The organism is Bartonella sp. AC70YNML, assembly GCF_042196545.1.
In the GTDB taxonomy this organism is placed as follows: Bacteria; Pseudomonadota; Alphaproteobacteria; order Rhizobiales; family Rhizobiaceae; genus Bartonella.
In genome coordinates, this window is sequence record NZ_JBHIQK010000006.1 from 57,672 (window position 1) to 115,342 (window position 57,671).

The window sequence follows — 57,671 nt, forward strand, 5'->3', positions numbered from 1 at the left end:
TTTGTTGTGTGCTTCTGGTTTTGCAGCCTGATATTGGACAAACACTTTTAATAAGTGCAACATGGGGTGGTTTGTTTTTTATTGCTGGTGTGCCTCTAGCCGTTATTTTTCTCTTTCTCATTTTAGGTGCTGGAGGAATTGTTTTAGCTTATCTTTTTCTGTATCATGTGCGTGAGCGTATCAATGGTTTTTTGACAGGTGAAGGAGATACCTTTCAAGTAGATGTTGGACGTGAGGCTATTTTGAATGGTGGTTGGTTTGGGCAAGGTCCTGGGGAGGGAACAGTAAAACGTATTATTCCTGATAGCCATACAGATTTTGTATTTTCCGTTGCTGCTGAAGAATATGGTATTATTCTTTGTTTATTAATTATGATGCTTTTTGGTTTTATCGTTATGCGTTCATTGTATATAGCAATGAATACACGTGATTGCTTTATACGTCTTGGTATTACTGGCATAGCAATGATGATTGGCTTTCAATCAGCTATTAATATGGCCGTTAATCTTCACTTAATTCCTCCAAAAGGCATGACATTGCCTTTTATTTCTTATGGTGGTTCTTCGATGGTGGCGATTGCGTTTTCAATGGGCATTTTGCTCAGTTTAACACGTCGTTGGCCAGAAGCACGCCTTTCAGCTTTTTCTTCCTCTTCTGTCTTGGATACGCCTTATGAATGATAAAAAAGTTATTGTTTTGGTGGCTGGTGGTACAGGTGGACATCTTTTTCCTGCTGAATCCCTTGGTGTTGAATTAAGGGAGCGTGGATATGATGTTCATTTAATAACAGATGAAAGAGCACGCCCTTTTGTTCGGTGCTTTGATGAAGAGCATACACATATCGTTTCATCGGCAACATTTATACGCCGCCATCCTTTTGCTCTGATAAAGACGTTTTGGTCTTTACTAAGGGGAATGGGGCAATCGTTGGCGTTGTTTTATAAATTACGTCCTGTTCTTGTTGGAGGATTTGGGGGATATCCGAGCTTTCCTCCTCTTTTTATTGCGGCTTTAACAAGGCGTGTGACATTTATTCATGAACAAAATGCTGTTATGGGGCGTGCCAATCGGATGTTGGCAATTTTTGTGCGTGCAATCGCTGGTGGTTTGTTGTCGTCAAATGGCGCTTATGCCCATAAAATGCTTTTAACGGGGAATCCTGTCCGTGAGGCTGTGCTGAAGGCGGCCGAAATTCCTTATCATTCTTCAGAGGGGGAAACGCCATTTAATTTTTTGATTTTTGGTGGTAGCCAAGGGGCTTCTGCTTTTTCACATATTGTTCCAGAAGCCATTGCGTTACTCGATGATAAGAACCGTAAACGCTTGCGAATTGTACAGCAAGTTCGCGGTGAAGCAGGAGGGTTGATCAAAATCTATCGTGATATGGGCGTACAAGCAGAGGTTGCTCCTTTCTTTGATGATATGGCTGAACGTATGGCACATGCTCATTTTATTTTGTCGCGCGCTGGGGCTTCATCCGTTTGTGAGATAGCGGTGATTGGTAGACCTGCTTTGCTTGTTCCCTATCCCCATGCTTTAGATCATGATCAGGCTGCCAATGCAGCTCTGCTTGCTCGTGTAGGTGGTGCGCAAATTGTATCAGAAAAAGATTTAAATGCACAAAAGCTTTCTTCTCTTTTAATGCACGCTTGTTGTGCGCCCCATTTATTAGAAAAACAAGCGCTTGCTGCAAAAAAAGTTGGGCAACCTCATGCAACCCGTTGCCTTGCTGATATGGCTGAATCCTTAATTGCAGGGCGATTGTTGTCAGATATAAAAGAGGAGCTTTTTAATGAAAATGCCACTTGATATAGGCGTTATCCATTTTATCGGAATCGGGGGGATCGGTATGAGTGGAATTGCGGAGGTTTTTTATAATCTTGGCTATAAAGTTCAAGGGTCAGATCAAGTTGAAAGTGCAAATGTTGAACGTTTACGGAAAAAAGGAATTAACGTTCATATAGGTCATTGTGCTGAAAACTTAGGGAATGCAGAGGTTGTTGTTTTTTCTACTGCCGTTAAAAAAACAAATCCTGAGTATATTGCTGCAAAGGAAAGACATTTGCCGCTTGTCAGACGTGCAGAAATGCTGGCGGAGCTGATGCGGTTTCGGCGTGCAATTGCAGTGGGTGGTACACATGGTAAAACAACAACCACATCAATGGTCGCAGCCCTTCTTGATGCTGGTCATTTTGATCCAGTGGTGATTAATGGCGGTATTATTAATGCTTATGGTACGAATTCTCGTACAGGAGATGGCGATTGGATGATTGTTGAAGCTGATGAAAGTGATGGTACATTTTTAAAGCTGCCTGCTGATATTGCTGTTATTACTAATATTGACGCTGAGCATTTGGATCATTATGGAAGTTTTGATGCTGTGCGTGAGGCTTTTCGGCAATTCGTAGAAAATGTTCCTTTTTATGGTTTTGCTGTTTTGTGTCTTGATCATCCAGAGGTTCAGTCATTGGCGGGCCGTATTGATGATCGTTGGGTGATCACTTATGGTAAAAATCCACAAGCGGATGTTCGTTTTCTTAATCTTTCGATGGATGGTCAAAAAACGCATTTTGATGTTCTTGTTCGCTCACGCAAAACAGGAAGAAAGATTGAGTTAAAAAATTTGCTTTTGCCCATGGCAGGGCAGCATAATGTTGCCAATGCAACGGCGGCGATTGCTATTGCGCATGAACTTGGCATTTCAAATGAAGCTATAAAAAGGGGCTTAGCAGAATTTGGCGGAGTAAAACGGCGTTTTACGCGAATAGGAAGTTGGCGTGGCATTGAAATATTTGATGATTATGGACATCATCCTGTTGAAATAAAGGCAGTTTTGCGTGCTGCACGTGAGAGTGCAAAAGGGCGTGTTATTGCGATTGCACAACCCCATCGGTATTCGCGTTTGTATCATTTATTTGATGATTTTGCTGCTTGTTTTAATGATGCAGATACAGTGTTGATTACGCCCGTTTATGCGGCTGGTGAAGAACCTATTGTAGGATTTGGTTCTCAAGAATTGGTAGAGCATATTAAAATGGCTGGTCATCGTGATGTGCGCTTAATACATGGTCTGGAAGATGTTGTGTCTCTTGTCTCAACATTTGCTCAGGCAGAGGATTATGTGGTTTTTCTTGGTGCTGGCAATATCACACAATGGGCGTGTGCATTGCCTCATCAGTTGTCGGTATTTGATGGTCATGATAAATTTTCAGCACATTGATGGTGAGGCGTTATTGGCGCAATTGCAACCACTGTTGGGGGGTATAAGAGGCAAGCTTACACCTAACGTTGAGATGCGTAAGGTGACGTGGTTTCGCACTGGTGGGTTAGCAGAACTTTTTTATCAGCCTGTTGATGAGGAAGATTTAGCTCTTTTCCTTCAAAATTTGCCTGAATTTATTCCTGTAACAATTGTAGGAATAGGTTCTAATCTGCTGGTGCGTGATGGGGGTGTTCCTGGTGTTGTGATTCGTCTTTCGCCAAAAGGTTTTGGGCAAGTGCAACAAGTTTCTCCAAAACGTTTTTTAGTTGGTGCAGGTACGGCCGATAAACATTTAGCTACCGCTGCTTTAAAGGCAGAAATCGCGGGTTTTCATTTTTATCACGGTATTCCTGGTGGTCTTGGAGGGGCACTCAAAATGAATGCGGGTGCAAATGGTGTTGAAACCGCAGCACGTGTTGTTGAGGTTTATGCGCTGGATCGTAAAGGAAAACGTCATATTTTGAGTTTGAAAGATATGCATTATTCCTATCGCCATTGTGATATTCCTGAAGGGTTTATTTTTACTGCTGCTTTATTAGAAGGACAAACCGGTAATAAAGATGATATTCGTGCTGCTATGGATGAAGTTGCCCTCCATAGGGAAACAGTGCAACCTATTCGTGAAAAGACCGGTGGATCAACTTTTAGAAATCCTGAGAATATATCTGCGTGGCGCGTGATTGATGAGGCAGGGTGTCGTGGTTTACGGATTGGTGGTGCTCAGATGAGCGAAATGCACTGTAATTTTATGATCAATACAGGGCAAGCAACAGGATATGATCTTGAAGCATTGGGAGAAACAGTGCGTGCACGTGTTTTTGCACATTCAGCCCACCTTTTACAATGGGAAATAGAGCGTATTGGTCAATTTGAGCGTGGTCGAAGTGTTCCTCCTTTTGATCCATTTCATTGATTTATTGTTCACTAAAAAAGTGAAAATAAAAAATTGAGTCATTTCAAAGAGATAATAAAAAATTTCTATTAAGAATCAATAAATTAACAAAGAATCTCTTGCATCAAGCTTTTGAGTCTGATTCATTATGCAAAATGCTAGGTTATTGATTCGCAAGGATAAACTTTGTTTTTTCCTGTATGTGGTGCTGATGTATTCTATATAGACTACATATAGTATGCGAAAGAGGGTGATTTATTATGAAAGATAAACATATAGCTGTATTAATGGGAGGTTTTTCTTCTGAACGGTCTGTAAGTTTATCTTCAGGGGCGGCTTGTGCTGATGTTCTAGAGGTGCAGGGGTATCGCGTGAGCCGCGTGGATGTTGACGCTCATATTGCTTCTGTTCTTGAACAGTTGCAGCCTGATATTGCCTTCAATGCATTGCATGGTCCATTTGGTGAAGATGGCCGGATTCAAGGGATTCTTGAATATTTAAAAATTCCTTATACTCATTCTGGCGTGATGGCATCTGCTTTGGCAATGGATAAGGGACGTGCAAAAATTATCGTTGCAAATGTTGGGGTTTGTGTTGCTCCTTCTCGTATCATGAGCCGCTTTGCTTTGGGTCGAACACATCCCATGGAGCCTCCTTATGTAATTAAACCTGTGTGTGAAGGATCAAGTTTTGGTGTTGTCATTGTTCAAGGAAATGAAGCTGCACCGCCGCATAATATTGGGGGAGCTGAGTGGGGATATGCGGATGAGGTAATGATTGAAAAATATATTCCTGGTCGTGAATTGACTTGTGCTGTTTTGGGGAACGAAGTGCTGGATGTGTGTGAAATTCTTCCCGATAAACACTTTCCATTCTACGATTATGACTCAAAATATAAAACGGGTGGTTCTCTTCACATTTGTCCTGCACAACTTTCACTAAATATTTACCAAAGTGTGCAAAGAATGTCTTTAGCAGCCCATCAGGCGATAGGGTGTCGAGGTGTTAGCCGTTCTGATTTTCGTTTTGATGAGAAAACAGGAGAATTGGTTTGGCTTGAAATTAATACGCAACCCGGTATGACATCGACGTCTCTTCTTCCTGATATTGCAAAAGCGAGCGGTCGTACTTATGGCGATATTGTTCAATGGATAGTGGAGGACGCATCATGCATGCGTTGAGTATTAATAAAACGAATATTCCGATGGAGGTGCTTTCAGTGCCGGCTTTGCCACGTCTTTATCGTCGTTTTCTTCGGTTTATGTTTGAGTTTGTTTTTGTCAATATTCATATTCCACGCCATTTTGGCTCTTTTGCTGTTGTGTGGTTTTTCTTTGTTACGGCTTTTTATGGGCTTTCATCAAGTGGTCAGATGGCTGTGATCGTAAACACGATCATATTGGATAGTAGTTTTGTGGTCACTCATGTTGATATAAGCGGTAATAAGCGCTTGGCAAAGCAGGATATTTTTAAAATTTTAAAACTTGATGTTGCGCCTTCTATATTCACTTTTGATGTTGAAAGAGCGCGTTCTCTGTTGGAAAAGCAGCCTTGGGTGCAATCGGCTAATGTTCAGAAAATTTATCCCAATAGAATGCGCATTTCCATCGTGGAGCGTGAACCCTATGCCATTTGGCAACATGATGGCATAATGGATATTGTTGATAATACAGGTCGTGTCATTGTGCCTTTTAAAGGGGAAATTGTTCGGGATTTACCTCTTGTGGTTGGGCAGGGTGCACAAAATGCTGCTAAAGTGTTTATTCAAGCGCTGTCAGTCTATCCGGAAGTATATGATCGTATTCGTGCTTTTGTGTGGGTAGGTGATCGGCGTTGGGATCTTGTTTTGAATAATGGAATGCGTGTTATGTTGCCTGAAAATGGTGCTCTTGAAAGGCTTTTTTCTCTTTTTTCGTCCGGTACAATGCAAGATCTTTTATCTCGCGATATTCTCAGTGTTGATTTACGTCTTGCTGATCGAATTACTGTTTCTTTATCAGATGAAACGTTGGAGCGTTATCATACTACTGTAGCAGAAGAAGAACGTATTTTAAAAGCGCGAAAGGCAGGAAGCCTATGATGCTACTCAGATCACATCATTTGAAGGGGCGTAAAACACGTTTTTTAACGGTACTTGATGTCGGTTCAAGTAAGATTGTTTGTCTTATTGCTTGTTTGCGTCCTTTGAAGCATGCGCACTATTTACATGGTCGTACACATTCTACGGAAATTCTGGGCTTTGGAGTGCAGCGTTCACGCGGTATTAAATCTGGTGTTGTGATGGATATGTTTGCAGCAGAGCAATCAATACGCTTGGCTGTTGATGCGGCAGAAAAAATGGCTGGTTTGGTGGTGGATTCAGTGATTGTGAATTTTTCCTCAAGTCGGTTACAAAGCGCTTTGATTAATGGAATGGTCCATTTGAATGGTCGTGAAGTCACCAAGCGTGATATGCGTATGGCCTTTTCAGATGTTTCGCGCAAAGCCTTTGATGCTGAACGTCATGTTATGCACTCAGTTCCAGTTTCTTATGTATTGGATGGGGAAAAAGGAATTTCTGATCCTATTGGCATGGCAGGGGAAACATTTGGTGTTGATGTGCATGTGGTAACAGCAGAAACAGCATCTTTGCGTAATTTAGAAACTTGTATTAATCGTGCACATTTGAGTGTTGAAGCAATGGTTGCTACTCCCTTTGCAAGTGGTCTTGCTGTTTTGATGAATGATGAGGCGCGTTTAGGGGCTGCATGTATTGATTTTGGTGGTGGAACAACAACATTTTCAGTGTTTTTTGAGGGGAAATTTATTCATGCAGATGCTCTTGCTGTTGGGGGGCATCATGTCACTCTTGATGTTGCGCGCGGATTTTCTATGTCTTTAACAGAGGCGGAACGTTTAAAAGTTGTTTATGGTTCAGCACTTTTAACAAGTGCTGATGAGCGGCAAATGATTAATGTAGCAGAAATTGGGAGTGAACAGCGTGAAACTCAATATCCTCGCGCAGTTCTTGGGCGTATCATTCGTGCGCGTGTTGAAGAAATTTTAGAAATGGTCCGTGATTGTTTAAATCGTTCTGGTTTTGGTCACATCATTGGTAAACGTGTTATTTTGACTGGGGGAGCAAGCCAGTTAACAGGATTGCCAGAAATGGCACGTACTATATTAGGAAGAAATGTTCGTATCGGGCGGCCTTTAGGTATTTCGAGGCTTCCTTCTCTTGCAAAAGGGGCGGCGTTTACATCTGCTGTTGGGTTGTTAATTTATCCGCAATTGGTGGGTTTTGAAGAAAAAACAATGCAGGCGGCAGGAAATCATTTATCGATGGGCACGCGTGGGTATTTTCAGCGTGTTGGTCAGTGGTTGCGTGAGAGTTTTTAGTTAAGTCTAGTTGGATAAATTTCATCGCTTTGGCTTGCGGTGTCTTATGAGAAGGAAAAGAAAATGACGATTAATCTGCATCGGCCAGATATCGCGGAATTGAAGCCACGCATTACCGTTTTTGGTGTTGGAGGTGGTGGCGGGAATGCCGTGAATAATATGATAAATGCTGGTCTTCAGGGAGTTGACTTTGTTGTTGCAAATACGGATGCACAGGCTTTGGCTATGTCAAAGGCTGAACGTGTTATCCAACTTGGGGCAGCTGTGACAGAAGGTTTGGGTGCTGGTGCTTTACCGGAAGTTGGGCAAGCGGCGGCGGAGGAATGTATTGATGAAATTATTGATCATCTTGCAGACTCTCATATGGTTTTCATTACTGCTGGTATGGGGGGAGGAACTGGAACAGGAGCTGCTCCCGTTGTTGCTCGCGCAGCGCGTGAAAAAGGTATTTTGACTGTTGGTGTTGTGACAAAGCCTTTTCAGTTTGAAGGGGCACGTCGTATGAAAACGGCAGAGGCTGGTATTGAAGAATTACAAAAGTCTGTCGATACATTGATTGTTATTCCCAATCAAAATCTTTTCCGTATTGCAAATGATAAGACAACATTTGCTGATGCTTTTGCTATGGCTGACCAAGTGCTTTATTCTGGTGTTGCTTCCATTACGGATTTGATGATTAAAGAGGGTTTGATTAACCTTGATTTTGCTGATGTTCGTTCTGTTATGCACGAAATGGGTCGAGCCATGATGGGAACCGGTGAGGCATCTGGTGATGGGCGTGCTTTGGCTGCTGCTGAAGCTGCTATTGCGAACCCATTGTTAGATGATACTTCTATGCGTGGGGCGCGTGGTTTACTGATTTCTATTACGGGTGGTCGTGATATGACTCTCTTTGAGGTTGATGAAGCTGCTAATCGTATTCGTGAAGAAGTGGACGCTGATGCAAATGTGATTTTTGGCGCTATTGATGATGAGTCATTGGAAGGTGTTATTCGTGTTTCTGTGGTTGCGACCGGTATCGATCGTGAAGTTAGTGATGTGGTTCAGTCCTCTCATCCTCAGATTCAAAGGCCTGCTTCTTCAATACGCAAGAGCGATCCTGGAACGTCACACAGTTCTTTTCATGTTCAATCATCGCCTCTGCGTTCTGAGTCAATGGTAGAAGTGATCGAATCACTTGAAATAGAGAAGGGTAAATCAACCGGAGAACAGTTCCGTCCCAAAAGTCAAATTTTTGCACATCCTGTAGAAGCAATGACGACACGAAGTGCGACGAGTGCTGTTGCGTATGGCTCAAATGCTGTTCAGGAACAGAAATTAAATGTGCCTCGTATGCAAGTAAGCCGCGGTTCTCAACAAGCGATGGCGGCTCCCGTGAGTATGGAGGCAACAGCGCATGTTCTTGATGAGATGACAGGGGTTGTGAAGCAAACAGAAAAGCCAGTGCAACCAAAACAAATGCAAGCGCGCGCTCCAATGCGTATGCCTGAGTTAAAGGATTTTCCTCCTGTTGCTCATGGACAAAGCCAAAGAACATTTGTGACTGATCAAGGTCCTCGTAATCTTTGGCAGCGTTTGAAACAGAGCTTGACACATCGTGAAGAAGCTGAGCCAGAAGCGAGGTTGGAGCCTGCTGTTAGATCGTCTCAGCAGAAAGAGTCTCATGTTTACAATAAAAACTCTCAGGTGCTTTCTCAAGATGCTTCTGTTTATGTTCCACGTCGTTCTGGTGAGCTGCATCCTCAGGTACCACAAGATCAGCGTACTTTTATAAGTGAAGAAGATCAGTTGGAAATACCAGCATTTTTACGTCGTCAGGCAAATTAATTGATGAAAAATGAGGTAAAGTAAGAAATTTTATTATTTCTTTAATGCTCAGTCAAAAATTATACATTAAAATATATTACTGTTTTTTGAATAAAATACTTTGTTTAAAAAAAACCGCTTACAATAAGCGGTTTTTTTTTATTATTTACTATGAATATTTTTTATAGTTTTATAAATTTTGTTAAAAGATGTACAAGCAATTTAATAAAATGATATGATGAGTTTAGTACCAAAATATCAGTCTACTCTTAAAAAAGCAGTAACATTTAAGGGGATTGGCGTTCATAGTGGCTGTTTGTCAGTGGTAAAGGTTTGTCCAGCGGATGTTGGGTGCGGTATTGTTTTTAAGCGTTGTGGATTAGACGGAACAGAGAAAATATTTCAAGCCCATGCATCGCAAACAGGAAAAACTGAATTATCAACAGTACTTGGAGATGGAGATGTAAGGGTTGAAACAATTGAACATTTGATGGCAGCAATTGCTGCTTATAATTTGGATAATCTTATTATTGAAGTGTCACATAATGAGATTCCTATTTTGGATGGTTCAGCATGGCTATATTGCCAAGCTTTTGAAGATGTTGGTATTGTACAGCAAAATGCCTTGCGTTCTTATTTCATTATAAAAAAGCCGTTGCGGGTTGAAGGAGCTCATGGTGTTGCAGAGCTTTTGCCATTTAATGGACGTCGTTTTGATATAACGATCTCTTTTCCTTCTTCTGCTATTGGTAAGCAACATTTCAGTTTTGATCTTACCACACGAGGGTTTAGGGATGATTTGTCACGTGCGCGCACTTTTGGTTTTATCAAAGACGTGGAAGAATTAAGGCTTTCTGGAAAGGCGAGAGGTGCTTCTTTGGAAAATTCTCTTGTTATCGACCTTAATGATAAAATTTTAAATCCCGATGGTCCTTATTGGGAGAATGAATGTGTTCGGCACAAGATGCTTGATGCGATTGGTGATACTGCTTTGCTTGGTGCACCTTTTATTGGATTATTTCGTTCTTATTGTAGTGGGCATAGAATTAATGCGCAATTGGTGAAGGCTGTTTTGGCAGACGAATCATATTACGAAAAAAGCTTTTTAGAGAAAGAGTAAAAAAATTGACAAGATTTTTTTATTATTTATTTGATTTTTAAGGGGATGATTGACCTGAACTGCTAAATTGGTTATGTGGATTTTATAGTGATATGGTATAAAACCTTTGATAAATTGTTTTTGCTACAAGGTGATATTCTGTGGAGGCCGGAAAAAATATGAAAAAATCTCATGTGTGCATTGGAAATATGACATATAGAAAATCTAACATTGTACGCAAGATATTGGGGGTGGTGCTTTTGGGAAGCACTTGTATGTTAGCGGGATGCCTCTTTAAAGAGAAAAAGACCCTTGATCCATCTGCTTATGTTTTGAAAATAGAGCCGCCAGATGTTCTCTATAATCAAGCGCTTGCTAGCCTTGAAAGTGGGCGGCTTGGGGACGCATCGAAAAAGTTTTTGAAGATTGAAAAACAGTACGCTTATACAGATTGGGGGCGCAAATCTCTTGTGATGGGTGCTTTTACTAATTATCGACTCGGAAAGTATGATGATTCAATTAGTATGGCTCAACGCTATATTACGCTTTATCCAGGGTCGACTGACTCGGCTTATGCGTACTATATTATTGGTCTTTCTTCTTTCCGTCGGATTCCTGATGTTACGCGTGATCAACGTGACACGAAACGTGCTATTGCTGCTATGCAGCTTCTTATAGAGCGTTATCCTAATTCTGAGTATGTCAAGGATGCTAAGGATAAAATCCGTTTTGGTCGCGAACAGCTAGCTGGTAAAGAAATGCAGATTGGCCGCTATTATGAAGAGGGGCGGCGCTATCTTGCGGCAAGTAGACGGTTTCGTACCGTGGTTGAAGAGTATTCTGATACAAATCAAATTGAAGAAGCACTTTTCCGCTTAACGGAAGTTAACTTAGCTCTCGGCTTAACGGCAGAAGCACAGACGGCAGCAGCTATTTTAGGACGTAATTATCCCAAAAGTGAGTGGTATAAATTTTCTTATAATCTCTTGCAGAAGAATAAAATATCGCCACGTGAGCATAAATCTTCTTGGATCTCAAATGCTTTAGGTGGTGATAAGAAGAGGGTACGTTGATTCTCTATGTTGGTACAGCTTTCGATTCATAATATTGTTTTGATCGAAACGCTCGATATTCATTTTACAGCGGGGTTGACGGTTTTAACTGGAGAAACGGGTGCGGGGAAGTCTATTCTCCTTGATGCTTTATCACTTGCTCTAGGGGGGCGGGGTGATGCTTCGCTTGTGCGTCATGGGGTTGACCGCGGGCAGGTTACAGCTGTTTTTGATGTGTCTGTTTCACATCCTGCACGTCAACTTATTCGTGAGAATGGTCTTGATGATGAGGGTGATATTATTTTACGACGTGTGCAATCAAGTGATGGACGTAGCCGTGTTTTTATCAATGATCAGGTGTCTAGTGTTGCATTGATGCGGAGTGTTGGCCGTTTGTTGGTTGAAATCCATGGACAACATGATGATCGTGCGCTTGTTGATGTTGCTACACATCGCCAATTATTAGATGCCTTTGGTGGTCTTGAAGATGAAGTGGAAAATTTGCGTCAGTGTTATCACACATGGCGTGAATTTGAGGAGCGTTTGCAACGGCAGCGTCTTAAAGTAGAGAGTGCTGTACGGGAGGTTGATTATCTTCGTGCGTGTGTAGAAGAGCTTGAAAAGCTTGATTTTAAAGTTGGTGAAGAGGAAGCTCTTTCTCTTCGTCGTGCTGATATGCTTAAATTAGAAAAAATAGCAACAGATATTAAAGAAGCGGATGATCTTTTAACGGGTCAAAAATCACCAATCCCAGTGCTTTCTAATTTGGTGAGGCGTTTGGAGCGGAAAATTCCTGAGGCGCAAGAACTTATTGCACCAGTGGTGAAATCTATTGATGAGGCATTGCATGCACTTGCAACAGCACAAGAAGGTATTGAGACGGCAATACGAGCATTAGATTTTGAACCTGATGAATTGGAACGGATAGAAGAGCGTCTTTTTTCTCTTCGGGGTTTTGCTCGTAAATATCAAGTTTCTGCGGATGAATTGATTCAGTTACGCGATAAAATGGACGCAGAACTCGCTGATTTTGAAGAGGCTCAGACTATATTGACACGTTTTGAAGATGAGGCAAAGCAGGCAAAGAAAAATTATGATACATTGGCGCAAGCCTTAACAATAAAGCGTCGGGAGACAGCAAAGCATTTATCTGAAAGTGTTATGGCTGAGTTGCCGGCATTGAAGTTAGAGAGGGCCGAGTTTATTGTTGAAATGCAAAGTGATGTGGAAAAGCGGAGTGCTGAGGGATGTGATCGTATTGAATATTGGGTGCGAACAAATCCTGGAACACGAGCTGGACCGATGCTTAGTGTGGCTTCTGGCGGTGAATTGTCTCGTTTTTTGTTGGCATTAAAAGTTGTTTTGTCTGATCGAGGATCAGCACCGACGCTGATCTTTGATGAAATTGATACAGGTGTTGGGGGGGCTGTTGCAGCGGCTATTGGACAACGGTTGCAACGCTTATCAGAACGTGTTCAGGTTTTTGCTATTACGCATGCACCACAGGTTGCATCGAAAGCGCATGGTCATTTTCTTATTTCGAAAATTGAGAGTCATGATAAAGGACGCTTTGTTACTGCTATTCATAAAATGGAAGAGCATGAACGTGCAGAAGAAATTGCTCGTATGTTGGCAGGAGAACAGATTACTGAAGAAGCGCGTGCAGCGGCTCAAAAGCTTCTCGCATAAAGGTAATTAGCCAGTGATAAAAATACTGGAAAGCTTATTTTTATTTGCGATTCACTTTATGAGGAAGCGTGGAAGTCCTTATGGCAGTAACTCGTAATTTGGAATAGATTTTATGAACAAAGATGCAGTTAAAAATCTCTCAGCTGTTGAAGCAGAAAGTGAATTAGAGTGGTTGGCAAAAGAAATTGCACGTCATGATGTGCTTTATAATCGTGATGATCAGCCTGAAATTTCTGATGCAGAATACGATGCGTTGCGCCGCCGTAATGCAGAAATTGAAGCTCTTTTTCCAGAGCTTATTCGTGTTGATTCTCCTTCACATAAAATTGGGGCACCAATTTCTGAAAAGTTTGAAAAGTCTGTTCATGTACAGCCTATGCTTTCACTTGATAATGCGTTTAGCTCTGAAGATGTTACTGAATTTATTGAGCGTATTCGTCGTTTTTTACGTCTTCCAGAAACACAAGTGTTGGAAATAACAGCGGAGCCAAAAATTGATGGTTTATCTTTGTCTTTGCGCTACGAAAAGGGGCGGCTTGTGCGTGCGGCAACGCGTGGGGATGGAACTGTCGGTGAAAATGTGACGGCAAATGCTCGAACAATTGCTGATATTCCACAAGTTTTGCAAGGTGATTTTCCTGAGGTAATCGAGGTTCGCGGCGAAGTTTATATGGGACGGGAAGATTTCCAAGCTCTTAATATAAGCCAACAAGAGAAGGGAAAGTTAACCTTCGCCAATCCTCGAAATGCAGCGGCTGGTTCGCTCCGTCAGCTTGATTCACGGATAACCGCCAGCAGAAAGCTTCAATTTTTTGCTTATGCTTGTGGTGAAGTGAGTGAAGTATTTGCAGAAAGTCAAATAGAGATGATGAAAAAGCTAAAAGAATATGGCTTTGTTATCAATCCATTAATAAAAGTCTTTAAGAGAGTAGAAGAAATTATTTTCTATTATCGTGATATAGAAGAACGCCGTCATTCTTTAAGCTATGACATTGATGGCATTGTTTATAAGGTTAATGATTTGATGCTCCAAAAGCGTTTGGGGTTTGTTTCTCGTTCGCCGCGTTGGGCAATAGCCCATAAATTTCCAGCAGAAAAAGCAATGGCGCTTTTGGAAGATATTGATATTCAGGTCGGTCGTACGGGAGCTTTGACGCCTGTTGCACGCCTTACACCTATTACTGTTGGTGGGGTGGTGGTGACCAATGCCAGTTTGCATAATGAGGATTATATTAAGGGAATTGGCCATAAAGGAGAGCCCATTCGTGAAGGGCGTGATATCCGTGTAGGCGATACCGTGATTGTACAACGCGCTGGTGATGTAATCCCTCAAATTGTTGATATTATTGCTGAAAAACGTCCAAAAGATGCTTCTGCTTTTGTTTTTCCTCATCTGTGTCCCGCTTGTGGGAGTCATGCTGTTCGTGAAGAAGGAGAAGCGGTGCGTCGGTGTACCGGTGGGCTTATTTGTCCTGCACAAGCGATTGAACGTATTCGTCATTTTGTTTCACGCAATGCGTTTGATATTGAAGGCTTGGGTAAAAAGCAGGTAGAATTTTTTTTCCATGCTCAAGATGAGGCGCTTTGTATTCATACACCAGTTGATATCTTTACTTTAGAACGGCGCCAAGAAAAGTCTTTGATCCGTTTAGAAAATATGGAAGGTTTTGGTACTGTTTCAGTGCGGAAACTGTATGATGCCATTAATGCACGCCGCGAAATTCCTTTAAGCCGTTTTTTGTTTGCATTGGGGATTCGTCATGTTGGAGAGGTGAATGCACGCCGCCTTGCACGAGCATATCAAAATTATACAGCTTTTGAAACGGCGGCTATGGAAGCATTTATGCCATGTGAGCAGGAAAACAAAGAAGGCAATGAAGCTTGGATGGAACTTACCAATATTGAAGGAATTGGACCACAGGTAGGGGGCGCAATTGTTGATTTTTATAGAGAAGCGCATAACCGTGAAGTTTTGTCTGTTTTGCTTGAAGAAGTAACACCTCTTGATGAGGCACCTATCATGATAGCTTCTTCACCAATAGCGGAGAAGATCATTGTTTTTACGGGAACTTTAGCACATATGTCACGTGATGAAGCAAAAGCATTGGCAGAGCGATTAGGGGCCAAAACATCTGGTTCACTTTCTAAAAAAACAGATCTTCTTGTTGCAGGACCTGGAGCGGGCTCCAAATTGGCTAAAGCTGAAGAATTAGGTGTTGAGGTTATCGATGAAGAGGCTTGGCTACAGTTGATTGAGAAACATAATGTTTAGAGGATGTTTTCTAGAAGATCGTATGCTATTTGTATGATTATCGCTCTTACATTTTTGGGGGGGATGAAATCAAAAAGGGGGATAATAGGGGCTGTTTATTTTGCAAAAACAGAGCGCCATATATTTTGATATTTATTACGTTATTTAAAATAATTAACATTGAACTTAAATATTAAACTTAAACTATTATGATGAAGAATATGCAAGGTTATTATTAGTAAAAGATATAAATTATTACTGTGAAGCAAGGTAAAAATTGTAAATAAATATGCAGAATTTTTGAATCTAAACGGCGTAATAAGTTGGTTATAATGGGCGTTTTAGAAATGCGACGCGGAGGATTACAAAATATAATGAAAATTTCTGTATAGCAGAATAAGGCTATAACTCATGTGGAGATGGTGGAGGATAATTGATAAGCATTATCTTTTGAGAGTGTATCCCGTTCTGTTTCAATTTTGGAAGGCTTTTGTCGTATCGGCAAAAAAACTTGAAGTATTTCATAGAAGCATTTTTTGTGTTTGCTGATGGTAAATTCGCACTTCTCTCTTTAAAAGAGAAGGGTGTAATGTTTTGTAGAAAGAGTAAAAGTTATACGTTGCTTCATTTAAAGGGGCATTGTTGCTTCTTTTGCCCATTTTTTATCTTCTTCATTTAAGTAAGGTGCATTCATCTGATAAACCCGCGCATGGTAATCATTGAGCCATTGTCGTTCTTCTTGTGTCAAAAGCTCTGGAAGGATTAACCGTCGATCAATGGGGCAATGTGTGAGTGTTTCGAACGAGAGCATTTCTATATCTCCACCATCAATTTTTTGTGCTGGCTTCACAATCATCAAATTTTCAAGACGGATACCAAAAGCGCCTTCGCGGTAATAGCCTGGCTCGTTTGAAAGAATCATACCGGAGATGAGTTCTTGGCACCCTTTGCGAGAAATATTTTGCGGTCCTTCATGGACAGAAAGATAAGATCCAACACCATGACCGGTGCCATGGGCATAATCAAAACCAGCTTTCCACAATGCAATGCGTGCAAGAGCATCAATGTCTTGTCCGCGTGTGCTTTTTGGAAATCTTGCAGTTGAAAGAGCAATCATGCCTTTGAGGACAAGCGTAAAACAGCGTTTTTCTTCTTCTCCAATATTCCCAATTGCTACTGTGCGTGTGACATCAGTCGTGCCATCACGATATTGTCCACCTGAATCAACGAGGTAAAGTTCACCAGCATTGAGTGGTTTATTTGTTTGCGTTGTTACACGATAATGAATAATGGCACCATTTGCCCCTGCGGCTGAGATTGTATCAAAAGAAAGATCTTTAAGTTTTTCTCCCATTTCGTTTGCTGTATTTATGCGAAATTCTTCTAATTTTTGAGCAGCAGAAATTTCACTTATTGACCCTGGTATTTGTTTATCTAACCAAGAAAAAAAACGGGTTAGGGCAACACCATCGCGTAGGTGTGCTTTGCGTGTGCCATTGAGTTCTGTGTCATTTTTAATGGCACGTGGTAGAGCCGCAGGATCGGTAAGTGTGATAAAAGAGCTATTTTTTTCTTCAATAACAGTTCGTAATTTTTCGCATGTTAGCTGTGGATCTAAGGCAAACACTGTCCCTTTTTGAATATACTCTTTGATCTTGGGAATAAGCTGTTCTGGTTCATATAATTTTGCATAACGTTCTAGATATTGTTTCTGTTCTCCACCAAGTTTTTTGCGGTCAATGAATAAAGCTGGTGTTTCGTTAAGTGGAATGAGAGCAAAACAAAGGGAAAAAGGCGTGTTGGAAACATCATTGCCCCGTATATTGAATGTCCATGCAATGGAAGAGGGGTCTGTAAAAATAAAAGCATCTGCATTTGCTTTTTGTATATATCTGCAAATCAATGCCAACTTTTCATCTGTATCGCACCCAGCATATTTGAGAGGGTGAATTGATAAGGCAGATTGTGGTAATTTTGGTTGATTATGCCAGAGCAGATCAATGGGATTATGTTGAACTTCTACAAGTTTTCCACCTGCTTTCATTTCTAATGCGTTTCTCAATGCATCGGTGGCAGCAATCGTGTGGAGCCATGGATCAAAACCAATAGAAAGTTTTTGACCATTTTTTTCAAGCCATTGTGAGGGAGGACAAGTTATGAGATCTCCATAATTAAAAATATCAGGATCAGTTTGTTGGCGAACTTGGAGCTTATATCGCCCATCTGTAAATATGATGGCTTTGTTTTTTAAAATCAGTGCAATCCCAGCTGATCCAGTAAAGCCGGTTAACCAGCTAAGGCGTTGAGCATGAGGAGGGACGTACTCTCCTTGATGTTCATCGCACCGTGGAACAAGAAAACCATCGAGCCCAAGGCGATCAAGTTCTTTACGAAGGGAGGCAATGCGTTTTGCAGCATGCGTGGGATTTGTTGTTGCCTCAAAAGATTGATACATAACAACGTCCTTTTATTTTATTTCAGATGTATCGTTACCCATCCTTGACGGTGGTATGTTTCGATATGCTTGAGTCCTTGTTTTATATAAGTATCTAAAACGTAGGCGTGTTGCTCTTCAAGAATTCCAGAGAGTATAAGTGATCCCCCTTTTTTAAGGGCTTTTACCATTTCTTGCGCAAGTTCAATGAGAGGATTGGCAAGAATATTGGCAACAATGAGATCAAAAGGCGCACGTGTTGTAATGTGTTCATGGGTAAAACTTGTTGCTGTAACAGCTGTAATATACTCTTTTACGCCATTAAGCTCGATATTATGTTGTGCAACTTGAATAGCAATAGGATCAATATCGGAGGCGAGAATACTAATGGGCTTGAGCATTGCTATGCCAATGGCTAAGACTCCACTACCAGTTCCAAGATCAAGGGCATTTTGTGGATTTTCGTGTTTCATTACTTTGGCAATCATTTCCAAACAACCAGCTGTTGTCCCATGATGTCCTGTTCCAAAGGCTTGATTTGCTTCAATTTCAATAGGGAGAACATTAGCTGGAATGGCGTTTCTGTTGTGACTTCCATGAAGGAAAAAAGGACCAGCATGTACAGGTTTTAGTCCTTCTAGACTTTTTTGTACCCAATCAATATTGGGTAAAACTTCCATATTAATTTTATCAGAATCTATAGAAAGAACGCTTGCAAAACGTTTCAATGCGTCTTCTTGATTGTCTTGATCAACATATAGAGAAAGCTCATATATAGCATTTTGTTCATCTATCTCTATAAGAGCAAGAGGATATCCTTCTTCATCAAAAGCTCTTTCTATAAGGGTATAAAATTGCTCTGCTTCACTTTTAAAAGCAGTATAATAGAAGCGAATTTGTTGCGACATGCTGTTCTTTCTTTTGATTGGCTTTTTTAGTTTGATATGAGTTTTTTTAGCCGTTCAATGGCGATTTCATCTTTTAATTCGCTATCGCTTTCTTTCGTGTCATAACGGATAACGCCAGCTAATTTTCCACCTTTTTTGAGTAAAAAAATTGCTGCTGTATGGTTATAAGTATAGTTTTCATCTGTTTCAGGGACTTTTTCAGCAACGATGTTGAAAGAATTGACCATTTTATGAACTTTATCAGGATCTCCACTGATACCAACGATTTTATTGTTAAAATTGCTGAGATAATTATGGAGTACTTCTGGTGTATCACGTTCGGGGTCAACAGTCACAAACCATACTCCTAACTTATCAGCTTCAGGTCCAAGTGCTGTAAGCCATCGATCAAGATTCATCAGTGTGGTAGGGCAGATTTCAGGACACATAGTGAAGCCGAAAAAAATTATTGAAGGCTGGCTTCGAATATCCGCTTCGGTAATCGTTTTTCCATTTGAATCAGTGAGCGTAAAGTTATCACCTAAAGGCTTATTTATAAATGCATCATAAATAAAAATCCCCGTAAGAAATATAACTGTTAGCCCTAAAATGCGGAGTACATTTTTCATAGTTTGACTCTCTTAGATAGATCAAGAAATTGTAACATCGGCAGGTTTGTTTTGCAATGTTTGTTTCATGGTTGATTTTATTGGTTTGGTTGGTATGTCTTTCCATATTTATTGATGAAGCAATTGATGGAAGGTAAGAATGAATATTGAAAACGATCTTCGATTTCATGAAAGTAAACCTCGTATCCATACGACAGCACAGCTGCATGGTTGTAAATTAGGGCGCTATGTGGAAATTAATGAGCGGGTAGTTTTGCGTGATGTAACCATTGGAGATTTTTCTTATTTAGAACGTAACAGTGAGGCTATTTATAGCGATATTGGGCGTTTTTGTTCTATTGCATCTCATGTACGAATGAATGCGTTGGAGCATCCTATGGAGCGCGTTTCAACGCATAAAATAACCTATCGTCCAAACGAATATTTTCGTTATATGGCATTAGATAGTGGTTTTCGTGAAAGGCGTTGTGCAAAACGTGTTATTATTGGGCATGATGTGTGGATTGGACATGGTGCGGTTATTATGCCTGGGGTGACAATTGGTCATGGCGCTATCATTGGCGCGAACGCTGTTATAACGAAAGATGTTTTGCCTTATACGATTGTCGTTGGGGTGCCTGCTAAACGGTTGCGAATGCGTTTTCCCAATCATGTGATAGAATGCCTTTTAGATATGGCTTGGTGGGATTGGCCGCTTGATAAAATTCACAACGCATTGCCTGATATGCAAAATTTGCCCATTGAAGCCTTTGTTCGCAAATGGAAATGACATTCAGAATAAAATAAAGTGGTTTCTTGAAAAAACTGATCGTGGTTTGCTTGTAATTAAGCTTTGTTTACAAAATTATCTAGTACACGCTTTTCTCCGGCTTTTTCGAACATTATTGTCAATTTATGATCGTCTATTGCTGTAATATGACCATAACCAAATTTTATGTGAAAAATCCGATCATTGACAGAAAAATCTGATGGTGCATGAGAGAGTGATTGAGAGATAACTTTCCCTTCAATATTTTTGTTTTTTTGTGCACGCTTTTGTCTTGGTGTTGCATAGTCATTATAAAAGGAATCGTGATGTTGAAAGGAAGATTTTCCATAACCACCATAGGATGTTTCCATTTCTACAACTTCTATATGTTCTGCTGGTAATTCATCTAAAAAACGGGAGGGGAGAGCAGGTTGCCAAAGTCCATGAATTCTTCGATTCGATACAAACCATATATGCAAATGTTTTTTTGCTCTTGTTAGACCTACGTAAGCAAGACGCCGTTCTTCTTCTAATCCTGAACGTCCACCTTCATCTAATGAGCGCTGGTGGGGAAAGAGTCCTTCTTCCCAACCTGGAAGAAAAACTGTTTCAAATTCAAGTCCTTTGGCTGAATGAAGGGTCATGATGTTGACTGCATCCATATTTTCATTATTTTCCGTTTCCATAACGAGTGCAACATGTTCCAAAAAACTTTGAAGATTTTCAAATTGTTCCATGGAACGAATCATTTCTTTAAGATTTTCTAGTCTTGTAGGAGCCTCTGGTGAGCGATCTTCTAACCACATGTTTGTATAACCAGAATCATCAAGGATGATCTCGGCAAGTTCTCTATGAGGAGTGTCTTGAAGCATATTTTGCCAGCGGCGGAAGTTTTCAATAAGGATTCGTAACGCACTGCGTGCCTTAGGCTTTAATTCATCTGTTTCAATGATGTCTGCGGCAGCAGAAAAGAGAGGAACAGCACGTGCACGTGCACTCTCATAAAGAATGCGCAGGGTTGCATCTCCTATGCCGCGTTTTGGTGTATTAATAACACGCTCAAAAGCTAAATCATCAGTAGGTTGGACAACAACGCGTAAATAAGCCATGGCATCACGTATTTCCATTCGCTCATAAAAACGAGGACCACCAATGACGCGATAATTAAGGCCAAGTGTTACAAAGCGATCTTCAAATTCACGCATTTGAAATGATGCGCGTACCAATATAGCCATATGATTTAATGCATGACCGGTTTGTTGTGCGCGTTCGATCTCTTCTCCGATTGCTCGTGCTTCTTCTGCCGAATCCCATGCTGAATGAATTTTTACCTTTTCTTCCTCACTCTTTATTTGAGCAGAAAAAAGGACTTTTCCCAGTCTTTCTTCGTTATGAGCAATGAGATGGGAGGCGGTTTTAAGAATATGGGATGTTGAGCGATAATTGCGTTCTAGACGAATAATTTTAGCAGAAGGAAAATCTTTTTCAAAACGTAATATGTTTTCGACTTTTGCACCACGCCATCCATAAATGGATTGATCATCATCGCCAACACAACAAAGATTAACATGTTGACCTTTAGGATGTTGGGCCAAAAGGCGAAGCCAAAGATATTGTGCTGTATTTGTATCCTGATATTCATCGACAAGAATATAACGAAATTGAGAATGATATTCGCGAAGAATATCTGGATTATGTTGGAAGATAGAGATAGAATGAAGTAGAAGGTCACCAAAATCACAAGCATTAAGATCTTTTAATCGATTTTGATAACTGTGATAAAGTTCACGTCCCATGCCGTTACCAAAGGAATGAGCATCACTTTTTGAGATATGTGTTGGTGAAAGTCCTTGATTTTTCCAAGAATCAATCATCATGGCAAGGTTTCGTGCGGGCCAACGCTTATCGTCTAATCCTTCAGCTTGAATAAGTTGTTTTAAAAGTCGAAGAACATCATCGCTATCGAGAATTGTAAAGTTTCTTTTTAAATCAACAAGCTCTGCGTGACGGCGTAAAATTTTAGCTCCAGTGGAATGAAAGGTTCCAAGCCAAGGCATACCTTCAACAACTTCTCCAATAAGTTCACCAATACGTGTTTTCATTTCACGGGCTGCTTTGTTAGTGAAAGTGACAGCAAGTATTTGTTGAGGTGAGGCGAGTCCAGAGCGCAGAATGTGAGAAATACGGGTTGTTAAAACGCGTGTTTTTCCAGTACCAGCACCTGCAAGAACTAAAAGAGGCCCCTCAGTATTCATAACAGCTTGTTGCTGTTCTGGATTGAGCTGTTCTAAATAGTTTGTATTATATGATTTTTTTTCTTTTAGGACAGGGGAAGAAAACCCAGAATTTTCCTTATCATGGTCTGGAGGGGAATCTTCTTCAAAGAAAGGTATGGTGTGATCAGAAAAATTACTCATTGTATCTCTTTTGTAGTCTTTTTTTCATTGAAGTTCTAGATTAAAAAAACTTCTCTTAAAAAGTCACAACAGTTTCAGTTGAACAGACAGAAAGAGAACGTAAAAAAATAAGCACAAACATTAAAGGCGTTGGGTGAGAACGCTTTGAAGGGCATAAACGCGTAACGAGGCCGAAAGATTTACTTGTTGTGGTCTTTTGCTATCAATATCGGTAATAATAAAGGCTAAAGATTGTCCTTTTTTGCGGGCTATATCTTTTAGAATATCTAAAAATGGTGGTTCTAAAGAAACGCTTGTTGCGTGTCCATCAACGCGAACAGATATCTTTCGTGGAATGACTTTTGACCAATCGATAGAATTATTTTCGTGCATTTTTCCACCTTTATTCGTCGTTTCGTAAACGATTTTGATCAAGAAATTTTTGCGTTTTTAAAGATTTTTGTTGCTCAAAAAGTTTTTCAGTTTTTGTTCGTCCAAAACGATAACGATTTTGCTCAGCACAAAGAGATTTTTCTGTACGTTTTTTTTGTTTTCGAAATTGGCGAAGATTAATCAATTCAGTCATGAGAAAAATTATTTTTTCCGAAAGGAATCTAAAGAGACAACATCAGCACTTTGATTTTGTTTTGCATCGTTATTTGAAGGTTCTATATTTGTACTGAGATTTTGTTCTTTTGTAAGCGTATTTTCTTTTTTTTGTTTGTTTGATAAGGTAATGGGTGTAGTTGAGGTATTTTCTGAATGTTCACTTTCTCCAGAGGTCAGATTTGAGGGCAGATCAAATGCTGCTTCAAATGCTGCTACAGGATCATAAAAGACTTGAATGGAAGTAAAAGGAATCACGAGCTTTTCGGTTATTTCCCTGAAAGAGAGGGTTACTTCGAAAGCTGTTTCTGAAACACTGAGATCTCTAAATTGATGTTGTAAGACGATTGTCATTTGCTCGGGATAGCGATTTTTTAGCCGAGGAGAAATTTTAACGCCTGGGGCATTTGTCAAAAAAGTTATAAAAAAATGATGATTTCCCGGAAGACCTGCTTTGGCAACTTCCGATAAAACTTTACGGATAACTCCACGAAGTGCATCCTGAACGAGAATATCGTAACGGATTTGATCTTTAACCATCGAAGTTTATTCCTTTTATTTCACGTAGCAGAATGGGGCGTATTGATATTGTGTGATAGAATATATTTTAAATTAGCAGATTTTTTCTACGATGCACCTCAATAAATCGAATAAATACGAAACTCTATGGTAAATAATGTCTGATAATGTCTGAAAGATCAATCAACAACATTTAAAAAGTGAAGGCTTCTGTTGCCAGGTGCCTCCGAACCCCGCTTAAACCTGCGACGGTTTAAGACTCAATTTGAAACATTCACACCACCTTAAGCGGCGAGACGTGCTTCCGCATAGTTGTCATTTGCAACTACTCATTTAGCCCGATAACGGTGGTACAATGCCGAGTAAAAGAGCGATCTTTACACCCTTGTCGATCCTATTTCGCCCCCACCAAAATATAACTTTGCTTTCTTATATTTTGGTGGAGGCGCCGGGTACCGCCCCCGGGTCCAATAGGTTTATTTCACCGTCCATTTATTACCATAGCTGGTAAACCAGCCTTTTAAATATAGATGAAGAACAGTCTTAGGAAAAGGGGGGTTGTTAATATTTTTAATCCTCTAATTATTTATAGAGCTATATGATGCGGCTGTAAATTATAGTCCGCTCATTTTTGGAGAGGAGATGATGCAAAATGACAAATAATTTAGCAGATATTAAACTATATGATTCAAATCCCGATGAAGCAGCAGTAGAACGACTTAGCCGTCGTTTAGCTTTAGTGATGAAAAAGCAGGATGCAGCGCTTGTTGCTACATCGGATCCAAAAGAGTTAGAACGTGTTGAAAAATGGGTTCAAGATGTTTTAGAAGCTGATGAACAGAGTGCTAAAATGGCCGTTTCAAAAGTGGCTGAGATGATGTCTGGAGAGCGTAGAAAAAGTCGACTGACTTTTTATTATCTAGTTGCTAAGCACCTTAATGCACTTCATAAAATTTAAACAATATTAAATTTGCGATAATGATAAAAAAGCCCAATCTCTTGGGCTTTTTTCGTTTATAAAAAGGGTTAATGTTTTTCATCTTCTTGGAGGTATCCCCCTTTACGCATACTCGGGACAAAGAGAAGAGCAATGAATGCCATGATCATCACGACGGTTATATAAAAATAAAAGAGTGATTCATGACCGTACTTTTTTAATCCAAGCGCAACGTATTCAGCAGAACCACCAAATAAAGCGTTACCAATGGCATGAGAGATACTAACGCCTAATCCACGTATTGAAGAGGGAAACATTGCTGATTTTACGACACCAGAGATGGATGTATACATGCTCATAATGAAGAGCAAGCCAATAATGACCGATAAGGCAACCCATAGACTATGCGTATTACCGATTATCCAGAGTCCAGGAAATGTAAAGATGACAGAGAGTATACTCCAAATGATAAGTAAAGTTTTTGTTCCAATTTTATCGGCTATGATACCAGCTATGGGTTGGAATAGGATGAAAATAAATAGTACAGCTGTCATAATCGTTGTTGCGGTATGTTTATCAAAGCCGGTGGTTGTGATCAGATATTTTTGCATATAAGTCGTAAAGGTGTAAAATGTGAGTGATCCTCCTGATGCAAAGCATGCAATTACGACAACGGCTTTTGTATGCTTGGTGAGAAGTTCCTTAAGACTGCCAGAGTGTTTGTGAGAGCGGCTTTCTTTCGTGGTTGTTTCGTGGAGAGAACGACGCAGATAAATCGCAATCACTGCCCCGAAACCACCAATCACAAAAGGAATGCGCCATCCCCATGCTTTTAACTGATCTTCAGAGAGATAAGATGCTAGAATAAATATAATGAAGCTGGCAAGAAGTTGACCTGTAATAAGGGTGGCTGATTGGAAAGAAGCAAAAAGCCCTCGATGTTTTTTGAGAGCAACTTCGCTCATATAAGTGGCTGCTGTACCATATTCACCACCCGCTGAAAGTCCTTGCATCATCCGAGCTAAAAGTAAAAGGATTGCTGATGTTATTCCTAAGGTTTCATAGGTGGGAAGTATGGCGATGAAAAAAGAGCCACCACACATCATAAAAATGGATATAAGCATCGAGCGTTTACGTCCATAACGATCGGCGATAAATCCTAAAAACCAAGCTCCAATAGGGCGCATAAGAAAGCCAATAAAAAACACACCCGCGGTTTTTAACAGTGGCGTAATCGTATCACCATCGGAGGGAAAGAATTGTGATGCAAAATAAATTGATGCAAATGAGTAAACGTAAAAATCATACCACTCTACGAGATTTCCTGATGCGCTTGCTATAATAGCAAAAACACGTTTTCTTGCATCCTGTGATGCTGAAATTGTTTCATTTTCCATGAATTGTTCCCCTTTTGGATTTATAGTCCATATATTTATTTCTAAATATAATTTCTAAACATAATTTTTTATGATTTCCAGAAAAATCCAATTGTATCATGATAATTTCTTAGAGAAATTCTTTAAGATGATTTATTGGAGTTATATTGTTATTATTTTTAAGACTTTTACTTTTTTATTAGAAAAAATTATCATATTAATTTTAATTGTGTTTATATGACAAATATACATTGAAAAGTATATAAGTATATCTTCAAATTTTATTATAATAATACTATATTAATTACTTTAATGATAATTTGATGTTATAAAATATATGGATTTTACAAGAAGTAATAGCAAAAATTAAGTTATTTCATAAGGGTTAAATAGTATAAAATGGGACTTTTAAGTCCTTACTTATCGTTTTGCGCCATAATACATTATTTTTTAGGGGGGGAGGATTCAGATAAGGTTTTCCGTATGAGGTGTTTTTCAGATATCATGATAAGTATTTAGGGGAGGGCTTGCCCATAGAATCTTATCAAGTAAATTACATAAAGAGGGTAGTAACTATAGATAATTTAAGAGAAACTGAGTTGTTTGTAAGACGAATGCGGGGCGGGTTTTCGTTCTTTACTAGGGTGGAGAGGAGATCAAAAAAAAGCCCAATTTCTTGGGCTTTTTTTATCCAGAAAATAAGTTTAATGAAGTCTATCGTCTTTATCGAGATATCCTCCTTTATCTATATCAGGCATAAGAAGAATAGAGATGAGTGCAATGACCATCATACCAACGATGTAAAAAAAGAAAACAGATTCGTATCCCATATTTTTTAATCCAAGCGCTACATATTCAGCAGAACCGCCAAACAGTGCGTTGCCAATGGCAAAAGCAAAGCCAACACCAATTGCTCGGATTGAAGCAGGGAACAATTCTGCTTTTATGATACCAGCAATGGACGTATAAAAACTCATAACACAGAGTATTCCAATAATGATTAAGAGTGCTGTCCATGGATTATGGGCATTCCCGATCATTTTAAGTACAGGAATGGTGCAGATAATGGATAATACACCCCAACTGATGAGTGAAGCTCTTGCTCCAATTTTATCGGCTAGCGAACCAAAAAGCGGTTGGAGTAACACAAAAACAAAGAGGGCGGCAGTCATTATTGTTGTTGCGGTTTGTTTATCAAAGCCAGTGGTTGTGATCAGATATTTTTGCATATAAGTGGTGTATGTATAAAATGTGAGTGATCCGCCAGCTGTAAAGCCAACAACCAAAAAGAACGCTTTTTTATGATTACGAAAAAGTTCTTTAAGACTACCAGCGTGTTGTTCAGAGCGGCTTTTGAGGGTTGTTGTTTCATGAAGCAAGCTACGCAGATAAATTGCAACGATTGCTCCAAAGCCACCAATGACAAAGGGAATACGCCATCCCCATGCTTTTAACTGATCCTCGTTAAGGTAAATGGCTAAAATAAATATTATAAAACTTGCCAGAAGTTGACCTGAGATCGTTGTTGCATATTGAAAAGAAGCAAAGAGACCACGACGATTTTTGGGCGCAACTTCACTCATATACGTTGCGGCTGTACCATATTCACCGCCAACGGAAAGCCCTTGAAACATACGGACAAAAAGGAGAAGGAATGCTGCTGTTATTCCCAAAGTTTTGTAAGTGGGAAGTATGGCAATGAGAAAAGAGCCCCCACACATCATAAAAACAGAAATAAGCATTGAGCGTTTACGTCCATAACGATCAGCAATAAACCCAAAGAGCCATGCTCCAATTGGACGCATAAGAAAGCCAATAAAAAAGATTCCTGCCGTTTTTAACAATTGTGTAACGATATCTTCATCTTCAGGAAAGAATTGCGAAGCGAAATAAACCGATGCAAAGGAGTAAGCGTAAAAGTCGTACCATTCTACCAGATTACCGGATGCACTGGATATAATAGCAAAAATACGTTTCCTTGTATCATGTGGATCTAAAGTTGTTTGATTATTCATGAAGTATTCCCCTTTTAGATTTATAACTTTTCTTCTTTTTAAAGCTATTTACGATGTGCATTATAAAAACGCCATTGTATCATGATAAATTTTTAGGGAAACATAAAGATTTTTTCTAGATCTATCAGTGCTGTTTTGGGCTCATGGTGTTGTTATATTGCGTAAATCTATCCTTAAGGAAATATTGTTTTTTGTTTGATTGTGAATTATTTGCATATGCAGAGTATTTATGAAGATATGATACTCTTTAGTTTATATGCTTGATGTTGTTTCGTAAAATGATGTTATTGACTATTGCATGCGAGGTTGGTGTATCAGTTAAAATACTTTTTAGAAATGATCTTAAGTGTTAAGGGGGAGTACAATATTAAGAGTTCGTCAATAGTATAATAATAGCGGCTTGCACTTTTATTAAGTGTAAAGAGAGTGATGACCATGTTTATATTTTACGGGGCTTTTACGTTATGTCATTCACGGGTGCCGTTGTGAAATGGAGTTGGGTATATTGAGAAATGTTTCTCAAAAAAGTGTGCGAATTCATAATATAATTGTATTTTCTACTTTTCATGAAAGGATTTGTGTTTCATGAGGGGTACCATTAAGAACGTATTAAACAAAATCATGAGTGGAATCTTTATTATTGATAAAATTTCTTGAAAGATAATCACTTTTCTTCGATTTTGAGTGGGAATGGGGGGTATTAAAATAAATCAAAAATTTTTTATCTTCAGCAAAAGAAGCATTTATTCATAATAATATGCAGCTGTTTATTTTTATAAGCAGTATATGCAGGAGAGAAAATTTCTTCTTTAGGTGTTTGAAGAGATAAAAAATCGTGCGCTTTAAGCTTCTATGGGAAAGAATTACAAAAAGCCCAGAATACTGGGCTTTTTTGTTAACATCAAAAGTTAATGAATATCGTCTCCTTGTAAATATCCTTTTTTGCGCGCATCGGGCATCAAGAGAACCGCAATGAATGCAATAATCATCATGCCGGTTATATAAAAATAGAAGACAGATTCGTATCCAAGGTCTTTTAATTCAAGCGCTACGTATTCAGCAGAGCCGCCAAACACTGCATTGGCAATAGCATAAGAGAATCCAACACCTGTTGCTCGCACTGAAGCGGGAAACATTTCTGACTTTACAATACCAGAGATGGATGTATAAAAGCTCATAATGCATAGCATTCCAATAATGACTGATAGAGCAATCCATGTTTCATTAGTGTTACCAATTACATGAAGTCCAGGAATCGTAAAGATAATAGATAAAACACTCCAAATAAGCAGTGAAGTTCTTGTTCCAATTTTATCAGCCATAAAACCAAATGCAGGTTGAAGTAACATGAAAACAAAGAGCGCAGCAGTCATGATTGTTGTTGCAGTATGTTTATCAAAGCCGGTGGTTGTGATCAGATATTTTTGCATATAAGTTGTATAGGTATAAAATGTGAGCGATCCCCCAGCTGTAAAGCCAACAACTAGAAAAAAAGCTTTCCTGTGATTGCGTAGAAGCTCTAAAAGACTACCAGCTTGCTTTTTAGAACGATTTTCTTCTGTGGTTGTTTCATGAAGTGTACGACGGAGGTAAATTGCAACAACTGCTCCTAGGCCCCCAATGGCAAATGGAATACGCCATCCCCATGCTTTTAGTTGATCCTCTGTGAGATAAAGTGCTAGAATGAATATAACCAGGCTGGCTAGAAGTTGTCCACCAATCAGTGTGGTATATTGAAAAGAGCTAAAAAATCCACGGCGGTTTTTGAGTGCCACTTCACTCATATAAGTGGCTGTCGTACCATATTCACCCCCGACAGAAAGTCCTTGAAGCATTCGGAGTAAAAGTAAAAGAATTGCTGCTGCCATTCCAATAGTTTCATAAGTAGGAAGTATGGCGATTAAGAAAGAACCACCACACATCATACCAACAGAAATAAGCATTGAGCGTTTACGTCCATAGCGGTCAGCAATGAAGCCAAAGAGCCATCCGCCGATTGGGCGCATAAGAAAACCAATAGCAAAGACACCAGCGGCCTTTAAAAGTTGTGCAACGACATCGCCATCTGAGGGAAAAAATTGTGATGCAAAGTAAATGGATGTAAAAGAATAAACATAAAAATCATACCATTCTACTAGATTACCTGATGCACTGGATACAATAGCCCAGATACGTTTTTGCGTATCATGTGATGCTAAAGATTCTTGTTTTTCCATAGTCAATCCCTTCATTTCACGTTCACCATTTTTGTTCATTATCACTCTATGTTCTTTTCTTCAGAAGCTGTCTATAGTATTTTATCTTTTGCATAAAAATTTTAGTCAGATCACGATAATTTCTTGTGTAAGATGTTTTCGGATAAAGATTTGAATTATGTTTGTACGAATTTTACAGTTTTTATTTTCTATAATGAGGAGAATCGGACATAATAACCCTCATGAAATTATATCTGGCTCTTTTATCCCACGTTTTAAATCAGGGTATTGATCGTACAGATCGGACGGGCGTTGGAACGCGATCTATCTTTGGGTATCAGATGCGCTTTGATTTACAAGCAGGATTTCCATTGTTGACAACAAAAAAACTACATTTACGTTCAATTATTTACGAGCTTTTGTGGTTTCTTAAAGGTGATACAAATATTGCATGGTTGAAAGAGCATGGTGTATCAATTTGGGACGAGTGGGCTGATGAAAAAGGAGATCTTGGTCCTGTTTATGGTTATCAGTGGCGTTCTTGGCCTGCTCCTGATGGGCGCCATATTGATCAAATTAGTAATCTTTTAACAATGATTAAGGAAATGCCAGATTCTCGTCGCTTGATTGTATCAGCTTGGAATCCTGCATTAATAGAAGAAATGGCTTTACCTCCGTGCCATTGTCTTTTTCAATTTTACATTGCGGAGGGAAAATTGTCCTGTCAGCTTTATCAGCGTTCGGCGGATATTTTCTTAGGTGTTCCATTTAATATTGCATCCTACGCACTGTTAACGATGATGATTGCGCAAGTAAGCGGTCTTAAAGTAGGCGACTTTATTCATACTCTGGGGGATGCTCATCTTTATTCTAATCATTTTGAACAGGCAAAATATCAATTGTCTCGTAGACCAAATGCTTTGCCATGTATGCGCATAAATCCAGCGGTAACAGATCTTTTTTCTTTTCAATTTGAGGATTTTGAATTGCTTAATTATGAAGCACAATCCCATATTAAGGCGCCGGTAGCAATATGATGATTTCCATTTGTTTCATTGCTGCGGTTGCAGAAAATGGTGTTATCGGTCGTGAAGGTGCCATGCCTTGGCATTTATCAACGGATTTGCAACGCTTTAAAGCTTTGACATTGGGTAAGCCCATTATTATGGGAAGAAAAACTTGGGATTCTCTTGGGCGCCCTTTACCAGGGCGTACAAATATCGTCATTACGCGTGATTGTACCTTCAACGCTGAAGGGGCTGTTGTTGCTCACTCTTTATCGCAAGCTTGCTCTCTTGCAACAAGCGTTGCTTCTCAAAATAATGTAAAGGAAATTTTTATTATTGGGGGAGGGGAAATTTTTCAACAAGGATTGCCTATGGCTGATAAAATATTCCTTACAGAAGTTTTAGCCTCTATAGAAGGTGATAGTTTTTTTCCTGTTTTTGATAAAGAAAAGTGGACTATTGTGCAAACACAAGATATTCCAAAAGGGGATAAAGATAGTCATCCGACACGTTTTGTTGTTTATGAGCGGAAATAATTTTTGTAATATGAAGTGGAAGGGGTTATCAGTTGTATTATAATGAGGTAATAGGCACCCTATAAGATCAAGCAAATGGTTGGTGTTCGAGTAGTGGTAATCAGTTAAAGAGGTGATAATGCCCTGGACAAATCAAAATGGTGGTGGCCCGTGGAGTGGCGATAAAAACAGTGGTGAAAAAAAAACACCAGCTAAGAATATCTTTGGTTCTGGTGGCAATCATGGTAGCGAAAATGGTCCTAATCTTAATGATATTTTGCGCAAAGGGCAGGATCAGTTTAAACAATTTGGGAGAAGTAGTCTTTCTGTTTTGTTCCTTCTGCTTATTGCGTTTTTTTGGTTATACCAGTCAATTTATATTGTTCAGCAAAATGAACAAGCGGTAGAGCTGCGCTTTGGCATCCCTAAAGAAGGCATTATTGGTGATGGCTTGCATTTTCATTTTTGGCCAATTGAGACCTATATGAAAGTACCTTTAACGGAAAAAACAATCGCGATTGGTGGAAAGCCTGGTCAAGCGCAACAAAGTGATGGTTTAATGCTTTCGAGTGATCAGAATATCGTTAATGTTAATTTTTCTGTTTACTATCGGATTTCATATCCTAGTCAGTTTTTATTCAATGTGAATGATCAAGAGGGAACTGTCCGCCAAGTTGCTGAGAGTGCAATGCGTGAGGTCATTGGTTCGCGGCCGGTTGATGATGTTTTACGTGACAAGAAAGAAGAAGTTGCTAATGACGTTAGAAAGATTATCCAGTTGACTGTCGATAAATATCAACTTGGTGTCGAAATAAGCCGTGTGTCTATCAGTGAAGCTGCTCCTCCAACAAAGGTTGCTGCTGCGTTTAATTCTGTTCAGCAGGCGGAGCAGGAACGTGGAAGAATGATTGAAGAGGGGAATCGTGTGCGTTTTACGAAAATTGGTTTAGCAAATGGTGAAGCTTCACGCACACGGGAAATCGCAAAAGGTGAAAAGGCACAAATGGTTGAAGAGGCAACAGGGCGTGCTGAACGTTTTCAGGCAATAGCTCGAGAGGCTGCGATTTCACCAGAAGCTGCGCGCTACCGTCTCTATATGGAGACGATGGGGCGGATTCTTTCTTCACCAAATAAGCTGGTTCTTGATCAGGCAAATTCTCCAGCGGTGCCTTATTTACCTTTGAATGAATTGTTGCGTAGCAAGTCATCAGAAAAAGTAAAGGCAACATCAGCGCGTCCTGCGTTACTCTTAGATTCTCGTATTGCTGGAGGAGATTAATTATGCAGCAATCTCGCTTTTTGTTTGTTTTTAGTGCTATAGTGTTTGTTTTGATGATTTTGTGGATGTCCGTTTTTATCGTCTATCCTCGTCAACAAGTAGCAATTAAGCGTTTTGGACAAATTGTTCAGGTAGAATCTAATCCTGGAATCTATTTCAAGGCGCCCTTTATCGATAAGATGATCATTGTTGATAATCGGTTATTGCGTTACGATGTTCCTACACAATCTGTACAGGTTCGTGGTGGTGCGTATTATGAGGTGGATGCGTTCTTTATTTACCGTATTACAGATCCTAAGTTGTTTTTACAGCGCATTGCTTCTGGGCGTCCACAAATTGCGGCACGTGAAAACCTTGCACCACGGTTTATTGACGCTTTGCGTGCTGTTTATGGTAAGCGAGAATTTAAAGCAGCCTTATCGGATGAACGAGGCGCGATGATGGCTGAAGTACAGAAGCAATTTTCTGTAGATGCAGGTTCGTTGGGTATTACCATTGTTGATGTGCGTATTCGTAAAACCGATTTGACTGATGCTGTTTCAGAAGATGTCTATCGGCAAATGGCAGCTGAACGTGAAGCTGCTGCGGAAAATATCCGAGCTCGTGGTCAGCAGGAGCGAGATCGTATTGTGGCAGAAGCTAATCGTGAATATGAAGAAATTGTAGCAGCTGCGAAGCGTGATGCTGAAATTACCCGTGGTGAAGGTCAAGCTGAAAGTATTCGTCTTTTATTGAATGCGAGGGAGGCTAATCCGTCTTTTTACGATTTTTGGTTGGCGATGGAACAATACAAGAATTTAGAGAAAACACCGATGGTGATTTCTCCAAATGAGGATTTCTTTTTCTATTTTCGTAATCCGCCGCAGGCAAATAAAGCATTCTTACCGACAATGAATACGGGCCTCAGTAAAACTGATCCAAAATCGGGAGAGAATAGATAAAATAATGGATTGCAGATACGAGATTTTGCATGAAAAGAATGATCTGTGAGCATTTTCTTTTATGGTAAAAGTGGTAGAGAGTATCGAGCTGTGCTGGTTTTACGTAGATAAATTTAGTAGGGCTCTTTGCATCTTTGATTAAAGGCATGTCATGGATAGAAGTGTCATGAGTAAAAATACGTTTTTAAAGTTTTTTATCACAAGAGTTGTTTTTTGTGTGACTTTGTTTCTATCTGGATCAGTGAGTTTGTCTTGGGGAGCCGAGACAAGCAAGGCATTGCTTTCTATTCCTGATTTAGCTTCTGAGCTTTTGGAAACAGTTGTGAATATTTCCACGGCGCAGACTGTTGAAGGAACAGAACAGGATGAAAATACTGCGGTACCCATTATCCCAAAAGATTCATTGTTGGAGGAATATTTTAGTGATTTCTTTACACCTAAAGATGGTCAAAAAGATAGTCAATTTCAAAAGGTGCGTTCTTTAGGGTCTGGTTTTGTGATTGATGCGCAAAAAGGGATTATTGTTACAAATTATCACGTTATCGTTGATGCTGATGATATTGAAGTTAATTTTACGGATGGTACAAAACTAAAGGCAAAGCTTCTTGGAAAGGATAGCAAAACTGATTTGGCGTTGCTTCAAGTCGATGCAGGAAGTAAAAAATTAAAAGCTGTGCGTTTTGGTGATTCAGAAAAGGCACGTATTGGTGATTGGGTTATGGCTATTGGAAATCCTTATGGTTTTGGTGGAAGTGTAACAGTTGGCATTATTTCTGCACGTAACCGTGATCTTAATGCTGGTCCCTATGATAATTTTATTCAAACAGATGCAGCAATTAATCGTGGCAATTCTGGTGGTCCGTTATTTGATAGAAATGGTGAAGTCATTGGCATTAATACAGCAATTGTTTCACCTTCGGGAGGATCTATCGGTATTGGATTTGCTATTCCATCGGATATGGCTCTTTCTGTTATTAATCAATTGCGTGATTTTGGAGAAATAAGGCGTGGTTGGTTGGCTATTCGTATTCAGCCGGTAACAGAGGATATTGCAAAAAGTTTAAAATTGGACAATGCTGTGGGAGCATTGGTGGCTGGTAAAATAGAACAGACGAAAGAAAATAATGTAGATAATAGCCAGTTACAAACTGGAGATATTATTCTTTCCTTTGGTAATTCCAAAATTAAGCATGCACGTGATTTGCCGCGTTTAGTTGCAGAAAGTTCAGAAGGAAAAGTGGTGGACGTTACTGTTTTACGCAATGGGCAAGAAGAAACAGTAAAAGTTAAGCTTGGACGTTTGATTGAAACAGATCCAAATGAAGATACAGAAGAAGTTGATGATAAAAAAAATCAAGATCTGTCGAAAAACGTGACAATGCAATTTATGGGCATGACGTTATCTGAACTGACAGAGGATTTGCGTCATCGTTATTCAATTTCAGATAAACTTCGAGGACTAGTGGTGACAGCTGTTGCACAAAATAGTGCAGCGGATAAAAAGCGTATTCGCGTTGGTGAAGTGATAGTTGATATCAATCAGAGTTCTATCACAACAATTGATGAGGCTAAGAGACGTATTCATAAATTACGTGAAGCTGGACGAAAAAATGCTCTCTTTATTGTTGCGCGTCCAGATGGAGAGTTACGGTTCGTAACGATTTTAATGGATTGATGTTTGAAAAATTATTTTTTGTTTTTTAGCAGCTTTAGTATATGGGGTCTTTTGCAAGTCAGGCATGTGATGTCCAATGTTTCTCAAGCTCATTTCACGATAGAGAGCATGGGCTGTGCAATATAAAATCTATAGGAAATCATTATATCTTTATGCTGGATATAAAGTATAAATTGGTGCCATCATAGTATTTTTCAGTTATCAATATTGTAACAGCCTAGACTTTGAAATGCTGCATAAGAGATATTGGTACACCTTTCTTAAGTCCATTTTTATCTCTGCTTGTGATGCGCAAGTAAATGGTATTGATATGATGCTTTATAAGGCTCTGATTATAAACCGGCGTAGCATGCTATTTTTATAGGAAAAAATAAAGCTATTTGATTGTATAGATTAAACTCAGTATTATTTTCATAAATGATGACAAAGAGTATGTTTTTAATGGCATTAACGGACAGAATTATTATAGCTGTGGTTTGTTATTGAATTATGATAGCAAAAAATGCTTGGAAATTCCTTTGGTGTTGTTATTAAGTCCATTTTTTCTTTTTTATAAGTTTCATAGGATTTTCTTTGTATTAAAGAGAATTTGTGTTCGTATTTTTGTTTGAAGTATTTACTCTATGATCATGGAGAGAAAATACAGTGGCTTTGGGGGTGTCTGCATGTTGCAATAAGTTATTGATTGGGAGAAATTGCTATTCATGACACAGAGAACAGTTACATTAATAGCGGGGCCAACGGCAAGTGGGAAGTCAGAACTTGCCTTGCAAATGGCTAAAGAAAAAAATGCTCTCATTATTAATACTGATTCAATGCAGGTTTATGATGTTTTAAATATTTTAACAGCACGGCCGAGAGAGGCTGATACTGCGATTGTTCCCCATTATCTTTATGGTCATGTGAGTCCTACGTTGAATTACTCAGTAGGGCAATGGTTGTGTGATGTTGAGAAGCTATTGGCTACTTTTTCTTTGAGATCAGTTATTTTTGTTGGCGGAACAGGACTTTATTTTCGTGCTCTTTTGGAAGGGATTGCGGAAATTCCTCATGTTCCAGATGTTGTGCGGCAGAAATGGCGTCTGCTGCTTGATCAAGAAGGACCTGAAAGTCTTTATGGCCAGTTGTTACAGATTGATGCTGATGTTGCTGAAAAAATTTCTTCGCACGATAGACAGCGTATTGTCCGTGCTTTGGAAGTTTATGATGCAACCGGTAAGACGCTCAGTTGGTGGCAGAAACAAAAAACAACACCTATCATTGCGCCGAATTTGACCGAAAAAATTCTTCTCATGCCACCACGTCCTCTGCTTTATGAACGTATTCATAAACGCTTGGATTCTATGATTGAAAGAGGAGCTTTAGAAGAAGTGGTGGCTATGAAAAAACTTAAACTTTCCCCTTCATTACCAGCAATGAAGGCTATTGGTGTACCTGAATTTATGGCTTATTTGGATGGATATAGAAGCTTTGAGAATGCTCTTGAAGCGGTAAAAATACAAACGAGGAGATATGCAAAAAGACAAATGACATGGTTTCGTAATCAATTTGATGAAGAATGGATGCTTACTTTTTGATAAAAGAGTTATAGCTTTGCAAAAAAACTTATCGAAAGATAAAAGATAATTCGTGAAAAAGAAATTTTTTAGAAAATATAATTTTTTATTGACGAATGGTATCAATGGAATTAAAAATCTTTCTACAAGGAATTTTTTATATATTTTATACGTTGGAATAATGGGGGTAATCATACAGTATGTGTTGTGTAATAGGCTCCTTTGGGGGCTTTTTTTATGGGCTCCGTTAGGGGCTTTTTTATTGTCCTATAAAGTAGGTGAGTGGGAAAAATGAGAAATGATCCAAGAAAGCAAGAGAGTGCAGATGGAAAAATAATGTCGGGCGCTGAAATAGTGGTTCAAGCTCTTATAGATCAAGGCGTTGAACATATTTTTGGTTATCCTGGTGGGGCTGTTTTGCCTATTTTTGATGTTCTTTATCACCAAGATACACTCCAGCATATTTTGGTGCGTCATGAACAAGCTGCAGGGCATGCGGCTGAAGGCTATGCACGTAGCACAGGGAAGGTAGGGGTTATGCTTGTGACTTCTGGTCCAGGGGCAACGAATGCTGTTACACCTTTGCAAGATGCTCTTATGGATTCGATACCTCTTATTTGTTTTTCTGGGCAGGTGTCAACAACGGTGATTGGAACAAATGCTTTTCAAGAGGCAGATACAGTTGGAATTACAAAGCCTTGTACGAAGCATAATTGGCTGGTTAAAAATGTCAATGATCTTGCAGCTATTATTCATGAAGCTTTTTCTCTTGCTCAATCAGGTCGTCCTGGGCCGGTTTTGATTGATATTCCTAAGGATGTTCAATTTGCTTCAGGATTTTATAGAGCACCTCAAGTTCAGGAGTCTTTACATTCTTTTCCATCGTTGAAAGGGAATACTAAGGCTATTGAATCTGCCGTTTCTCTTTTAGTTGAGGCAAAACGTCCTATTATTTATTCTGGTGGTGGTGTTATTTCATCAGGGATGAAAGCTATACAGCTTTTACGTAATTTGGTTCAATTGGGGGATTTTCCGATTACTTCAACATTAATGGGACTTGGTGCTTATCCTGCTTCCGGTAAAAATTGGCTTGGAATGCTTGGAATGCATGGAACCTATGAGGCTAATATGGCCATGCATGATTGTGATGTCATGTTAGCTGTTGGAGCACGATTTGATGATCGTATCACGGGGCGCCTTGATGCATTTGCACCTCATGCGCGTATTATTCATATTGATATTGACCCTTCTTCTATCAATAAAATTGTAAAAGCAGAAGTTCCAATTATTGGTGATGTGGCTTGTGTTTTAGGAGATATGACGCAACTCTTAAAGATACAACAACCAGCGTTTAACAGTGAAGTCCGTGAGGCGTGGTGGACGCAAATTAACCGTTGGAAAGCTCGTAATTCATTGGCATATGCGGAGAAAAAAGATGTCATTATGCCGCAATATGCTCTTGAACGACTTTATGCTCTTACCAAAGATGCGAATGCTTATATTACAACGGATGTCGGGCAGCATCAGATGTGGGCAGCGCAGTATTATCATTTTGATGAACCAAAACACTGGATGACTTCTGGTGGTCTTGGAACGATGGGGTATGGTTTACCTGCTGCTATAGGTGTTCAAATAGCGCATCCTAATGCGCTTGTTGTATGTATTTCTGGTGATGCCTCCATTCAGATGAATATTCAAGAGCTTGCAACAGCTATTCAGCATGACACACCGGTGAAAATTTTCATTTTAAATAATCAGTATATGGGAATGGTCCGCCAGTGGCAGCAATTGCTGCATGGTAATCGTCTTTCTCATTCTTATACGGAATCTATGCCTGACTTTGTGAAATTGGCACAAGCTTATGGAGCGGTAGGGATTCATTGTTCAAAACCCGATGAACTTGATGATAAAATTCAGCAGATGATTGATTGTGATAAGCCTGTTCTTTTTGATTGTCGTGTTTATCATTTAGAAAACTGTTTTCCTATGATCCCATCGGGATGTGCCCATAATGAGATGTTATTACCCGATGAAGCAAGCGAAGAAGCTATTGCAAATGCTATTTCTTCCGAGGGAAAGATTCTTGTATAAAATGAATATGTTAACAAAATGGTGAAGGATGGTGATGATGAAGTCTTTGGAGGCTTCATCTCTGTCTCTTCTTTGTGGAGAGTTTCTATTATTCTTAGAACTCATTTTATTATTTTCATTCTGTGTTTAAAGACATAGGGTGTATTATTATTTGTTTATCTAAAAAATGTTATAAGTCGTGTGCCAAATTATGTTTGAATTTATTTGTACGCGATGTTTGTTTTTTTTAAATTCATATGTTCACATTAATAGCTATATCGTTGCATTTTTTAGATAATACATTGAATTATCTGTTATAAATTAATTATGTTGTCTCATATATGAAAGATTTCATCGTGCAAGAAAAAAAGCCACCATGCTTGAAGGGTGCAACCATGCAAACCGTCATACTTGTGAAAACAATAGAAAAGTTTGTCACTATGTTTTGGTTTTGCATTATGAAACTACTCCAAATAGCTCTTTCAAGGGCTTGATAGGAAAATCCCCCTAGAGGCTTGAAAGGAATGGCGAAAATAACAAAAAGCGAATGCAGCCATAGAAAATCAATTGGCCACCATAGCTTATAATTAGCTAGTAACCTCACCTGATTATGCGGGAAAAATCTATACATATGAGATGTATCGTCAATATATATAAACCAGAATAATACTCACCATTATATCATTATCAGGACATTAACATTGAAAATTAAATACTCTTTCTTTTATTTGTTCTACATATCTATGATTCCATAAATCTGCAGACCAAACACTCTTTGAATCTATCGCATTGGATTTTCATAACTATCAAATGATCCAAAAAATTTATCTCTAGAGTGTAGAGCTATTCTATTATCAATGTATAATAATCTTCCTTGTTGTACATCAATTCCAAAAGATACAGCCTTAAAATGATCTGAAGCTTCCTTGGCTTTTTTTGACTGTGGCTCTAACATGCCTGGATAAAAAACAGCGCTGATATCTGGGAATTCACCGTCCCCTTGAACGATGGGTACTTTACCTGTAGAGGTTACTCCATTTCTTCTCCATCTATAGGGAACATTAATTATATATAAATTATCCCTTAAGTTCCTCAAATCCTCCTCACTTAAAAGTTTTAGAGCGAGACGTGCATCAGATATTCTCGTTAACGGACCATCAACATCATTGTGAACACCAGATAAAAGGATCCCTTTAGGAGATAAATTTAAACCCGTTATAAATTTTAGTGCAGCATTTTCTATATGAAAATCTAACTCAACTTCAGATCCTAATCCTGTATAATCTTTTTTATTATCCTCTAAAGGAACTAGGTTATTTACTATATGTTCGCCTTTAAACTTAATTGCATAAGGCTCTCCAATCAATAAAGAAAACATCATAATTAAATTTTCGCTAATATAGCCACTTTTACAAGACGCATCTAAATTATAAGGATTAGGTGACGTATTAATTTGTCTATCAATTGGAAGATTTTCAAAGATTAAATATGGTTTAGGGGTAATAGATACCTTTTGATTCATCAGAATTGCCAATATTCTATGGGGTAACAGCGAAAATGCTATTTTTTAGCTCAACTCAAAAGTATTTTCATTGATCATTATAATTTCCTCCCCAATTATCTTTCCCTACTTTCTTATTAAGAAAAGTGAAAAAACAATAATTAAAATCAGCCATGTTAGTAAATAAGTGTCTGTAAAATCTTGGATTAATCCAAATAATGGTGGAGCAGTAATAATTGCGATTTGATTTATAGACATTGCTAAATCCATAGAAAAGCCAATGCTTTCTTTCGGCGAAGAGTCTAAAATATAGGCGACCCAAGGGCCATACCATCCCATTCCAAAAAACTAACCAAGCAGATAAAATAGTTAAATAAATTATCGATCCACTTATGCCCAAAATTAATATTAAAAATCCAAAAACGACTGCAATCATGCAAAACAAGACAAGAAAAAATCGTCCTTTTCTACAATGATCACTCCACGCTGCTAAAATAATTCTTCCTAAGGCACCAGAAGCCTGTGAAACAAAAAACAAATAAGCGCTTTTAGCTAAAGACAGGTGATAGATTCTATAAAAATAAATCGTTATAAAAATGGTTAAAACATATGGAACGATCACAAGTGAAACGCCTGAGAAAATAATATTCTTCATATGCGGTGCCGTTAACATCGCAAGATGAGACTTTACATTTGCATAGAACGAAACTTTTGCTTTGCTTTCTGGAGCGATAGCTACAACTTTTGTTGGTGAGTGATAAAAAATAATAAATATACATCCCCCCCTAAAAAAGAAACGATGGCACCGACCAAAAACGCACCTTGTATGCCATAGATAAGCGCACTAGTAGGAAGAACTATCCCAGCTAATACCCCCCACACTTAATGGTAGCTTCGCCTGCTTTATTTCCATTGCAAATCCGCGCTGCGATTGTGGAAACCATGACGAAACAGATTTAGCGCCACCAGGTTGAGCAGAACTATAAAATCCCCCTACAATTAGCAAACAAACCAAAAGGGAAATAGAGTTATCTGCGATTGCTCCCAATAAAAGAGCGATAGAAACGCCGACCGCGCCAACTCCAACAATATAGCGCTTGTTAAACTTGTCTAGTAATTAGCTTGCTACAAGTAACCCAATAGGTAGGAACTGCGCTGATGAAGACAGTAAACCTATCTGAGAGTCGCTAAGCGAGAAATCCTTCTTAAAAAATTCAGCTAAAGGATCAATCCCTTGAACAAAGAAGCAGGCTGATGCTTGAGCGATCGTGGCAACAAGCAATACAATCCATCTATAATAATTTTTTTCTATAAATTTATTATTGCTCACTCAGCCCCCCTCCAATTAAATTGTATTCCAATAAAGTAGCCTTTTTAATAATGCTTGCAACAATAAATTAGGTATTTTATGTTGATTACATAAAAATCTGTCAATATGATTGGCATTAATATGAAAGCTAAGGAATATGCTTAATTTAAGGAAATAAGCTATTATATGTCGTGCAAATTTGATACGCTAGCGATACTAAGATAAATTTTACAAACATTGGCTCAGCCGGCATTAAGTGCTCTTCATAAAAGAAGCTATATTTTGGCAAGCTTTTTCAAAATAATTCTCAAAGCTTTCTTCAGTCACATAGCCCAGATGCGGTGTGCAAAGAACTCTATCTGATTGCAATAATTTGCTCTCATATACTGGCTCGCTGTCATAAACATCCAGTGCAAAGTAAGTTGAATTTTCCAAACTGAGTATTTTTTCTATCGCCCCTTTTTCAACCAAAGCTGAACGCGCTGTGTTGACAAAAATAGCATGAGGTTTCATGCTCAATAGATCATCTAATTTTATGATTTCTCTGGTTTTATCACTTAAACGTAAATGGATGGATATAATGTCAGGACGTGTAAAAAATTCTTCTTTTGAATGCGTAAAATGATAACCTAAATTTTTTGCTTCTTGCGTTGAACGCTCGCTCCCATAAACCAAAATGGACATGCCAAAAGCTTGAGCATATTGAGCAACCATTTTACCAATACGCCCAAACCCGAATATTCCAAGAGTAGCTCCTTTCATTTGGTTGCCAAATGTTGTTTGCCATCGTCCTTTTTTTATATCAGATACAGATTTACAGAGTTTTCTACGCGCAGACATAATTAAGAGCCACGCAAATTCAGCAGCAGAAGTTGGATCTCCACTACCTCTAATATTTCAATTCCCAAGTCTCTACAAGCTTCTATATCAATATGTGAACCTATAGGGCCTGTTTGGCAGATCAATTTTAAATTTGGCAGTTTTAGGAGAAGATTTCTATCAACTATAGTCCGTTCTCTGATTAAGATCAGAATATCGATCCCTTTGAGCTTATCTTCTAAATCACATTCTTTAGCTAAATTATTTATAACTAGCACTTCATGTGATTTCATTAATTTTGTAATAGACTGTAATGTTAGGGTGGCTTTTTGATAGTCGTCTGGAATTAATATTTTCAATTTAAACCTCCTGTTTCATTCATCAATATTTGAGTTCATTATTTCATTTCTAAAACAAACAAAAAGCAATATTACCGCTGATATTTTGGCACAACGCCAAGCCTATTAACAAATTATCCCCCTTGATTTCATTGTTATTTTATAGCAATAAGAATAGCATTAATCAGTTAGTTTTTATAAACTTTAAAACATTGCGACAAAAAGAAAAAGTTTGACTCAGTAGATGGAAAATTGCGCTTTTCTCATATTCTAGAGGACAAACCTGAAGTGCTACGCTGGACTGAAACCATGTTCCAGTTTTCTTATAATAGACTATCAAGAAGGACATATTTACGAACCATATTTTATTGTTGAAACAGAAAAAGCTCCATATTTGTGCAAGATAAAGCGTGCTTCATATAAGCGTTATTTGTAGCATGAAGAGTAAATTTATTAAAATCATGATAAGAGGGAAATAGGAACTTTAGAGGTGTATCATCATAGGATTAAGTAGTTTTGTTGAGAGCTATTTTTATTTCTGCCAAAATGTTTTTAATATATTTAATTATTATTTCAGAATAGTAGATATACTTTATTTTTATGTGCAAGAAAGCTGATTTTTTGTGTAAAATAGTATTCATAAAATTACATTATTTTTATCCTGTTAAGGACATTTTTTCTAGCTAGGGTTTTGCAAAGGCAATACTCTTTTTCTCATTCTAAATTTTGGTTATAAAAAGCGTATACTAGGTGTTATTTTAACTTTAAGATATGCATATTCCATTGTTGGTGTTACTGTTGTAAAAAATGATATTTTATTCGATAAGTATAAGGTATTACCAAGAAGATCGATGTATAGATAAAATTTAGATTGTTACACTATCTTGAAAAAGTAATGGGTAAATAATTGATAATTGTGCTACGAAAGTTGTTAGATGGGCGTGTATCAGCAATTCTTAATAAAAAAGTTTTTTTTTATAGTCGGTTTTTTTCAAAATACTGCTCTTTTTATGCAAAACTTATATTGGTAAACTATGCAGTTTTCACGGGAACAGGATAATGCATTGAAGGCTGTTGCCGCGTGGTTGAGGGAAGGGCGTTCTCCTCTTTTTCGCCTTTTTGGCTATGCGGGAACGGGTAAGACGACGCTTGCGCGCTATTTTGCAGAAACAGTTGATGGTTCTGTTCAATTTGCTGCTTTTACAGGGAAGGCGGCGCAGGTTTTGCGTTCTAAAGGTGCAAGCAATGCTTGTACTATTCATTCGCTAATTTATTGTCCGCGTGGAGAAGAGGAAGTTTCCGATGAAATAACAGGAAAAAAGTCTATTGCTCCAACATTTACATTAAATCGAAGAAGTGCTGCCGCACAAGCTAAACTCATTATCGTTGATGAATGCTCGATGGTCGATGAACAATTGGCACGTGATTTAATGAGCTTTCGGACGCCAATTCTTGTTCTTGGTGATCCAGGTCAATTGCCTCCTATATCTGGTGGAGGCTTTTTTTCTAATGGAGAACCAGATTTTCTTCTTTCAGAAATTCATCGGCAAGCGCGAGATAATCCGATTATACGTCTTGCTATGGACGTGCGCGAAGGACGCGATATTGCTTATGGTGACTATGGAGAAGCGCGCGTTGTTACACGTAAAGAGGTCAATCAACAATTGGTTTTGGATGCTGATCAGGTCTTGGTAGGGGTTAATCGTACACGCCACCTTTATAATCAGCGTTTGCGTGTGTTAAAGGGATTTACAGCAGATTATCCGCAAGCGGGAGATAAGCTGGTGTGTTTGCGAAATGATCCCATTAAAGGTTTGTTGAATGGCTCTTTATGGAAGGTGATGACTTCACAGAAGGAGACCGTTAAACCAAGTATTAATCTTCTTGTGAAACCAGAAGAAAGTGAGCGTGGGGTAGCAAAGATTAAACTTTTAAAAGCAGCGTTTGAAAACCCTGATCAAGAAATTTCATGGCAATTAAAAAAGCGATATGATGATTTTGATTATGGGTATGCATTAACGGTTCATAAGGCGCAAGGTTCTCAATGGAATAACGTCGTTTTGTTTGATGAAAGTTTTGCATTTCGTGATATGTATGCACGCTGGCTTTATACGGGAATTACCCGCGCAGCAGAGCATTTAACGATTGTTCGATAGAGAAAATGTGTGTATCATCCCAGTTTCAGATAGAAAATGCCTTTTTTCTATCTTGTTACACACTATAAAAAAATGGAAATGGGCATGGCGGTAAAACTTTCGGTTAATCTTAATGCTGTTGCTGTTTTGCGTAATCGACGTAATCTTCCGTGGCCAAGTATAACAAATATTGGGCATATAGCGCTTGCTGCTGGAGCAGCAGGTTTGACGGTTCATCCACGCCCTGATGAAAGGCATATTCGTTTTGCGGATTTGTCAGATATATACTGTTTAATAAAGAACAATTTTCCTACGGCTGAGTTTAATATTGAAGGTTATCCAAGTGATCAATTTTTGGATATCGCTGAAAATTATGCGGACCAGATTACCCTTGTTCCTGATGATCCAGATCAGTCAACGTCTGATCATGGGTGGAATTTTGCTCATGATGCAGAATTTTTAGCACCTATTATTCAGAATTTAAAAAAAAGAAAGATTCGTGTATCCCTTTTTGCTAATCCTGCTGTCGATGGTCTTGATATTGCTAAAGCAATGGGTGCTGATCGTGTGGAATTTTACACGGGACCTTATGGTGGTGAATTTCAGGATAAAACAAAACAAGATCAAGAGCTCAATAAACTTGTTTTAGCAGCAAGAAGAGCTAAAGAGTTGCAGTTAGGTATGAATGCTGGGCATGATCTGACACTTATGAACCTTCCTGCTCTGGTCAAAAGTATTCCTTGGCTTGATGAGGTTTCTATTGGCCATGGGCTTATTGCTGATGCATTAGAGTATGGAATGCATGATACTGTTCAGCGTTTTATCCGGTTATTATCGTAATCTTTGTTTCTCTATAAAATTGGGAAAAAATTTTTATAAAGCTTTATCAATTTATCTAAAAAAACAATTTTATATATGTTGAGATAAATAGCACTATTAGCGTACATTATAAAATATTCTATTTTCCTCTGTTTATTAGTAGCTTTCTATTTTTTGTGTTTTTTAGGGTATGAAATGCTTTTTTATATACCATCCATTATGAGGAAATTTTACCAAATCTACTTACTATAATTTTTTCGAAGGAATATAGTTTTTTAGAGTATTTTTCTTATAAGGGATTGGCGAAGAAATTTAAATGGATCAGTGCACAAAATTTATTGAGCGTCATAAGGTGTTTGAGAGATATCTTTTAATATGTTTGAGCTTATTTCACAGTGTTACTTGTGAAAAGTGTAACGTAAAACCTCTTATGCATCACCATTTTACGTCATAAAGATATAAGTTATCGTCTTCATTTTTGGGCTCGTTTAATGTTGCGGCAGCTTTTGCCATGCGATGGTTCATAAGACATATTCACATGCAATTCTGCTTGTGACGCGCAAGGGGGATGATTTCATCGAACAGATTTAAAGTCACAAAATGCTTTTTATGAATAGGCTCAATGTAATATGAGCTATTGCAATATTGGGAGCGAGAAAATAGAATGATGATATCAACTTGTAACTTTATAAAGTAAAGGGGGGCGTGTACGATAAATCTTAGATTATTATAGAGGACTATTGAAAAGAGTTCGAGCGCATTAAGAATTTTTTAATAAGCGCATGAATGAATAACACAATGGCATTCTGTTTTGCGTGAGAGGCGTGGTTATTAAAGAATGTAACAAGTAAAAGCGTCTTCTCTATTATTCTAAAGATATTGCTGTGTATGCTTTTGAAGGTTGTACTAAAACAATACTTGTTATTTTGTAATTTTTCTTGCTATCTATATTGATTTGGTTCATGTTAAAAATTGTGTGTTGTATCTTAATTTTTAGAATATAGCGTTTTGTTGCACGATAAAAGAGTAGAATATTAGCTAAATTTTCTTTAGAAATCTTATTTTGTGTAATTATTGTTTTTGTAGAATAGCAGTTGAAGTTTATTTGGGGATCCGTATATGTTTTAGGAATGTTTGGAGACTACAGTTTTTTCTATGCAATATGTAAACTTTAAAATTATTCAATTGCTGTGTTCTTATAAGCGGTGTTTTTTGTCTTTATAAGTGTGTGATGCACTGTAGATAATGTTTCTTATTGAATAAAAGTAATCTGAAATCCAGTTTAAATAGAGAAAGAAGGAATTTTTTTATGCGTGTTTATTATGATCGTGATGCGGATGTTAATCTCATTAAAGGGAAAAAAGTAGCCATTGTTGGTTATGGTTCTCAAGGGCGTGCGCATGCTTTAAATTTGAAAGATTCCGGTGTCCAAAATGTGCAAATAGCTTTGCGTCCAGGGTCGGAAACAGTTAAAAAAGCCATGGCTGATGGTTTTAAAGTGGTGAGTGTTGCTGAAGCAGCAAAATGGGCAGATCTCATCATGATGGCAACGCCAGATGAATTGCAAGCTGATATTTATAAGGAGCATATTCATGATCATTTACACGATGGGGCAGCGATTGCTTTTGCGCATGGTTTGAGCATTCATTTTGGCTTGATTGAACCTAAAAAAAACGTTGATATTGTGATGATTGCTCCTAAAGGTCCAGGGCATACGGTTCGTCATGAATACCAACGGGGTTGTGGTGTTCCTTGCTTAATAGCGGTGGCGCAAGATGCTTCAGGGCATGCTCATAATTTAGCATTATCTTATGCATGTGGTCTTGGTGGTGGACGTGCTGGGGTGATTGAAACAACTTTTAAAGAAGAGTGCGAAACTGATCTTTTTGGTGAACAAGCGGTTCTCTGTGGAGGTCTTGTTGAATTGATTCGAGCTGGTTATGAAACATTAACGGAAGCAGGTTATGCACCAGAAATGGCTTATTTTGAGTGTTTACATGAAGTGAAACTGATTGTTGATCTCATGTATGAAGGGGGCATTGCAAATATGAATTATTCGATCTCTAATACAGCTGAATGGGGTGAATATATCTCTGGTCCACGTGTGATTACGGATAAAACCAGAGCAGAAATGAAACGTATATTGAAAGATATTCAAACGGGTAAATTTACATCGAATTGGATTCAAGAATATAAGGCTGGTGCTGCTCATTTTAAAAGTATGCGGCGTTTAAATGATAATCATCCTATTGAAGAAGTTGGTAAAAAACTTCGTTCTATGATGCCTTGGATAAAATCTAACGCTTTGGTTGATAAAGAGCGTAATTGAAGCTTCTACAGAGATATTTGATCAATAGCTTTTATAATTTTATAGATAAATATCAAAAAAAAGGGTAACTTTAGTTACCCTTTTTTATATGTTTTTGGCAACATAAGCTTTATTTTTTAATTTTTTGCATAATTCTTTCTTCCAAAAAGAAAGTATACAATCCCTAAAAATATAAACCACGCTGGAGTATATTTTAAAGCTATGGCAGTGTCAGCTTCTAATGACAATAAATAAATAATGAATGCAAAGAAAATAAGAAGCGCCCAACACATAACAACACCTCCTGGCATTTTATAAGGAGAGACAGTATGTTGGAGAGGACGATTGCGACGATAGACGATATAGCTGATCAAAATGATAGACCATACAAATATAAACAAAGTTGCGGCAATTGTCGTAACAATTGTAAAAGCAGCTATGAGTGTTTGAGATAACGATACAACGGCATAACCAAATAAGATGCATAAACATGAAAAGAATAATGCATTGGCTGGAACGTGGTTACGAGAAAGTTTTCCTAAAAACTTAGGAGCACCTTTTTGTGTTGCTAGCCCATATATCATACGGCTGGTAGAAAAAATTCCACTATTTGCTGAAGATGCGGCTGCTGTGAGGACAACAAAGTTCATCAAACCTGCAGCAGTTGGAATACCAATAAGTGCATACATTGTTACAAATGGGCTTTTTTCTGGACTGATTTGATCCCACGGCGTCACAGACATAATCACAAGAAGAGAGAATATATAAAAGAATACAATGCGGATTGGTATTGAATTAACAGCCTGTGGTAAAGCTTTTTGAGGCTCTTTTACTTCAGCAGCAGCTGTTCCAGCGAGTTCAATGCCAACAAAAGCAAAAATAACAATTTGAAATCCAGCAAAAAAGCCTGTAATTCCTCGCGGAAAAATATTCCCACCGTTCCATATATGGCTAAGAGAAGCAACCGTACCGTTTGGAGAGACAAAACCGGTAAAGATCATATAAAATCCTACAACGATTAGGACTAGAATTGCTACGATTTTGATAAAACCAAACCAAAACTCAAGTTCGCCAAATAGTTTTACTGCGACGAGGTTAAGAATTAAAAAGGACATAAGACCAATTATAACAGGAATCCACGGATTGAGTTCAGGCCACCAAAAGTGTGTATAAGTGACAATAGCAATAATTTCAGCAGTTCCAGTGACAATCCAACACAACCAATATGTCCAGCCGATAAAGAATCCGGCACATGGCCCTAGAAGATCGGTTGAGAAATCAATAAAAGATCGGTATTGTGTATTAGAAAGCAATAACTCTCCCATAGCACGCATGACAAAGTATAGAGCACAACCAATAATTGCATAAACGAGTAGAATCGAAGGCCCTGCTACACTGATTGTTTTTCCTGATCCCATGAAGAGACCTGTTCCAATCGCTCCACCAAGGGCTATAAGTTGTATGTGTCGGTTATGTAGTCCACGTTGCAATTTCTTCTTAGGTTTTTTTTCTAAATTTTGTTTATTCATTTTTGGGAGGTTCCCTTTAGTTATTTTAAGATAAAATTACCCTAAAAAAGGTAATCCCTTCTATCGAAACATGATATAGCTAGGGAGTAAAGGAATTTTTTTCTATGACTATATGAGAATAAAGCAAAAACATTATTAATTAATGGAATAATTATTTTATATATAAGAAACAAAAGATAAATTTTATTACATTTTTTTGATTTTTTATATTTTATACATATGTAATATAATTTATATATAATATAAATTATATTACATATAATTATTATTTATATTTATATAAATATTTATATTTAATATATTTATTTATAGTAAATTATTGTATAAATAACTTTTATATTTAAAATTTATTTATTAATTTAGATTTCTAAATATATTAAATATAAATAAAATTGCAAATTTATTAAATATAAAACTTTATATATAAATAAAATAAGTTTAAATAGTTAGACTATTATTTAAAATATTAAAAAATATATTTAAAAATTTACCTTTAATTATTTATATTTAAAATTTATTACAAATAGAAAAATATTTTCATAGAATCTTTTTTTATTGCAGATAGCTATTAAGATATATTCTGTTTAAAGCTATATTTTTAATTTTGATAAAAAATTGAATATAAACTTTTGGAGGGGAAAAAGTTTTAGATAAATCTCATGTTTTATTAGTAAACAATGTCAGTGAAGTTTATAGAGAATTTTTTACAGAATAGCTCGTTTCTTATCTTATTGTGCAGTAAAATACTGTTGTGTAGAGTAGTGATATAAAGCATATAACATTTTTACGCATTAAGTATTTTTATAATGTGTGGTGAGTATTCAGGGCAGGGCTAGCCCATAGAGCCTTATGTAGGTGAACCATATAAATGATCAGCAGCATTCCCTCTTAATAAGCTGGATTGTTCACAAACCGGCGCTGGTAGGAATCGTCGTTTTTTGATGTTTGGGGAGGAGGTTAAGTAGAAAAAGGGTAACTAAAATTACCCTTTTTTGAGATGTTTTATGTATAGACTTTATTTGTTACCTTGAGTTATTTTTTTCTTTACAAATGTAAAATAGGTTATGCCTAAGCAAATAAACCAGAATATACCGTATTTTAAAGCTGTTAGGGTGTCTTCTTCTAACGTTAACAAATAGAGCATGAAAGCAAAGAAAACTAAAATTATCCCGCACACGATAATTCCTCCTGGCATTTTGTAGACGGATTCAGCATGCAAATGAGGGTGATTGCGACGATATACAATATAGCTAACCAAAATTACAGACCATACGAATAAAAATGCAATAGCTGAGATGCTCGTCACAATTGTGAAAGCACTTATGAGGCTTGGAGAGAGTGAGGCAATTGTATACCCTATTAAAATACATAAGCAGGAAAAGAATAGAGCATTGGCTGGAACATGATATTTGGAAAGCTTACCTAAAATTGGAGGAGCACCTTTTTGTGTTGCAAGCCCATATATCATACGGCTAGTAGAAAAAATACCACTATTTGCCGAAGAAGCAGCCGAGGTGAGAACGACAAAGTTTACCAAACCAGCAGCTATCGGAATACCAGCAAGCCAAAACATCGAAACAAAGGGGCTTTTATCTGGAACAATTTGATCCCAAGGTGTGACTGACATAATCACGATGAGAGAGAAGATGTAAAAGAGTACAATACGTACTGGTATTGCATTAATTGCTTTTGGTAGAACTTTTTTAGGATTTTTGACTTCAGCTGCAGTTGTTCCTGCAATTTCTATACCAACAAAAGAAAAAATGGCAATTTGAAATCCCGCAAAAAAACCTGTCATTCCTCGCGGAAAGATATTTCCATCGTTCCATACGTGATTGAGAGAAGCAACAGTACCATTGGGAGAAGTAAAGCTCGTAGCGATCATATAAAAACCAACAACAATTAATGCTAAAATTGCTACGACTTTGATAAGACCAAACCAAAATTCAAGTTCACCGAATAGTTTTACGGCAAAGAGATTAAAAATTAAAAAGAAACCAATGCAAGAAAAAACGGCAATCCATGGATTAAGCGTTGGCCACCAAAAGTGCATATAAGTGATGATGGCAATAATATCTGCAGCTCCAGTTACAACCCAGCTCAACCAATAGCTCCAGCCTACAAAGAAAGCGATTCCCGGTCCTAGCATATCGGTTGAAAAATCAATAAGGGACCGGTACTGTGAATTAGAAAGCAATAATTCTCCCATAGCACGCATGACAAAGTATAGGGCACATCCAATAATAGCATAAACGAGTACGATGGAAGGGCCTGCTACACTAATTGTTTTTCCTGATCCCATGAAGAGTCCTGTTCCAATAGCTCCACCGAGGGCTATAAGTTGTACGTGACGGTTATCTAGGCCACGTTGTAGTTTCATCTGAGGACCATCTTTTAAATTTTGTTTATAGCTCATTTTTTGGGGGTTCCCTTTAATTATTTTGAGATTAAATTACACTAAAAATGCATTATTCTGTATCGAAGCATGATATAAATGAGGTGTAAAGGAAAAAAACGTTTTTTATGATTTTGTGTGGATAAAGACAAGAATATGTTTTAGGAATATGGTTTTGAAAAAAGAGAATGTTTTCCTCTTAAATAACGTAACGGATATCTGAATAGGGAACTTTTTATTGTTATTAATAACAAATAAATTGTTCATTAAAAGACGTGGAGCTTTTAAAATTATTTCAGAAAGTTGTCAGGAGTTTTTATAATTTTTTGAAACTTATTATTTGTAATCAGTACATTATTTATTATTATTCATAATGGTGAGAGTTTTAATTTTTACTGCAAATAGCACTCGAGAGTTCTCATCTTAGTTTAAGAACAATTTTTAATGGAAAATTTAAATGATTTCTAAAATCATTTTTTTATTTTTATGATGCTATCATAAGTGAGAAGGAATTACTTTTGTTTCACAAAGGAAAAGAACAATATCATAGTTCTTTCTTTTAAAGTGATGAATAAGGATTTTGTTTAGACATTGGTAACATTTTATAAAATGTTACGAGAGACTCACATTGTTTACACAAGCGTCCTTGAGAGTATGATAAAGAAATGCAACGTAATTCAGTTATACAAAGAAAAAAAGAACTGGGGATTGTATAAGCTCTGTTAGAGATTTAGCTATTCATAGTGAGAGACAGAATCAGGAAAAGATTGCTCTATTAACTTTAAAATTTGTTATCGAAATAACATTATCCAAAGAAAATGAAAAAAGAAAATAGAGATAAAACTGTTCCTGTCGCAATATTAATGTATCCTTTTATTTTTTTCTTTTTTAAAGTGGCGCTTGCGAATGATATAAAAATGGTCATTAAAGTAAACCATGTAAAGATGTTGAAGGAATGTATCGTTACAAGTTCAAAGCCTTTTTTAATGCTACCGCCAGAAGCTAAGAATTTTGGAAAGGCTGCTATGTAAAATATTGATACTTTGGGATTTAGTATTTGTGTCAAAAAACCATCCATATAGCTGGTAAAAAGCTTTGTTGTACCGACAATGCTTTTTTCATTCGTTGATATTTTTTCTTTTGAATTTAAGCTGTGTATTCCAGATTTAATCGATTTAAAGCCCATATATAATAAATAGCAGCTTCCCATGAGTTTTACTAAAAGAAAGAGCGTTTTGTTGTTGAGAATGAGTGCTGATACCCCTAATATGGAAAATGCTCCATGCGCATATGTTGCTGTACATAACCCTAAAACGTTCATAAATGCGTTCTTTTTCCCCAATCTCGTTGCATTATCGATGATAAGGGCCATGTTTGGTCCCGGTGAGATGACTAAAAAAAATGAAACAATGAAAAAGGTTAGTATTTGATGACTCATTCTACTTTTAGCTCTGAGATTAATTGAGCTTCAAGATATAATTCTATTCTGTCAAATTTAGAGAGTTTTCCTACGCCCTGTGGAGTGCCTGTGTATATGATATCACCACGCCTTAGCTGAATGTAGTGACTTAAAAATGATATTATTTTCTCAAAGCTAAAGATCATATTTTTCGTATTGCCAACTTGCCTCGTTTCGCCATTTAACTTCATTGTAAAGGTTATTGGGTTGTTTATTTTTTCTTTGTTTATGAAGTCAGAGACGTATGCCGCTCCTTTAAATCCTTTAGATAAAAGCCAAGGAAGCTTTTTTTCTTTCAGTTTTGTTTGCAAGTCTCTTGCGGTAATATCAAGACCTATTGCTATGGCATCATAGCATTCTTCTGCTTCTTTCTCTGTGACCATGAAAGTGTCCTTTGAGATTCTGAGCACAATTTCAGTTTCAAAATGGATTTCTTTAGAAAAGTTAGGAAGATAAATTTCATTGCCTAAAACGAGTGAACTTTTTGGCTTGCTAAAGATAACGGGTTCATCTTCAACAATATTGCCTAGTTCATGAACATGTTCAACATAATTGTATCCAACACAGTAGATGTCATTTATCATGGGAGCCCTCCAAATTTTTTATTTTCTCTTTGTATAGGCAAGAGAAAATTTTGCAAACAACATTTTTTCTTATATCGCGTTTTGCGTTTTCTGGAAAAGAAGCATTGTGTGGGGTGATGACTAACCACGATGACAGCCCTTCGCATTATCCTCTTTTGAAGAGTGCCCAATCTTATAGTCTTTGAGATTACTTTAATTTTGATTGCCAATTTCCTGAAATTACTTTATTACTTAAAGAGTGATTTTACTCATCTACGCAGCGATCAGTAGAGTCTGAAAGCCCTAAAGTTTGATCATAAAAATGGCCTACTCTGTTGGTGTCTCGGAATTATGGGATATTTTTCTATATCTAGGTGCTATGAGCACTAAAAGAAAAGATCTGTTTCGTGTTCAATACTTTCAGGCTCTCGGAATACTAATGCGAGGGTGCTCGCACCCAGCGGGGGGAGCTTAAGAGTGAAAAGAAAAAGCTACATTTTAACGGCATTTCTATAGGCAAAAAATTCGCTTTTAAAGAAAAATGCTGGGAATGTCGTAAAAGCAATTAGGGCACCAATTAGGGATAACTTTTCAACAAATCCAAAAGTATGAGAAAGTCTATGAGGGTTTAAAAGAAGCAGACCGTGGCAAACTTATTATGGTATGTGGAACGGAGAAGATTTTTACCAGCTTTAAGATAGCACAACAAATAGCCGAAACTGGAGAGCGTGTTTTGTTTTTCGTGCCTTTTCTGGCTTTGATGTCACAAACAATAAGAGAATGGACACGCTATACAGAAGTACCGTTTCATTCCTTTGTGGTGTATTCTGATACATAAGTTGGCAAGTGTCGTAAAACAAAGATGCTGCTGCCGAACTCGATGTCTCAGATCTCGCTCTATCAGCTACCAACTGATGCTTAAAAGCTTTGAAAAAAGAAAATAAAGTATTAGTAAATGCAATGACTGTGGTGTTTGCTACTTACCAATCAATCCAAGTGATTTCGGATGCTTAAAAGAAATACGGTTTATCAGAATTTGATCTGATCATTTGTGAAGTAGCGCAGGTTAAGGCGGATAAGGTAGAACCTTTGGTTGTAGAAGCCAAGGAAGTAGCTGAGACTGCGAAGACAACAGCGGAAGAAGCGAAGAGTGTTGCGGAGCAAGCAAAAGAAAAAGCTGATACGACGAAGCAAGGGCTTGGAGAGGTCAGGAGTTCATTAGACACGGTGACAGCAACGACAAATTCTGCGAATACAGCCGCCTCTGAGGCAAAAGTGTTAGCGGAAGAAGCGAAGAGTGCATTGACAGAAGTTCAAGAGAAGGCTCAGAGGAACAGTGACAGTCTTTCTGAACTTCAAGGTAATGTAGGTTCTCTTTCCACTAATTTTTTAGAGGATGTGCGTTTTCATCAACCTGACAGAATTCTGGAAGCCGATCCGAAAAATAGAAAAGGTCTTGTGATCAATGAAGGGGCATGTTTTCGCTTTTATCATGGTGGTGAGAATGTGGGGGGTAGGTACCTCTTTTACGGCATTCCAGAGCATGGAAGGATGACTTTTGACCAAGATCTTGAAGCAGGAAAGAATTATTATATATATCTTATCTTAAAAGATCAGACGAATGAGCTATCCTTTGACCTTTCGCAAAATCTGACGGCTCCTGATGGCTATACAGAGGATAATTCTAAAAAGATTAGTGGATTTCATACGCTATGTGCGAATGTTGGTGAGATCGAAGGTCATCTCTTATCAAGCATATAAGATATAATAATAAAAAATACAATAAAGTCAATAGTTTGAGTGTAATTATTTTATATGAATCCCCTTAAGAATCCACACTTTTATGCATGATTCATTTGACTATTTTTTATATAAGATTGCCATGTATGAATAGACCATAAAAAGCAAATCATCATGTAAATGTTATAACGCATGTGTCATTCAAATGAAAAGCAGATATCATTCATAACAGTTTATAAATTTTATGACACGTTTTTATCACAGCACAAATCACATTGTTTTAAAATTTAATTGTTTGGAATTATCGATAACACACGTTTAAAGATCATATCTTGTTTTAATGATTGGATTGTTAATCACATGATAAAAACATAAAATTACAGTTCTCAAAATTGAGAAGCATAAAATAGAGAGCTGTTATAACAGCATCATCATAACACCGAACATTTTAAAGATTGCATAAAAGGATTTAAAGAAAAGATCGCTTTTAAAAAAGCTTTCTAAAAATTTAGAAACGATAAGTAAGAAGCATAAATATAGTATCATCACAACAGCTATACTAATTTTTAAAAACGAAACTGTATTCGTTTCCACAAAAAAATGGAAACGAACAATGCCATAGCAGTAGAATACTATCTACTTAGATATGGTACTAAAAAACGTTTTAAAAGTTACCGTTTAAAAGCACAGAGCAAAATATGAACTTAGTGATTTACTCACCCCAAAATTGGGGGCTGCTATTGAGGCAAAGATAAGCAAGCAAAATTCAAAAATATTTTAACATCATAAGGCATGGGATTTTACTTAATTTTGCTAGCCAAATATAGAGCGATTAATTTGCAAAGAAGTTACATTTGAGTGCAAAATGAAAATACGCTTATGAAAGCTTTTCTAAATGCATGTTTAAATGTTTGAAACTGATGTTTATAACAGTTTTTAAAGCCTTGCGTTTGATAAAATCTGTTGTTTATTGTCTTATGAGAGATTGTTTTGAAAACCAACGCTCGTAAATGTAAAAAGCGGGTTTTGATAAAGCTACCAAGCGTTTTGATTTGTTTGATACGTTTGATAGCCATAACAAGCGTTTATAGGCTCTCTTGTTAAAATGAGTGAGTAAAAATCGTATGCAACATTTACATTCCTTTTGATAAGTTTTCATAAAGATAATGATAATAGAGCGCTTGCAATATGATACGTTTTGTATATATGCACTCATTACTCCATATGGATGATTCATTTTGAAAGCCGCGTCATATCATTTGGCACGGATTTCTTTTATTTTACTCTCTCTTTTATGATATGTTTATAGCAATGCATTTTATATGCGTTTATAACCATAAAGAAGGCGCCGTCCATGCCTGTCATTTATTTATCTGTATCTGTAATCTTGATAATATTATCGTTTTCATAAACCTCACATTTTTTGGGAACGACACTTACTTTACTTTGACTGTTTAATTTTGCATTGCCATAGGCTTTACCCCAGACCTTGGCATTTCCATAAACAGAGCCATAGACCTCGGCATTGCCATAGACATGACC

46 protein-coding genes, 1 other RNA gene and 1 pseudogene (2 of these 48 cut by a window edge) are annotated in these 57,671 nt (G+C 37.8%); 26 read left to right on the forward strand and 22 right to left on the reverse strand.

Features of this window, described 5'->3' with window-relative positions; translation table 11 throughout:
• The 12 genes from ACFIMU_RS05575 to ligA form a co-directional block, all read left to right on the forward strand.
• Positions 1 to 680, forward strand: the 3' portion of a protein-coding gene (locus ACFIMU_RS05575) for an FtsW/RodA/SpoVE family cell cycle protein (protein ID WP_375606967.1). It extends 475 nt beyond the left edge of the window; only the last 680 of its 1,155 coding nucleotides appear in the window; the start codon falls outside the window, past its left edge; it ends in the stop codon at positions 678 to 680.
• Entirely contained in the window at positions 673 to 1,809 is a 1,137-nt protein-coding gene (locus ACFIMU_RS05580) for a UDP-N-acetylglucosamine--N-acetylmuramyl-(pentapeptide) pyrophosphoryl-undecaprenol N-acetylglucosamine transferase (protein WP_375686620.1), read from the forward strand. Before ACFIMU_RS05575 ends, ACFIMU_RS05580 begins: the two co-directional genes overlap by 8 nt.
• The gene (murC, locus tag ACFIMU_RS05585) at positions 1,793 to 3,220 is read left to right on the forward strand and encodes a UDP-N-acetylmuramate--L-alanine ligase (RefSeq protein ID WP_375606969.1); all 1,428 of its coding nucleotides are present in this window, start codon (positions 1,793 to 1,795) and stop codon (positions 3,218 to 3,220) included. Before ACFIMU_RS05580 ends, murC begins: the two co-directional genes overlap by 17 nt.
• Positions 3,198 to 4,175 (forward strand): UDP-N-acetylmuramate dehydrogenase, encoded by a 978-nt coding sequence (gene murB, locus ACFIMU_RS05590; RefSeq protein ID WP_375606970.1) that lies wholly within the window; start codon positions 3,198 to 3,200, stop codon positions 4,173 to 4,175. The genes murC and murB overlap by 23 nt, the downstream gene beginning before the upstream one ends.
• A gap of 239 nt (positions 4,176 to 4,414) precedes the next feature.
• Positions 4,415 to 5,335, forward strand: coding sequence for a D-alanine--D-alanine ligase (locus ACFIMU_RS05595; RefSeq protein ID WP_375687527.1), 921 nt, complete (start codon positions 4,415 to 4,417; stop codon positions 5,333 to 5,335).
• Positions 5,323 to 6,234: a cell division protein FtsQ/DivIB gene (locus ACFIMU_RS05600; protein WP_375607007.1), complete on the forward strand. Its 912-nt coding sequence runs from the start codon at positions 5,323 to 5,325 to the stop codon at positions 6,232 to 6,234. Before ACFIMU_RS05595 ends, ACFIMU_RS05600 begins: the two co-directional genes overlap by 13 nt.
• Positions 6,231 to 7,532: a cell division protein FtsA gene (ftsA, locus tag ACFIMU_RS05605; protein WP_375695767.1), complete on the forward strand. Its 1,302-nt coding sequence runs from the start codon at positions 6,231 to 6,233 to the stop codon at positions 7,530 to 7,532. Before ACFIMU_RS05600 ends, ftsA begins: the two co-directional genes overlap by 4 nt.
• A 63-nt stretch (positions 7,533 to 7,595) precedes the next feature.
• A complete protein-coding gene (gene ftsZ / locus ACFIMU_RS05610) occupies positions 7,596 to 9,359 on the forward strand; it encodes a cell division protein FtsZ (RefSeq protein ID WP_375614612.1) in 1,764 nt (587 codons plus the stop codon).
• A gap of 214 nt (positions 9,360 to 9,573) precedes the next feature.
• Positions 9,574 to 10,458, forward strand: a complete 885-nt coding sequence (lpxC, locus tag ACFIMU_RS05615) for a UDP-3-O-acyl-N-acetylglucosamine deacetylase (RefSeq protein ID WP_375606974.1) — start codon at positions 9,574 to 9,576, stop codon at positions 10,456 to 10,458.
• Between the two features lie 158 nt (positions 10,459 to 10,616).
• Entirely contained in the window at positions 10,617 to 11,510 is an 894-nt protein-coding gene (locus ACFIMU_RS05620) for an outer membrane protein assembly factor BamD (RefSeq protein ID WP_273790773.1), read from the forward strand.
• 6 nt (positions 11,511 to 11,516) lie between these two features.
• Positions 11,517 to 13,178, forward strand: a complete 1,662-nt coding sequence (gene recN / locus ACFIMU_RS05625; protein WP_375609269.1) for a DNA repair protein RecN — start codon at positions 11,517 to 11,519, stop codon at positions 13,176 to 13,178.
• Positions 13,179 to 13,290: 112 nt separating this feature from the next.
• Complete coding sequence (ligA, locus tag ACFIMU_RS05630) at positions 13,291 to 15,450, forward strand: NAD-dependent DNA ligase LigA (RefSeq protein ID WP_375609270.1); 2,160 nt, start codon at positions 13,291 to 13,293, stop codon at positions 15,448 to 15,450.
• Positions 15,451 to 16,057: 607 nt separating this feature from the next.
• On the opposite strand, the gene ACFIMU_RS05635 is transcribed toward ligA, so the two are convergent.
• Genes ACFIMU_RS05635 through ACFIMU_RS05645 form a run of 3 tightly spaced genes read right to left on the reverse strand, consistent with a single transcriptional unit; the run spans position 16,058 to position 19,379 of the window.
• The gene (locus ACFIMU_RS05635) at positions 16,058 to 17,884 is read right to left on the reverse strand and encodes an aminopeptidase P family protein (protein ID WP_375606977.1); all 1,827 of its coding nucleotides are present in this window, start codon (positions 17,882 to 17,884) and stop codon (positions 16,058 to 16,060) included.
• A 17-nt stretch (positions 17,885 to 17,901) separates the two neighbouring features.
• Complete coding sequence (locus ACFIMU_RS05640) at positions 17,902 to 18,771, reverse strand: 50S ribosomal protein L11 methyltransferase (RefSeq protein ID WP_375606978.1); 870 nt, start codon at positions 18,769 to 18,771, stop codon at positions 17,902 to 17,904.
• 26 nt (positions 18,772 to 18,797) lie between these two features.
• On the reverse strand, positions 18,798 to 19,379 hold the full coding sequence (locus ACFIMU_RS05645; RefSeq protein WP_375606979.1) for an SCO family protein: 582 nt from the start codon (positions 19,377 to 19,379) through the stop codon (positions 18,798 to 18,800).
• A 139-nt stretch (positions 19,380 to 19,518) separates the two neighbouring features.
• Here ACFIMU_RS05645 and ACFIMU_RS05650 point away from each other — a divergent pair, with 139 nt between their 5' ends.
• Positions 19,519 to 20,148, forward strand: coding sequence for a DapH/DapD/GlmU-related protein (locus tag ACFIMU_RS05650; RefSeq protein WP_375609273.1), 630 nt, complete (start codon positions 19,519 to 19,521; stop codon positions 20,146 to 20,148).
• 56 nt (positions 20,149 to 20,204) lie between these two features.
• Here the strand turns inward: ACFIMU_RS05650 and ACFIMU_RS05655 are convergent, their stop codons facing one another.
• The 5 genes from ACFIMU_RS05655 to ssrA form a co-directional block, all read right to left on the reverse strand.
• Positions 20,205 to 22,544 carry an ATP-dependent helicase gene (locus ACFIMU_RS05655; protein ID WP_375606981.1) on the reverse strand — a complete coding sequence of 780 codons (2,340 nt, stop codon included), beginning with the start codon at positions 22,542 to 22,544 and terminating at the stop codon, positions 20,205 to 20,207.
• Positions 22,545 to 22,664: 120 nt separating this feature from the next.
• Positions 22,665 to 22,916: a ribbon-helix-helix domain-containing protein gene (locus ACFIMU_RS05660; RefSeq protein WP_273788067.1), complete on the reverse strand. Its 252-nt coding sequence runs from the start codon at positions 22,914 to 22,916 to the stop codon at positions 22,665 to 22,667.
• 10 nt (positions 22,917 to 22,926) lie between these two features.
• On the reverse strand, positions 22,927 to 23,109 hold the full coding sequence (locus tag ACFIMU_RS05665) for a DUF4169 family protein (RefSeq protein ID WP_375606982.1): 183 nt from the start codon (positions 23,107 to 23,109) through the stop codon (positions 22,927 to 22,929).
• Positions 23,110 to 23,117: 8 nt separating this feature from the next.
• Entirely contained in the window at positions 23,118 to 23,669 is a 552-nt protein-coding gene (locus tag ACFIMU_RS05670) for an SspB family protein (RefSeq protein WP_375606983.1), read from the reverse strand.
• 178 nt (positions 23,670 to 23,847) lie between these two features.
• Positions 23,848 to 24,204: a transfer-messenger RNA gene (ssrA, locus tag ACFIMU_RS05675) on the reverse strand.
• 96 nt (positions 24,205 to 24,300) lie between these two features.
• Between ssrA and ACFIMU_RS05680 the strand changes: the two genes are divergently transcribed.
• On the forward strand, positions 24,301 to 24,606 hold the full coding sequence (locus tag ACFIMU_RS05680) for a DUF2853 family protein (protein ID WP_375606984.1): 306 nt from the start codon (positions 24,301 to 24,303) through the stop codon (positions 24,604 to 24,606).
• Positions 24,607 to 24,674: 68 nt separating this feature from the next.
• Here ACFIMU_RS05680 and ACFIMU_RS05685 read toward each other — a convergent pair whose 3' ends face one another.
• The 3 genes from ACFIMU_RS05685 to ACFIMU_RS05695 all read right to left on the reverse strand — a co-directional run bounded on the left by ACFIMU_RS05685 (position 24,675) and on the right by ACFIMU_RS05695 (position 30,192).
• The gene (locus tag ACFIMU_RS05685; RefSeq protein WP_375606985.1) at positions 24,675 to 25,982 is read right to left on the reverse strand and encodes an MFS transporter; all 1,308 of its coding nucleotides are present in this window, start codon (positions 25,980 to 25,982) and stop codon (positions 24,675 to 24,677) included.
• A 683-nt stretch (positions 25,983 to 26,665) separates the two neighbouring features.
• Positions 26,666 to 27,976 (reverse strand): MFS family transporter, encoded by a 1,311-nt coding sequence (locus tag ACFIMU_RS05690; RefSeq protein WP_375606986.1) that lies wholly within the window; start codon positions 27,974 to 27,976, stop codon positions 26,666 to 26,668.
• Between the two features lie 908 nt (positions 27,977 to 28,884).
• Positions 28,885 to 30,192 (reverse strand): MFS family transporter, encoded by a 1,308-nt coding sequence (locus ACFIMU_RS05695; RefSeq protein WP_375607008.1) that lies wholly within the window; start codon positions 30,190 to 30,192, stop codon positions 28,885 to 28,887.
• A 221-nt stretch (positions 30,193 to 30,413) separates the two neighbouring features.
• On the opposite strand from ACFIMU_RS05695, the gene ACFIMU_RS05700 reads away from it, so the two are divergent.
• The 7 genes from ACFIMU_RS05700 (at position 30,414) to ACFIMU_RS05730 (ending at position 39,235) form a co-directional block, all read left to right on the forward strand.
• A complete protein-coding gene (locus ACFIMU_RS05700; protein WP_375606987.1) occupies positions 30,414 to 31,208 on the forward strand; it encodes a thymidylate synthase in 795 nt (264 codons plus the stop codon).
• A complete protein-coding gene (locus ACFIMU_RS05705) occupies positions 31,205 to 31,714 on the forward strand; it encodes a dihydrofolate reductase (protein ID WP_375606988.1) in 510 nt (169 codons plus the stop codon). Before ACFIMU_RS05700 ends, ACFIMU_RS05705 begins: the two co-directional genes overlap by 4 nt.
• Before the next feature lie 118 nt (positions 31,715 to 31,832).
• Positions 31,833 to 32,972 (forward strand): FtsH protease activity modulator HflK, encoded by a 1,140-nt coding sequence (gene hflK, locus ACFIMU_RS05710; RefSeq protein WP_375606989.1) that lies wholly within the window; start codon positions 31,833 to 31,835, stop codon positions 32,970 to 32,972.
• Between the two features lie 2 nt (positions 32,973 to 32,974).
• Positions 32,975 to 33,913, forward strand: coding sequence for a protease modulator HflC (gene hflC, locus ACFIMU_RS05715; protein WP_375606990.1), 939 nt, complete (start codon positions 32,975 to 32,977; stop codon positions 33,911 to 33,913).
• Between the two features lie 151 nt (positions 33,914 to 34,064).
• Positions 34,065 to 35,588, forward strand: coding sequence for a Do family serine endopeptidase (locus tag ACFIMU_RS05720; protein ID WP_375606991.1), 1,524 nt, complete (start codon positions 34,065 to 34,067; stop codon positions 35,586 to 35,588).
• 704 nt (positions 35,589 to 36,292) lie between these two features.
• On the forward strand, positions 36,293 to 37,165 hold the full coding sequence (miaA, locus tag ACFIMU_RS05725; RefSeq protein ID WP_375608254.1) for a tRNA (adenosine(37)-N6)-dimethylallyltransferase MiaA: 873 nt from the start codon (positions 36,293 to 36,295) through the stop codon (positions 37,163 to 37,165).
• A 270-nt stretch (positions 37,166 to 37,435) separates the two neighbouring features.
• Positions 37,436 to 39,235, forward strand: a complete 1,800-nt coding sequence (locus ACFIMU_RS05730; protein ID WP_375608255.1) for an acetolactate synthase 3 large subunit — start codon at positions 37,436 to 37,438, stop codon at positions 39,233 to 39,235.
• A 760-nt stretch (positions 39,236 to 39,995) separates the two neighbouring features.
• Here ACFIMU_RS05730 and ACFIMU_RS05735 read toward each other — a convergent pair.
• The 6 genes from ACFIMU_RS05735 to ACFIMU_RS05760 form a co-directional block, all read right to left on the reverse strand.
• Positions 39,996 to 40,736, reverse strand: coding sequence for a TauD/TfdA family dioxygenase (locus tag ACFIMU_RS05735; protein ID WP_375696884.1), 741 nt, complete (start codon positions 40,734 to 40,736; stop codon positions 39,996 to 39,998).
• 67 nt (positions 40,737 to 40,803) lie between these two features.
• A complete protein-coding gene (locus ACFIMU_RS05740; RefSeq protein WP_375696885.1) occupies positions 40,804 to 41,370 on the reverse strand; it encodes a hypothetical protein in 567 nt (188 codons plus the stop codon).
• 189 nt (positions 41,371 to 41,559) lie between these two features.
• On the reverse strand, positions 41,560 to 41,805 hold the full coding sequence (locus tag ACFIMU_RS05745) for a hypothetical protein (RefSeq protein WP_375696887.1): 246 nt from the start codon (positions 41,803 to 41,805) through the stop codon (positions 41,560 to 41,562).
• Positions 41,806 to 41,832: 27 nt separating this feature from the next.
• A complete protein-coding gene (locus ACFIMU_RS05750) occupies positions 41,833 to 42,045 on the reverse strand; it encodes a hypothetical protein (RefSeq protein WP_375615087.1) in 213 nt (70 codons plus the stop codon).
• A gap of 231 nt (positions 42,046 to 42,276) precedes the next feature.
• A complete protein-coding gene (locus ACFIMU_RS05755; protein ID WP_375696886.1) occupies positions 42,277 to 42,864 on the reverse strand; it encodes an NAD(P)-dependent oxidoreductase in 588 nt (195 codons plus the stop codon).
• Positions 42,865 to 42,866: 2 nt separating this feature from the next.
• Positions 42,867 to 43,202 (reverse strand): hypothetical protein, encoded by a 336-nt coding sequence (locus tag ACFIMU_RS05760; RefSeq protein ID WP_375687545.1) that lies wholly within the window; start codon positions 43,200 to 43,202, stop codon positions 42,867 to 42,869.
• Between the two features lie 1,013 nt (positions 43,203 to 44,215).
• Between ACFIMU_RS05760 and ACFIMU_RS05765 the strand changes: the two genes are divergently transcribed.
• The 3 genes from ACFIMU_RS05765 to ilvC all read left to right on the forward strand — a co-directional run bounded on the left by ACFIMU_RS05765 (position 44,216) and on the right by ilvC (position 48,464).
• Positions 44,216 to 45,337 (forward strand): ATP-dependent RecD-like DNA helicase, encoded by a 1,122-nt coding sequence (locus tag ACFIMU_RS05765; RefSeq protein WP_375610512.1) that lies wholly within the window; start codon positions 44,216 to 44,218, stop codon positions 45,335 to 45,337.
• A gap of 84 nt (positions 45,338 to 45,421) precedes the next feature.
• Positions 45,422 to 46,156: a pyridoxine 5'-phosphate synthase gene (locus ACFIMU_RS05770; RefSeq protein ID WP_375606997.1), complete on the forward strand. Its 735-nt coding sequence runs from the start codon at positions 45,422 to 45,424 to the stop codon at positions 46,154 to 46,156.
• 1,288 nt (positions 46,157 to 47,444) lie between these two features.
• Positions 47,445 to 48,464, forward strand: a complete 1,020-nt coding sequence (ilvC, locus tag ACFIMU_RS05775) for a ketol-acid reductoisomerase (protein WP_375610513.1) — start codon at positions 47,445 to 47,447, stop codon at positions 48,462 to 48,464.
• Positions 48,465 to 48,580: 116 nt separating this feature from the next.
• On the opposite strand, the gene ACFIMU_RS05780 is transcribed toward ilvC, so the two are convergent.
• The 4 genes from ACFIMU_RS05780 to ACFIMU_RS05795 all read right to left on the reverse strand — a co-directional run bounded on the left by ACFIMU_RS05780 (position 48,581) and on the right by ACFIMU_RS05795 (position 54,410).
• Positions 48,581 to 49,972 (reverse strand): amino acid permease, encoded by a 1,392-nt coding sequence (locus ACFIMU_RS05780; RefSeq protein WP_375606999.1) that lies wholly within the window; start codon positions 49,970 to 49,972, stop codon positions 48,581 to 48,583.
• A gap of 1,015 nt (positions 49,973 to 50,987) precedes the next feature.
• Positions 50,988 to 52,388 (reverse strand): amino acid permease, encoded by a 1,401-nt coding sequence (locus tag ACFIMU_RS05785; RefSeq protein ID WP_375607000.1) that lies wholly within the window; start codon positions 52,386 to 52,388, stop codon positions 50,988 to 50,990.
• Positions 52,389 to 53,172: 784 nt separating this feature from the next.
• Complete coding sequence (locus tag ACFIMU_RS05790) at positions 53,173 to 53,805, reverse strand: LysE family translocator (RefSeq protein ID WP_375607001.1); 633 nt, start codon at positions 53,803 to 53,805, stop codon at positions 53,173 to 53,175.
• A complete protein-coding gene (locus ACFIMU_RS05795) occupies positions 53,802 to 54,410 on the reverse strand; it encodes a fumarylacetoacetate hydrolase family protein (protein ID WP_375607002.1) in 609 nt (202 codons plus the stop codon). Before ACFIMU_RS05795 ends, ACFIMU_RS05790 begins: the two co-directional genes overlap by 4 nt.
• A 574-nt stretch (positions 54,411 to 54,984) precedes the next feature.
• Between ACFIMU_RS05795 and ACFIMU_RS05800 the strand changes: the two are divergent.
• Together ACFIMU_RS05800 and ACFIMU_RS05805 are read left to right on the forward strand one after the other, a co-directional pair.
• Positions 54,985 to 55,400 (forward strand): annotated as a pseudogene (locus tag ACFIMU_RS05800) (DEAD/DEAH box helicase family protein); the annotation flags it as partial.
• A 78-nt stretch (positions 55,401 to 55,478) separates the two neighbouring features.
• Positions 55,479 to 56,150, forward strand: coding sequence for a hypothetical protein (locus tag ACFIMU_RS05805; protein ID WP_375607003.1), 672 nt, complete (start codon positions 55,479 to 55,481; stop codon positions 56,148 to 56,150).
• Between the two features lie 1,344 nt (positions 56,151 to 57,494).
• Here the strand turns inward: ACFIMU_RS05805 and ACFIMU_RS05810 are convergent.
• Positions 57,495 to 57,671, reverse strand: the 3' end of a protein-coding gene (locus ACFIMU_RS05810) for a hypothetical protein (protein ID WP_375607004.1). It continues 237 nt past the right edge of the window; the window shows 177 of its 414 coding nt (coding positions 238-414); its start codon lies off the right edge, out of view — the gene reads right to left on this strand; it ends in the stop codon at positions 57,495 to 57,497.

What these genes read in the sequence shown, in the direction of transcription:
- ACFIMU_RS05580 (WP_375686620.1), top strand. Translation starts at nt 673, where the DNA reads ATGAATGATAAAAAAGTTATTGTTTTGGTGGCTGGTGGTACAGGTGGA.
- murC (WP_375606969.1), top strand. Translation starts at nt 1,793, where the DNA reads ATGAAAATGCCACTTGATATAGGCGTTATCCATTTTATCGGAATCGGG.
- murB (WP_375606970.1), top strand. Translation starts at nt 3,198, where the DNA reads ATGATAAATTTTCAGCACATTGATGGTGAGGCGTTATTGGCGCAATTG.
- ACFIMU_RS05595 (WP_375687527.1), top strand. Translation starts at nt 4,415, where the DNA reads ATGAAAGATAAACATATAGCTGTATTAATGGGAGGTTTTTCTTCTGAA.
- ACFIMU_RS05600 (WP_375607007.1), top strand. Translation starts at nt 5,323, where the DNA reads ATGCATGCGTTGAGTATTAATAAAACGAATATTCCGATGGAGGTGCTT.
- ftsA (WP_375695767.1), top strand. Translation starts at nt 6,231, where the DNA reads ATGATGCTACTCAGATCACATCATTTGAAGGGGCGTAAAACACGTTTT.
- ftsZ (WP_375614612.1), top strand. Translation starts at nt 7,596, where the DNA reads ATGACGATTAATCTGCATCGGCCAGATATCGCGGAATTGAAGCCACGC.
- lpxC (WP_375606974.1), top strand. Translation starts at nt 9,574, where the DNA reads ATGATGAGTTTAGTACCAAAATATCAGTCTACTCTTAAAAAAGCAGTA.
- ACFIMU_RS05620 (WP_273790773.1), top strand. Translation starts at nt 10,617, where the DNA reads ATGAAAAAATCTCATGTGTGCATTGGAAATATGACATATAGAAAATCT.
- recN (WP_375609269.1), top strand. Translation starts at nt 11,517, where the DNA reads ATGTTGGTACAGCTTTCGATTCATAATATTGTTTTGATCGAAACGCTC.
- ligA (WP_375609270.1), top strand. Translation starts at nt 13,291, where the DNA reads ATGAACAAAGATGCAGTTAAAAATCTCTCAGCTGTTGAAGCAGAAAGT.
- ACFIMU_RS05635 (WP_375606977.1), bottom strand. Translation starts at nt 17,884, where the DNA reads ATGTATCAATCTTTTGAGGCAACAACAAATCCCACGCATGCTGCAAAA.
- ACFIMU_RS05640 (WP_375606978.1), bottom strand. Translation starts at nt 18,771, where the DNA reads ATGTCGCAACAAATTCGCTTCTATTATACTGCTTTTAAAAGTGAAGCA.
- ACFIMU_RS05645 (WP_375606979.1), bottom strand. Translation starts at nt 19,379, where the DNA reads ATGAAAAATGTACTCCGCATTTTAGGGCTAACAGTTATATTTCTTACG.
- ACFIMU_RS05650 (WP_375609273.1), top strand. Translation starts at nt 19,519, where the DNA reads ATGAATATTGAAAACGATCTTCGATTTCATGAAAGTAAACCTCGTATC.
- ACFIMU_RS05655 (WP_375606981.1), bottom strand. Translation starts at nt 22,544, where the DNA reads ATGAGTAATTTTTCTGATCACACCATACCTTTCTTTGAAGAAGATTCC.
- ACFIMU_RS05660 (WP_273788067.1), bottom strand. Translation starts at nt 22,916, where the DNA reads ATGCACGAAAATAATTCTATCGATTGGTCAAAAGTCATTCCACGAAAG.
- ACFIMU_RS05665 (WP_375606982.1), bottom strand. Translation starts at nt 23,109, where the DNA reads ATGACTGAATTGATTAATCTTCGCCAATTTCGAAAACAAAAAAAACGT.
- ACFIMU_RS05670 (WP_375606983.1), bottom strand. Translation starts at nt 23,669, where the DNA reads ATGGTTAAAGATCAAATCCGTTACGATATTCTCGTTCAGGATGCACTT.
- ACFIMU_RS05680 (WP_375606984.1), top strand. Translation starts at nt 24,301, where the DNA reads ATGACAAATAATTTAGCAGATATTAAACTATATGATTCAAATCCCGAT.
- ACFIMU_RS05685 (WP_375606985.1), bottom strand. Translation starts at nt 25,982, where the DNA reads ATGGAAAATGAAACAATTTCAGCATCACAGGATGCAAGAAAACGTGTT.
- ACFIMU_RS05690 (WP_375606986.1), bottom strand. Translation starts at nt 27,976, where the DNA reads ATGAATAATCAAACAACTTTAGATCCACATGATACAAGGAAACGTATT.
- ACFIMU_RS05695 (WP_375607008.1), bottom strand. Translation starts at nt 30,192, where the DNA reads ATGGAAAAACAAGAATCTTTAGCATCACATGATACGCAAAAACGTATC.
- ACFIMU_RS05700 (WP_375606987.1), top strand. Translation starts at nt 30,414, where the DNA reads ATGAAATTATATCTGGCTCTTTTATCCCACGTTTTAAATCAGGGTATT.
- ACFIMU_RS05705 (WP_375606988.1), top strand. Translation starts at nt 31,205, where the DNA reads ATGATGATTTCCATTTGTTTCATTGCTGCGGTTGCAGAAAATGGTGTT.
- hflK (WP_375606989.1), top strand. Translation starts at nt 31,833, where the DNA reads ATGCCCTGGACAAATCAAAATGGTGGTGGCCCGTGGAGTGGCGATAAA.
- hflC (WP_375606990.1), top strand. Translation starts at nt 32,975, where the DNA reads ATGCAGCAATCTCGCTTTTTGTTTGTTTTTAGTGCTATAGTGTTTGTT.
- ACFIMU_RS05720 (WP_375606991.1), top strand. Translation starts at nt 34,065, where the DNA reads ATGGATAGAAGTGTCATGAGTAAAAATACGTTTTTAAAGTTTTTTATC.
- miaA (WP_375608254.1), top strand. Translation starts at nt 36,293, where the DNA reads ATGACACAGAGAACAGTTACATTAATAGCGGGGCCAACGGCAAGTGGG.
- ACFIMU_RS05730 (WP_375608255.1), top strand. Translation starts at nt 37,436, where the DNA reads ATGAGAAATGATCCAAGAAAGCAAGAGAGTGCAGATGGAAAAATAATG.
- ACFIMU_RS05735 (WP_375696884.1), bottom strand. Translation starts at nt 40,736, where the DNA reads ATGAATCAAAAGGTATCTATTACCCCTAAACCATATTTAATCTTTGAA.
- ACFIMU_RS05740 (WP_375696885.1), bottom strand. Translation starts at nt 41,370, where the DNA reads ATGAAGAATATTATTTTCTCAGGCGTTTCACTTGTGATCGTTCCATAT.
- ACFIMU_RS05755 (WP_375696886.1), bottom strand. Translation starts at nt 42,864, where the DNA reads ATGTCTGCGCGTAGAAAACTCTGTAAATCTGTATCTGATATAAAAAAA.
- ACFIMU_RS05765 (WP_375610512.1), top strand. Translation starts at nt 44,216, where the DNA reads ATGCAGTTTTCACGGGAACAGGATAATGCATTGAAGGCTGTTGCCGCG.
- ACFIMU_RS05770 (WP_375606997.1), top strand. Translation starts at nt 45,422, where the DNA reads ATGGCGGTAAAACTTTCGGTTAATCTTAATGCTGTTGCTGTTTTGCGT.
- ilvC (WP_375610513.1), top strand. Translation starts at nt 47,445, where the DNA reads ATGCGTGTTTATTATGATCGTGATGCGGATGTTAATCTCATTAAAGGG.
- ACFIMU_RS05780 (WP_375606999.1), bottom strand. Translation starts at nt 49,972, where the DNA reads ATGAATAAACAAAATTTAGAAAAAAAACCTAAGAAGAAATTGCAACGT.
- ACFIMU_RS05785 (WP_375607000.1), bottom strand. Translation starts at nt 52,388, where the DNA reads ATGAGCTATAAACAAAATTTAAAAGATGGTCCTCAGATGAAACTACAA.
- ACFIMU_RS05790 (WP_375607001.1), bottom strand. Translation starts at nt 53,805, where the DNA reads ATGAGTCATCAAATACTAACCTTTTTCATTGTTTCATTTTTTTTAGTC.
- ACFIMU_RS05795 (WP_375607002.1), bottom strand. Translation starts at nt 54,410, where the DNA reads ATGATAAATGACATCTACTGTGTTGGATACAATTATGTTGAACATGTT.